Genomic DNA, 57,671 nt, shown 5'->3' with positions numbered 1-57,671 from the left:
TAGAAGGCCGAGGATTTAAAATTGCTGAACCGGAATGGGTATACGACGATGCACCGAAAGGGCAAATCTTGAAACAAACGCCAGAACCTGGAGAAGATGTCGTCCCTGAAGATACCGAAATTGAATTTACGGTCAGTTTGGGGAAACAATTGAAGACCCTTGCAGATCTGTCCAATTATACAGAGAATGAATTAAAGGATTATGCCGATAAGTCAGGCTTCAATATTCGGATCATAAAAAGGGAAGAATCCGATACGGTTAAGGAAGGCCATGTCATTTCACAAGATATACCTGCAAATACGGAACTTGAAATAGGGTCTAGAGTTGATGTCGTCATTTCAAAAGGCAAGGAACAGAAGCCAATAAAGTACTTCAAGAACATTGTTGATATTCCATATAAACCTTCGAACAATGATGAGGAAGATGATGAATCAACTGATCCAGAGCCGCAAACGATCAGTGTCTATATTCAAGATAGTAAATATTCAATGGCGGAACCTGTCGTTGAATTTACGATAACTGAAGATACGCAAAGAGAGATTATTGTCGCTTTGGAAGAAGGCCAACGTGGCCAATTCCAAGTCCGTAGAGGTTCAGAAATTATTGCAGAAAAAACAATCAATTATGATGACGAATAAGAAAGAGGGATTGGATGCCGGAAGGACAAATTAGAAAAGCGATCAGCGGATTTTATTATGTGAAAGATGAGAACGGGGAACTTGTCCAGTGCAAAGGTCGTGGGGTTTTTAAAATTAGGGGCATTTCGCCTCTTGTGGGCGATTTTGTCACGATTGTCCGTGATGGTGATAATGATGCGACAATCACTGAAGTACATGAAAGGAAAAATGAACTAGTCAGACCGCCAATCGCCAATATTGACCAGGCGTTACTAGTGTTTTCAATCGTGGAACCGGATTTCAGTCTTCACTTATTAGATCGTTTCCTTGTCGTTATCGAATCAGTCGGCGTCAAGCCAGTCATCTGTCTTACAAAGAAAGATGTGGCTAATGAAAAGGAACTTCAACAAGCCGAATCCGCAATCGCATACTATAAAGGGATCGGATACGATGTGATTGAAACTTTTATCGGGGACACGTCCCTTTTCCCTCTTCTTCATCCTTATTTGAATGGAAAGACGACGGTTCTAGCCGGTCAGTCGGGTGTTGGGAAATCGACATTGCTTAATACGTTGATTCCCGAGCTTTCCTTGAAGACCGGCGAGATTTCGGAAGCGCTTGGTAGGGGGAAACATACGACCCGACATGTAGAACTTTTAGAAGTGGCGGGGGGTCTAGTCGCCGATACACCGGGTTTTAGCTCGCTTGACTTCGATCATATCGAAAAAGAGGAATTACGAGATTATTTTATTGAAATGGAAACCGCGGCCCATGAATGTAAATTCAGAGGGTGTTTACATCTGAAGGAGCCAGGATGTGCCGTAAAAGAAAAAGTGGAGACGGGGGAAATACTGCAGTCCCGTTATAATAATTATTTGCAATTTCTACAAGAGATTACTGACCGAAAGCCGAGGTATAACTAATGATTAAAATAGCACCGTCCATATTAGCCGCGAACTTTTCAAAATTGGCAGATGAAGTGAAGGAAGTGGAACAAGCCGGAGCGGAACTGATTCATATCGATGTAATGGATGGCCATTTCGTTCCAAATATTACAATGGGACCTATCGTTGTGGAGGCGTTGCGTCCTGTAACGGATCTTCCATTGGATGTTCATCTCATGATTGAGAATCCCGATGCATATATTGAACAGTTCGCGAAAGCGGGAGCGGATTATATTACTGTCCATGTAGAAGCGTGCCGACATTTGCACCGCACGATTCAGTTAATCCGATCTTTTGGAGTGAAGCCGGGGGTTGTGCTCAATCCGCATACACCGGTTGAACAAATCTTCCACATCCTTGAAGATATCGACATGGTTTTATTCATGACGGTCAACCCAGGATTCGGGGGACAGAAGTTCATCCACTCCGTACTTCCGAAAGTGAAACAATTATCCGATCTGATTAAGGAAAAAGGACTGTCCATTGAAATTGAAATCGATGGAGGTGTCAATGAGGAGACGATCATTCCTTGCGTAAAGGCAGGTGCTACGGTATTAGTCGCTGGATCAGCCATTTACAACGAGGAAGACCGAACGGAAGCATTGCAGCGGATTAAAACGGCAGGGGAAAGCGTGTTGAATTGATGAAGAGGATCATCATTTGTGCCGGTGGGCCAGTCGAAGAATTGCCTGATTTAGCTGCTTACGAGTCGGATGAATCGATTTTTATCGGCGTGGATCGCGGGGCAATTCATTTATTGGATAAAGGAATTGTCCCTGCCGAGGCAGTTGGAGATTTTGATTCTGTGAGTGAAACGGAGTTTAGAAGAATTAGAGAATTAGTGGAACGTGTCGATTCATTCCAGTCTGAAAAAGACGAAACAGACACGGAATTGGCTATCGCTCGCGCTATTGCCTATCATCCGAAGGAAGTGATTTTGACCGGAGTCACGGGCGGAAGATTGGATCATTTCGAATCGGCATTGCATTTATTGTACCGGATGCAAAGTGAGCATAAAGAAATATCGTTTCTAATCCGCAATGCTACAAATGAGCTTTCCTTATTTTACCCGGGCGTCCATCGAGTTAAAAGAAATGCACAGCTTCCTTATATATCATTTTTCCCTTTTGGCAGTACTGTTGAGGGCTTGACGTTGACCGGATTCAAATACGAAACGGTAAACGCAAAAATGTCGATAGGTATGACAAAATTTACGAGCAATGAACCAATTTCAGAAGTTTGTACTATCTCATTCAGGCAAGGCATATGCTTAATGGTAAGAAGTTCAGATTCCTGAAAGGAGAAGGGAATTGCGAGTCTATACATTTACAATGCCGAAGTTTCTAAGTAGCTTTGTTCGCAAATGCATGGTAGTCTTCCAAAAAGAAGATAAGGCGAAAACCCAAGCTACTGCAAGCCAACGAAACAGAAAACGGAAAAAAGAAAAAACGTCAGGCTGAACTAATCGGCCTGGCGTTTTATTTCTTTGTCTTATAGTCGGAAAGTGAGTAAGTAATTGTCTAGCTCCAACGACCAGTCTCTCGGGTCATAAGCCATATTAGCTACACGGCAAAGTGCGCCGTTACGCTAATCTGTCTTATGCCTGTCGAGTCTAAGCGGTCGTTTCCGCTTTTCGTTTATACTCTTTGTACTTTACCTGATTTAAGTGCTCTTGCAGATACCCAAACACGCTTTGGTTTACCGTTAACAAGAATACGGACTTTTTGAAGGTTAGCTCCCCAAGTACGTCTGTTAGCGTTCATTGCGTGTGAACGAGCATTTCCAGAACGAGCTTTGCGTCCAGTAATAACACATTCTTTAGCCATTTTTATGACCTCCTCGCTAATAATGATTAAGCGATTCACTATCTAATTCGCATACCATAATACTTTATCACAGGAAATAATGGCTTGCAACCTTTTTTCACGATGCTTTCAAGTGAAACTCCTTTACACATTTATTGTTTGTTATGTTGTTGTTCTTTAATAATGTTTGTGTGTATAGTACAATGAGGGTAGTTATAAAGGATGCAGGAGGGGAAGCTTTCATGTCAATCGAGTTGAAAAACGATTATGGTACGATAGATATTACGAATGACGTCATTGCCCAAGTGGTGGGAGAGGCGGCAATCGAATGCTACGGAATTGTCGGCATGGCTTCGCGTCATCAGATCCGAGATGGACTAACGGATATCCTCGGGAAAGAGAATTATGCAAAAGGAGTCATTGTTAGGAATATCGGAGACGAGACGCACATCGATATGTATGTCATCGTCGGATATGGGACAAAAATCTCTGAGGTCGCATACCAAGTGCAATCCAAAGTGATCTATACATTGAAAAAGACATTATCGTTAACAGTGGATTCAGTGAATATATTTGTTCAAGGAGTTCGGGTGACGAACTGATAGAAGGAGGAAAACATTTCAATGAATTTTATTGATGGTGTGAAATTTGCCGACATGGTGAAGATGGGTGCTCATCACCTAAATCTGAATGCAGACTATGTCGATTCACTAAACGTGTTTCCCGTGCCTGACGGGGATACAGGGACAAATATGAATTTATCCATGACTTCTGGTGCCAAGGAGACTGAAGCGAATGTGTCTGCGCATTTGGGCAAGACCGCTCAAGCTTTGTCAAAAGGGCTGTTGATGGGCGCTCGCGGGAATTCAGGTGTTATTTTATCACAATTGTTCCGTGGTTTCGGGAAAGCTGTTGAAGAGGAAGGAAAGCTGGATAGCGTGAAGTTCGCCAATGCATTGGAATATGGTGTGCAAACTGCGTACAAAGCTGTCATGAAGCCTGTAGAAGGAACAATCCTCACAGTTGCTAAAGATGCAGCGAACAAAGGTGTAGAAGTGGCGAAATCTACAGAAGACATCATTAAAGTGATGGAAGCTGTTGTTGAAGAGTCGAAAGCATCATTGAAAAGAACTCCAGATCTTCTTCCTGTTTTGAAAGAAGTCGGTGTCGTTGATAGTGGTGGACAGGGCCTTGTCTATGTATATGAAGGCTTTTTGGCATGTCTGAAAGGCGAAGAGCTTCCTGAACGGACGAATATGGACGTAATGGATGATTTGGTCAACGCTGAGCATCATCGAGGAGTTCAAGGGTTCATGGACACTGCGGATATTGTATACGGTTACTGTACGGAGTTCATGGTGAAATTTGAGGATGACAAAGTGAAAAATCATCCTTTTGACGAAAGTGAATTCCGGCAAGATCTGAGCGAATTCGGAGATTCATTGCTTGTCATTTCAGATGAGGAAATCGCGAAAGTACATATCCACACCGAGGAGCCTGGAAATGCATTGAACTATGCACAAACATACGGTTCTCTCATCAATATTAAAATCGAGAACATGCGTCAACAGCATATCGATATCGTTGGAGAAAGCCATTCAACTAAAAAAGCGGAAACGGTTTCATATCCTTACGCAATTGTGACTGTTGCAATGGGTTCAGGAGTTGCCGACTTGTTGAAAAGCATAGGTGCCTCAGCTGTCATTGAAGGCGGACAGACAATGAATCCATCGACCGAAGATATTGTAAAAGCGATTAAAGATGTCAGCGCTGAGCGGGTCATCATTTTACCTAACAATAAAAATATCATCATGGCGGCAAAACAAGCAGCAGAAGTGATCGGTATCGAAGCGGCAGTCGTCGAAACGAAATCTGTTCCGGAAGGATTGGCTGCAATACTCGCGTTCAATCCCGAAGCTGGTGTCGTAGAGAATGAACAAGCTATGTCAAAAGCGGCTGCAGGCGTGAAAACCGGCCAAGTCACTTATTCGATAAGAGATACATCCATTGACGGCATCGATATTAAAAAAGATGACTTCATGGGGCTTGCAGGTAGTAAAATCGTAATCTCGAATCCATCTCTGGACGAAGTGATGAAGACATTGCTCGAATCACTGATTGATGAAGAAGATGAGATTGTAACGATTATCTATGGTGAGGACGTAACAGAGCAAGAAGCTGCCGAAATTGCAGAGTACGTGGAATCCACTTACGATCATACGGAAGTTGAATTGTATAACGGGAAGCAACCGCTTTATCCATATATCCTTTCCGTGGAATGACACGAAAGATGACGGTACCTTTCTACATAGAGGGTGCCGTTTTTCTATTTTGTCTTTATACGTAACTTACTGTAAAATGATAGTAAGCGTTTGCTTTTTTTATGAATGGGGGTAGTTTGTATGAAGTATAGATCGGTTTTTGAAATTATCGGTCCTGTAATGATTGGACCATCATCGTCACATACCGCGGGAGCTGCCCGAATTGGCAGAGTTGCCAGGGATTTATTCGGCCGCCAGCCTGAGTGGGCAAGAATCCATCTTTATGGTTCATTTGCTGAAACGTATAAAGGACATGGCACGGATGTTGCAATTGTCGGGGGATTATTGGATTATGACACGTTTGATGAAAGAATAAAAACAGCTTTTGAGGATGCTGCAGCAGCCGGCATGACGTTTGAGTTCATTCCGGAGGAAGAGGAAGCTGATCATCCGAATACAGCAAAAATTGTTATTGGCGATAGTCAGGGAGAAATGGAGCTTGTAGGCATTTCAATCGGTGGCGGAACGATGGAAGTTACCGAATTAAATGGTTTCCCGCTTCGTCTATCGGGCCATTTCCCTGCGCTTCTTGTCGTACATGATGACCGTGCGGGTGTCATCGCAAATGTTTCTAATGCCATCGCTTCTCAAGGCATGAATATTGCCCATATGGAAGTTGGAAGAAAAGAAAAAGGGAAAATGGCGCTAATGGTTATCGAAGTCGACCAGATGTTTGATGAAACGCTAATAAATGAATTGAAATCTTTGCCGAATGTCACGCAAGTTTCGACATTGGCGAATTGAGGAGGGAAATAAGAAATGGAAGTTCTATTCGGTACAGTGAAGGAACTAGTAGCTCTCGCAGAAGAGCAAAATAAACCGATTTCAGAAATTATGATCGAACAAGAAATGCTCATTACAAGACGGTCACGTGAAGAGATCGTCGCGCAAATGGAAAATAATCTTGCGGTCATGGAGAGCGCAGTCGAACAAGGTTTGCAAGGCGTGAAATCGACTTCCGGTTTGACTGGCGGGGATGCTGTTCTTCTTCAAAATTATATTAAGACAGGCAAATCGCTGTCAGGCGATCTTCTATTAGATGCTGTTAGCAAAGCGGTCGCGACAAACGAAGTGAACGCGGCAATGGGTATGATTTGCGCCACTCCTACAGCAGGAGCAGCAGGAATCGTGCCTGGAACACTTTTCGCAGTTAAAGAGAAATTGAATCCGACTCGCGAACAGATGGTGAATTACTTATTCACTTCCGGTGCATTTGGGTTTGTCGTAGCGAATAATGCTTCGATTTCAGGGGCTGCAGGAGGATGCCAGGCAGAAACGGGATCGGCTGCTTCAATGGCTGCTGCCGCTATTGTTGAAATGGCTGGAGGGACGCCTCAACAAAGCGCAGAGGCTTTTTCAATCGTTATGAAAAACATGCTCGGCCTCGTCTGTGATCCGGTTGCGGGTCTAGTGGAAGTACCCTGTGTGAAACGAAATGCGATGGGAGCCGCGAAAGCTCTTGTCGGAGCGGATATGGCTTTAGCAGGAGTTGTCAGCAGGATTCCTACGGACGAAGTGATTGAGGCGATGCATAGAATCGGCCAATCAATGCCTTCCGCACTCAGAGAAACCGCAAAAGGGGGCTTAGCGGCCACACCAACCGGAAAGGCGCTGGAAGCCCAGATCTTCGGAAAGGACAGAGCGGCGCGTGACACTGTCAATTCTTGATCCAGTCACAGCACTGAAAGGTGTAGGTAAGGCGTCTGCTGAACAATTTCAAAAATTGGGAATCGAAACGATTGAAGAATTGATCAATACATTTCCATACCGCCATGAAGATTTTAGACTAAAGAATTTGGCTGAAACGCCGCATAATGAACGGGTTACGATTGAAGGAAGGGTCGAAAGTGAGCCTTCCGTTCTTTTTTTAGGAAGGAATAAATCCCGTCTACAAATTCGGTTGCTTGCAGGAAATCATCTTGTCAAAGCGATTTTCTTCAATCAACATTACTTGAAGGATCGACTTTCAATCGGAATGATTGTTACGGTGACAGGTAAATGGGATCGCGGCAGGCAAGTGATCAATGTCAGCAATTTTAGCGAAGGACCGAAAACGGACCATGCAGATTTTGAACCTGTATACAGTTTGAAAAACGTCATGTATTTAAAGACATTCCGAAAATACATGAGACAGGCGCTAGATTTGTATAGCGGCGAAATGGAAGAAATACTTCCGCTTTCATTACGGGAAGCATATATGCTGCCTTCCATTGGAGAAGCACTAGAAATGGTTCATTTTCCAAAGTCCCCGAATGATGTAAAACAGGCGCGTAGACGTTTCGTATATGAGGAACTGTTGAAATTCCAGTTGAAGATGGTCGGAATGAAGAAAATCCGGAAAGAGAACGAAAAAGGAACTCCGATTCACTATGATCTTGACCGGTTAAAAGAGTTTATTTCTTCCTTGCCTTTTGAACTGACAAATGCGCAGAAAAAAGTTGTGAATGAACTTTGTGCTGAATTAAAAAGTCCGACGAGGATGAACCGTCTCTTGCAAGGTGATGTAGGTTCAGGGAAGACGGTCGTAGCAGCGATCGCTCTATTTGCGGCGATAACAGGAGGATTTCAAGGGGCTCTTATGGCGCCTACGGAAATTCTTGCAGAGCAGCATGCCAATTCCTTATCATCATGGCTTGAACCGTTCGCCGTGAAAGTCGCTTTTCTTTCAGGATCCACGAAAGGCAAGGCGAGAAGGATCATTATCGAAAAATTGCAGAGCGGGGAAATCGATCTGCTGATCGGAACGCACGCATTGATTCAACCAGATGTCAGTTTTTCTAATTTGGGTCTCGTAATCACCGATGAACAGCACCGGTTCGGTGTTGAACAACGTCGTGTGCTCAGGGAAAAAGGGCTGAATCCCGACGTTCTTTTCATGACGGCGACTCCGATACCTCGTACGTTGGCGATCACTGCATTTGGGGAAATGGATGTTTCCATCCTTGATGAAATGCCTGCTGGACGAAAAAAAGTCGAGACGTATTGGTTGAAAGAGGAATCCTTATTGCCGGTACTGCGGAAAATGGAGAAGGAATTGCAAGCAGGAAGGCAATCGTACGTCATTTGTCCATTGATCGAGGAGTCGGATAAGCTCGATGTGCAAAATGCGGTCGACGTCCACTCCCAGCTCACCCACCATTTCGCTGGTCGGTATACGGTCGGTCTTATGCACGGAAGACTTCATCCCGATGAGAAAGACGCAATCATGAGGGACTTCAGTGAAGGGAAAATCGATTGCCTTGTTTCTACGACGGTTGTAGAAGTTGGTGTGAACGTTCCAAATGCGACATTCATGCTCATTTATGACGCCACCCGTTTCGGGCTCGCCCAACTCCATCAGTTACGGGGGAGGGTCGGCAGGGGAGCGGATCAATCCTATTGTGTCCTTCTTGCCGATCCGAAAAACGAGGAAGGGAAAGAGCGGATGCAATCGATGACCGAGACGAATGACGGCTTCGTCTTAGCGGAAAAGGACCTTGAGCTCAGAGGAGCAGGAGACTTCTTCGGCAAGAAGCAAAGTGGAATGCCCGAATTCAAAATGGCCGACCTCGTGCATGACTACCGCGCATTGGAAACAGCACGTCAAGATGCCGAGAAGATGCTAGCATCCGATAGCTTCTGGACCTCTCCGGAATATAAATTCTTAAGAGAAGACTTGGAACAATCCGGCGCTCTTTCACAGGAACGCATGGATTAATATTGGTTACGAGGATAGACCTGCTGGTATATAGTTGCCGGTGGGTCTTTTCGCCTTTTCAAAGGTCGGTGAAGAGGTAGGATAGTAAAAAACTAAATGCATCAATCAATGTTTTGTAGAAATCAATGATGAACTATGATAATATACTGGTATTAGTACCAAGTGCTAATCCGGAAGGGTGAAACGAGTGAGAGTGCCAAAAAGGGAGAGGCAGCGCCAGCTTGAAATGAGCCTCGAACAAAATCCTTTTCTGACAGACGAAGAGTTAGCGAAACAATTTAAAGTAAGCGTTCAGACGATTCGATTAGACCGATTGGAATGTGGTATTCCGGAATTACGTGAGCGATTGAAAACAGTAGCCGCACGAACAATGGATGCAGAGGTGAAATCTCTTCAGTCCGATGAAGTGATCGGTGAAATCGTTGATATCGAGTTGGACAAGAGGGCAATTTCCTTATTCGACGTCACTGACGATCATGTCTTTCGAAGAAGTGGAATAGCTCGTGGCCATCATTTATTTGCGCAAGCGAACTCTTTGGCCGTTGCAATTCTCGATGATGATCTTGCTCTGACAGTCACATCGACACTCAATTTTTTGAAGCCTGTTAGATCGGGTGATCGCGTCATTGCACGCGCTACTGTGGATAAAGGGCGCTCAAATGAAAAGAGGACCTTTGTAGATGTTATTTCTACAGTCGAAAACGAGACTGTTTTTACAGGTGAATTCCAGATGTACCAGACTACGAACCACAGTAGGAGGGAATTATAATGATCATTGCTTTAGATGGGATGGGCGGAGATAACGCACCAGGTGAAATCATTGCAGGTGCTCTTCTAAGTTTATCGGAATTTGAAGATATACATATACATATTTATGGAAATGAAGAGAAGATGGCTCAGTATTTGAAGGAGCATCCACGTTTAAAAGTGATCCATTGTACAGAGAAAATCGAAGCAGAAGATGAACCGGTCCGTGCAATCAGACGGAAAAAAGATGCTTCGATGGTCAGAATGGCGCAAGCTGTAAAAGATGGCACAGCTGATGCTTGTGTCTCTGCTGGGAACACGGGTGCGCTAATGGCGGCCGGTCTTTTCATCGTCGGACGCATTGAAGGCATCGATCGCCCGGCATTAGCGCCGACGTTGCCGACGATTGACGGACAAGGGTTCGTTTTCTTGGATGTCGGGGCAAATTCAGACGCAAAGCCTGCTCATTTGCAGCAATATGCTATCATGGGCAGCATTTATGCAGAAAAAGTCCGTGGAATTCAAACACCACGCGTCGGTCTATTGAATATCGGAACTGAAGTAGGCAAAGGAAATGACCTGACAAAAGCAGCATACGATCTTCTTTCTGAAGCGCCTATTCAATTTGTCGGAAATGTCGAATCAAGGGATATTTTGAGTGGGCCGGCAGATGTTATTGTAACTGACGGATTTACAGGAAATATGGTATTGAAAACGATTGAAGGAACAGCTCTCGGATTCTTTTCGATGCTGAAAGAAGTATATGGTGCCTCATTGAAGTCGAAGCTGTCTGCTGCAATGGTGAAAGATGGCCTCAAAGGTTTGAAAAAGAAAATGGACTACACGGAGTATGGCGGAGCAGGTTTGTTCGGTTTGAATTCTCCAGTTATAAAAGCACACGGCTCCTCGAATGCCAATGCGATATTAAACGCGATTAGACAAGCAAGGACTATGGTCGAATTCGATGTATGCGGAACAATTAGAAGGACAGTTGGAAAGGTGGAAGCGGAATGACGAAAGTAGCGTTTATATTCCCGGGTCAAGGTTCGCAATCAGTAGGAATGGGAGCGGAGTTTTTCAAAAGTGGGGGTAATTTCCTTGAACGAGCAGATGAAGTGTTGCAGTTCGGCTTAAGCCGCTTACTTACAGAAGGCCCCCAAGAGGAGCTGACATTGACGTATAATGCCCAACCCGCCTTATTGACAGTCGGCGCTATGATCGCTTCAAAGCTTGTGGAAGAAGGCATTACGCCTGACTATACGGCTGGTCACAGTCTAGGTGAATATACTGCACTTGTCGCTTCGGGAGTACTGTCGTTCGAAGACGGCGTATCGGTCGTTCATCAACGCGGTCTATTCATGAATGATGCAGTACCTGCGGGTGAAGGAGCGATGGCAGCCATTCTTGGATTGGATGGCGAAAAGCTTCAAGAAGTGACGGATTCCATAACGGAAAAAGGCGACCCTGTCCAACCGGCAAACTTGAATTGCCCAGGGCAAATTGTTATTTCTGGCACGAAAGCAGGAGTCGAAAAAGCTTGCGTGGAACTTAAAGAAGCTGGGGCGAAACGAGCGATTCCTCTCGATGTGAGCGGACCTTTCCATTCATCCCTCATGAAGCCTGCAGCAGAACGTCTGAAAAAAGCTTTGGATGAAGTGGAAATGAAAGATACCTCTATCCCTGTCGTAGCAAATGTAAATGCAGAAACAGTTTCCGACCGCGAAGAAATCAAACAGTTGCTCGTGGAACAATTATACTCTCCGGTCCGTTGGGAAGATTCTGTCCGTGAGTTGATCAACCTTGGAGTCACACATTTCATCGAATGTGGTCCTGGAAAAGTGCTCAGTGGTCTTGTAAAGAAAATTGATAGATCTGTTACTGTGCTCCCTGTCTACGACGAAGAGACATTACAAGCAGTCATCGATGCATCGAAAGGGTGGGAATAATGGGTAGATTTGATGGAAAAACTGCGATTGTCACTGGCGCTTCAAGAGGAATCGGGCGCGAGATTGCGATTCTGCTAGGTAAAGAAGGTGCCCGTGTAGCGGTCAATTACAGTGGCAGTCAAGACAAAGCTGAAGAAGTCGTTGAATTGATCAAACAATCCGGCGGAGACGCTTTTGCTATTCAAGCAAACGTTTCAGATGCTGAACAAGTGAAACAAATGATTGACGAGACATTGAAAACATTCGGTTCAATTGATATGCTCGTAAATAATGCTGGAATCACACGTGATAACTTATTAATGCGCATGAAGGAAGACGAATGGGATGATGTCATCAACATCAACTTAAAAGGTGTCTTCCTCTGCACAAAAGCTGTGACACGCCAAATGATGAAGCAGCGTGCTGGGAAGATTGTCAACCTTGCATCGATCGTCGGTGTCATCGGTAATCCGGGACAAGCAAATTACGTCGCTGCAAAAGCCGGCGTAATCGGCTTGACGAAAACGACAGCAAGAGAGCTTGCTTCAAGGAATATTACCGTGAACGCGGTCGCTCCAGGTTTCATTACAACCGACATGACTGACGCTCTTCCTGAAGACGTGAAAGAGCAAATGCTAGCGACGATTCCTTTAGGAAAACTAGGATCCGCAGAAGACGTAGCAGGCGCAGTAGCATTCCTATTATCGAATGATGCAAACTATATTACCGGCCAGACTATAAACGTCGATGGTGGAATGGTGATGTAAGAATTTTAATATTGGAAAGGAGCGAAAGGCGGCGACTCCTGCGGGAAAAGCGTCAGCAGAAGACCCCGCAACGAAGCGTAGCGAAGTGAGGAGGCTGAAGCGACGCCCGCGGAAAGCGTCCGCCTGTAGCGAGTTTCCTGTATACATATTTGAAGGGAGGTGACTATGTTGTCAGTACTAGAACGTGTAACGAAAGTGGTTGTCGACCGTCTTGGTGTCGATGAAAGCGAAGTGAAACCTGAAGCTTCTTTCCGTGATGATCTTGGCGCAGACTCTTTGGATGTCGTTGAGCTAGTTATGGAACTAGAAGATGAGTTCGATATGGAAATTTCCGATGACGATGCTGAAAAGATCGGAACTGTCGGTGATGCAGTAAAATATATCGAAGAAAAAGTTAATTAATTTTAGTCGTATTCCGAAAAACGGGCGCGTAATTATATGACGTATTTCCCTTGAGATGCTTTCAACCTTTCTTTTGATACGAAAGGAATGAAAGTATCTCTTTTCGGTTTTGCATGTATGGCACGAACAATGTAAAATTAAATGGACTATGAACTGAAAGGCAGAATCTTAATGACAAATAAACGGAATATAAAAAGTAAATACCCTATAGTCCCTCTTCCAAGCGAGGTGCGTAAAAAATTCGAAGATCTACAACAGCGTCTCGACATCCAATTTAAAGACGTATCTCTTCTATACAACGCATTCACTCATTCGTCTTATGTTAATGAGCACCGCAGAAAAAACTTCACGGATAACGAAAGGCTCGAATTCCTCGGGGATGCCGTACTCGAGCTCGGTGTGTCACGTTTCCTTTATGCGACTGAACCAAATATGAGTGAAGGTGAGTTGACGAAATTACGGGCTGCCATTGTTTGTGAACCTTCTCTCGTCAAGTTTTCGAATGAACTCCATTTTGGTGATTTTATTTTACTTGGCAAAGGTGAAGAGCAGACGGGCGGCAGATTACGGCCAGCACTGCTTGCGGACGTATTTGAAGCATATATTGGCGCTTTGTTTTTGGATCAAGGAATGGAGCCAGTCACCCATTTCCTTGAAAAGGTTGTATTCCCGAAAATCGGGGACGGTGCTTTTTCGCATGTGATGGATTATAAAAGCCGCTTGCAGGAAATCGTACAACAGACGAACAGCGGTAGCTTGAACTATGAAATTGTCGAAGAAAAAGGTCCTGCGCATGCGAAAAAGTTTGTCACTGTCGTTAGATTGGAAAATCGTGAATTAGGGACCGGAATCGGTAGGTCTAAAAAAGAAGCCGAGCAGGAAGCGGCCCGTCAAGCCATCCAAGTATTAAAAGGTAATGAGGCCGAAGGGGAGAACTGATTGTGTTTCTGAAGAGAGTTGAAATTATTGGGTTCAAATCATTTGCTGAACGGATAGGCATCGATTTTGTTCCTGGCGTAACAGCCATCGTAGGTCCGAATGGAAGTGGAAAGAGCAATATAACTGATGCGATCCGTTGGGTGCTCGGCGAACAATCGGCCAAATCTCTCCGAGGTGCGAAGATGGAAGATGTCATTTTTGCAGGGAGTGATTCCCGGAAGCCGCTTAATTATGCGGAAGTGACGCTCATCCTCGATAATACGAATGGCCTTTTTCCGCTTGATTACACGGAAATTAGCGTGAGTCGCAGGGTATTCCGTTCGGGGGAAAGTAATTACTTATTGAACGGTCAACAATGCCGATTGAAAGATATTAATGATGTTTTCATGGATTCCGGTTTAGGTAAGGAAGCTTTTTCAATCATTTCCCAAGGACGGGTAGATGAGATACTGAACAGCCGGCCGGAAGATAGACGAAGTATATTTGATGAGGCAGCTGGCGTGTTGAAATACAAAACACGCAAAAGGAAAGCTGAACATAAGCTTTTCGAAACGGAAGACAATTTAGATCGTGTACTTGATATTCTCAAGGAATTGGATACAAGAATTGGCCCTCTTGAAAGGAATGCCGAAGCGGCCGAAAAACATCAGTTGCTGTCCGCGGAAATTAGAGAAGCGGATGTCCGCCTTCTAAATCATGATGGTGCGAAATTGCGTGAAGAAATCATTGCGAAAACGGGCCGGATCGAAGAAAAGCGATTGGAGCGCGATCGATTAGTATCGGAAATATCAAAGGCTGAACAAGAGTCCAATGCACATAAGATGCGACTGGCCCAAACAGACCGAAATATTGAAACGCTTCAAAAGCAATTAGTGGAAATCAGTGCGGAGTCCGAAAAATGGGAAGGTCGTCGTCTCTTATCACTTGAAAAACAGAAAAATTCTGAGCAGCAACTTAAGCGGATCCGACAAGAATTAGCGGAAGCTGAAAGCAATAAAGAAGACCTTGTTGTCAAATTGGCCGCTGCAAAAGAGAAATTAGCTATAACAGGATCGGAACTGGAAAAGATTAATTCGGAGATAAACGAAATTACTCAAATCCTGAAAAGGTCGGCAAAAGAGACTGAAAATGAAATCGACGAATTGAAGTCTAGCTATATCGAAATGTTGAACGAAGAAGCGACGATTCGGAATGATTTAAAGCATATCGAGGAACGGATGCAAGGTGAAAAAACTTCTTCTGTCCGAATCTCAGAACAAACTTCCGTATTGAAAAGCAGACTTCAAGAGTTGAAGGCAAAAAGATCTATCCAGTCGGTTGAACTCTCCTCTTTGCAAGAGAAGAAGGAGGAGGCGGAGGCCGCTTTCAAGCAGTCTGAAACACTTTATCGTGAAGCTGAAGAGGAATTGACAACCCAACAGCAATTTATGCAAAATGCGATGAACAAGCAGTCTGAAATGCAAGGTAGGCTGCGTGTACTCCAAAGCTTGGAAGCTGATTTTTCAGGTTTCTATTCAGGTGTCAAAGCTGTGCTGATTGCGGCTAAAGAAGGAAGATTGCGCGGTGTAGATGGAGCTGTCGCAGAGCTGATCACAGTCGGAGATTCCCATATAAAAGCGATTGAAACTGCTTTGGGCGGCGCGATGCAGCATATCGTCACGTCGACGGAGGCGGAGGCGCGGAATGCAATCGGTTATCTGAAGCAGAAAAATGCTGGTCGTGCGACATTTTTGCCGCGTGATGTCATAAAGTCTAGGAAACTTCCGATAGCATCCCTCCGTATTGTGGAGCAGCATCCCGAATTCGTCGGCACAGCTGATCAGCTCGTGCAGACGGATGAAGCGTTTTCCGTCATTACGGAAAACTTACTTGGAATGACAATTGTTGCTAGAACATTGGCTGGAGCTTCAGCTATCGCCAAATTGTTAGGATATAAATTCCGGATTGTTACACTTGACGGAGATGTCGTGAATGCCGGCGGTTCGCTTACTGGCGGAGGAGCGAAAGGGCAGTCGACAGTGTTCTCACGTAAAGCGGAATTGGAAACGCTAAGTACACAACTATCAAGAATGTCCGCCTCCATTAAAGCGGCTACTAGCAAAATAGGCAATTCAAAAATGTCTGTCGCACAGCATATGCATGATACGGAGAAGTATCGGCAACTGCGGGATGCAACTCGACAAGAAATGATTGCAATCGAATCCGTCATTCGGGAACTGGATATGGAAATTAGAGCAATCGAGTCGGAAATCTCATTAGCTGAAAAAGGAATTGAAGGCTCGGAAAGCGTTGGGGCAGAACTCCAAAATAGGAAAAAGAAATTGCTTGAACGGCATGAATTCATCAAGTCATCGTTGGATTCCACCCAGAAGGAAGTTGAAACACTCGAGCGTTTGGCTGCGGATCGTCGAAATGAAGAAACTGCGTTGATGACTAAAAATAGCGAGCTCCGGGAGCAGGCTGCCATCCTTCGAGAACAGAAAGGACATCAACAGTCTACGATCGCAGAGATGGAGCAATCGCTAAACCAACTGGAACAAAAAATGGCCAATTTGGTATCCGACCAAGAATTATACGCCGAGCGTGAATTAGGTATCGATCTCACACCAGAAGAAATAGCTGCACAAATAGATCGGTCGACGAGAGAGAAGTCGGCCATCGAACAATCATTATCTGATGAACGGGACAATAGGAATCAACTAGCCACTGTACTCGAAGAGCAGGAAGACCTTTTAAAACGTCTACGTCTCGAGGAAGGGAAGGCGGTCTCTTCGTTAAATGAAATAAATGTTGCAGCTTCACGTCTGGAAGTGAAATATGAATCCGTCACAAATCGCTTATTGGACGATTATGGCCTTTATCCTGATTTTGAATCGGAAAGTGACTTTGATGTGGATGTCACACGTAAACGTGTCGAGGAATTAAAAAGCGAAATCGAGTCTCTTGGCTCAGTTAATCCTAGTGCGATACAAGAATTCAAGGAAGTGTCGGAGCGTCACGCATTTTTGACAGAACAACGTAACGACCTGTTAGAAGCCAAAAACACTTTGAATGAAGCGATGTCAGAAATGGACCGTGAAATGGAAATGCGATTCAGTACGACGTTCAATGCAGTACGGAGTCGATTCCATACTGTTTTCAAGGAAATGTTCGGTGGCGGGGATGCAGATTTGATCCTTACTCAACCTGACAACTTATTGGAAACGGGAGTTGAAATCGTCGCTAGGCCGCCTGGTAAAAAGTTGCAGAATTTGAGTCTGTTATCGGGTGGTGAAAGAGCGCTCACTGCGATTACTTTGCTGTTCTCCATAATTGAAGTGCGTCCTGTTCCTTTCTGCATTTTGGATGAAGTTGAAGCTGCGCTCGACGAAGCGAATGTCATCCGGTACAGTAAGTACTTGAAGAAGTTCTCGGACAATACCCAATTCATCGTTATCACCCATCGAAAAGGGACGATGGAAGGGGCTGATGTCCTTTATGGAATTACGATGCAGGAGTCAGGAGTCTCGAAGTTGATTTCGGTCAAGCTTTCCGAAGTTCCTGCCGAAGTGTTAGGGTAAGTATTGACAGAAACGATAAAAGGAGAGAGTCGGATTGGCTTTTTTTAAGAAACTGAAAGAAAAAATCTCAGGCACAAATGAAACGGTAACTGAAAAATTTAAAGAAGGTTTGTCGAAAACCAGAAATTCATTCACCTCCAAGGTGAACGATCTCGTGGCACGTTTCCGTGAAGTCGATGAGGAGTTTTTCGAAGAGCTTGAGGAATTGTTATTACAGGCAGATGTAGGCGTTGAAACGGTCATGGAGCTAGTTGATGAATTACGTTGGGAAGTTCAACGGAAAAACATTAAAAATACTGAAGGCATCCAATCTGTCATATCTGAAAAGCTCGTGGAAATTTATAAGGCTGGCGAAGAGCTTGACACCGACTTGAATATGCAAGATGAATTGACTGTCATTCTCATGGTAGGTGTCAACGGTGTAGGAAAGACGACGACGATCGGGAAGCTTGCGGCGCGCCTGAAAGATGAAGGAAAGACTGTCATGCTTGCGGCTGGGGATACATTTCGGGCAGGTGCGATCGATCAGCTAGTCGTCTGGGGCGAGCGCGTCGGTGTTGAAGTGATTAGGCAATCGGAAGGGTCTGACCCCGCGGCGGTTATGTACGATGCCATTCGTGCAGCAAAAAGCCGTAAAGTGGACGTGTTAATTTGTGATACTGCCGGCAGATTGCAAAACAAAGTGAACTTGATGAATGAACTCGAGAAAGTCCACCGAGTAATTGGCAAGGAAATCGAAGGGGCGCCACACGAAGTCCTTCTCGCACTTGATGCGACGACTGGGCAAAATGCATTGATTCAGGCCCAAACGTTCAAAGAGGCGACGAACGTGACCGGAATCGTCCTCACGAAGCTTGACGGGACGGCGAAAGGCGGTATTGTATTAGCGATCCGCAACAAACTCAACATTCCTGTTAAATTTGTCGGCCTTGGCGAGGGAATGGACGATTTGCAGCCGTTTGATCCGGAAAAATATGTGTACGGTCTATTTGCAGACGGCTTGGAAAAAGAAGCGGAAGAATGATTGTTCATACTTTTCTTCTCGTCTAGACAAGTATTTTTACTTGACAGTTCATTTCCGGCATACTAAGATTAACAGAGGGGGCGAAGCGCAATGCTTGAAAAAACGACTCGCGTCAACTTCCTCTATGATTTCTATCAGACACTGTTGACCGAAAAACAAAGGGTTTACATGCAACTCTATTATCTCGACGACCTATCTCTCGGTGAAATCGCAGAAGAATACGGTGTGTCGAGGCAAGCTGTCTATGACAATGTCCGAAGAACGGAAGCTATGCTGGAAGATTATGAAGAAAAACTGAAGTTGTTCTCCAAATTCCGAAAGCGGATGGAGATTATTGATAAGCTGGAAGAGCTTATGCTCGGAGATGATGAAGCATCCAATGAAGTTCGTATTTTATTGAACTCATTGAAAGATCATGAATAGGGGGTTCTATGCATGGCATTTGAAGGTTTGGCCCAGCGCCTGCAAGGGACGCTTCAGAAAATAAAGGGCAAAGGTAAAATCAGTGAAGCCGACGTCAAGGAAATGATGCGTGAAGTGCGATTTGCACTTATTGAAGCCGACGTCAACTTGAAAGTCGTAAAAGAATTCATTAAGACAGTAAGTGAACGTGCTGTCGGTCAAGACGTCATGAAGAGTCTGACACCCGGCCAGCAAGTCGTGAAAATCGTAAAAGATGAATTGACGAACTTAATGGGCGGAGAACAAAACCCGATCCAATTTGCAAGAAAAGCACCAACAGTTATTATGATGGTTGGTTTGCAAGGGGCGGGGAAAACGACGACGACAGGCAAGCTCGCAACAGTCCTCCGTAAACGACATAATAAGAAACCGCTCCTAGTAGCGGCGGACGTTTATCGTCCAGCAGCGATCCAGCAATTGGAAACGCTCGGTAAACAATTGACGTTGCCTGTCTTTTCATTAGGGACGGAAGTTTCTCCGGTTGAAATTGCGCGCCAAGCGCTAGCAGAAGCCGAAAAGGAACATCATGACGTCGTCATCATCGATACGGCGGGACGCCTGCATGTCGATGAAAATCTAATGCAGGAATTGAAGGATATCCGAGAACTAAGCAAACCCGACGAAGTATTCCTCGTCGTTGATGCGATGACAGGGCAGGATGCTGTAAATGTAGCAAAATCATTTGACGAAGCAATCGGAATAACGGGAGTCGTCTTGACGAAGCTCGACGGAGACACTCGTGGCGGTGCTGCATTATCCATCCGTTCTGTTACACAAAAGCCGATTAAATTTGTCGGTATGGGTGAAAAGATGGACGCCTTGGAACCGTTCCATCCCGAGCGGATGGCATCCCGGATTTTAGGGATGGGAGACGTCATGTCTTTGATCGAAAAGGCGCAGGAAAGTGTAGACGAAGAGAAGGCGAAGGAGCTTGAACAAAAGTTCCGCACGCAAACATTTACGCTCGATGACTTCTTGGATCAGCTCCAGCAAGTGAAAAAGATGGGTCCTCTTGATGAAATATTGAAGATGATGCCTGGGATGAATAAAATCAAAGGGCTTGAAAATGCCCAAGTTGATGAAAGCCAGATGGGACGCGTAGAAGCAGTTATCCGTTCGATGACAATTGCGGAACGTACAACACCTGAAATTATTAATGCAAACAGACGTAAGCGGATTGCAAAAGGATCGGGAACTTCCATTCAAGAAGTAAACCGTCTATTGAAGCAATTCGAAGACATGAAGAAGATGGTCAAACAAATGACCAACATGCAGCAAAAGGGTAAAAAGAAAATGAAAATGCCTGGTTTCGACTCTTTATTCAGGTGAAAACTTGCAATTTCAACGTAATTTTAAGGTGTTAAGAAAAAACACTTTACAAACATGAAAAACCTTGATAATATACTATCTTGTGTGAAACTATTCGGAGGTGCAAGAAAAAATGTCAGTAAAAATTCGTCTTAAACGTATGGGAGCAAAGAAAACTCCTTTCTATCGTATTGTTGTAGCAGATTCACGTTCACCACGTGATGGTCGTCAAATCGAAACAGTAGGTACGTACAACCCACTTACAAAACCTGCTGAAGTGAAAATCGACGAAGAATTGGCTCTTAAATGGCTTCAAAACGGTGCTAAGCCTTCTGATACAGTTCGTAATCTGTTCTCAGAACAAGGCATCATGGAGAAATTCCACAACGCTAAATACGGTAAATAATCAGGAGGGGTGGACATGAAGCAGCTGATTGAAACGATTGTCAAACCTTTGGTCGATCATCCCGGAGATGTTCAGGTCGACAAAGATGAGCAACATCATCGTGTCACTTACAAACTTTCCGTAAACCCCGAGGATATGGGGAAAGTGATCGGAAAGCAGGGGCGTGTCGCAAAAGCGATACGAACTATTGTTTATTCAGCAGCGGGAAGTCGCCACGGTAAGAAAGTTTACCTTGATATTGTTGATTGACATTCGTCATGAACAACTGGTTTCCGAGAGCAGACTTAATGTTTGCAAAAGAAACTATCACAAAAAAGGAGGGAGCTCATGTTCCTTCCTTTTTTGTCTACTTATGAAATGCATCCAAGTCCCGATTGAAAAGGAAGGTGTATTGTATGCAATGGTTCAACGTTGGAAAAATTGTCAACACACATGGAATACAAGGTGAAGTACGCGTCATCTCACGCACCGATTTCCCGGATGAAAGATATTCGGTTGGAAATGAACTCTCTTTGTTCATGCCGAATGAAAAAAAGCCGATTAAGTTGATTGTAGCAAGTCATCGCCGCCATAAGAACTTCGATCTTCTCACATTTGAAGGGCATTACAATATCAACGATGTTGAAAAGTACAGAGACGGCTTATTGAAAGTATCTGAAAAGCAGCTGGGCGATCTTGGTGAGAACGAATTCTATTATCATGAAATCATCGGTTGCATTGTTTATACGGATGCTGGTGAAGAGCTAGGCGAAGTGACCGAAATAATCGAAACTGGGGCCAATGATGTGTGGACTGTAACTCCTAAAAATGGGAAACCACATTATATTCCATATATCGAAGATGTTGTCAAAGAAGTTGATATTGAAAAGAAACAAATTATCATTGAGCCGATGGAAGGACTTCTTTCATGATGAAAATAGATGTCCTTTCGCTGTTTCCTGAAATGTTCGAAGGCGTCCTGCATTCTTCCATTATGAAAAAGGCACAAGAAAACGAAGCTGTTTCCTTTAAAGTTACCGATTTCAGAGATTTCTCCGGCAACAAGCACCATAAAGTGGATGACTACCCATATGGAGGCGGTGCAGGGATGGTTTTGAAACCCGAGCCGCTCTTCGCTGCAGTCGAATCACTCGCCCTTGAAGAATCAAAGAAGCCGCGTGTCATCCTTATGTGCCCTCAAGGCGCTAGATTCAATCAGCAAAAGGCCGAGGAGCTTTCCAAGGAAGAACATCTAGTCTTCCTTTGTGGCCATTATGAAGGCTATGACGAGCGTATACGCGAGCATCTTGTCACAGATGAAATATCGCTCGGAGACTTCGTGCTGACAGGCGGGGAGATCGCATCCATGGCAATCATCGACAGTGTCGTTAGACTATTGCCCAATGTATTAGGAAACACGGATTCCCCTGTCCATGATTCATTCTCGACAGGGCTCCTCGAACACCCCCAATATACAAGACCAGCTGATTTCAGAGGAATGAAAGTGCCTGATATATTGCTTTCAGGAAACCATGCCGAAATCGAAAAATGGCGCCAAGAACAATCTCTAAGACGCACATTCGAACGCAGAAGAGACCTGTTGGTAGATGCCCCATTAACAGACCATCAACAAAAGGTATTGAAACAGTTAATTGAAAAAGAGACTGATTGATAGGCGTTTCGTTGATTGAAGCGAAAGGCGGCGACTCTTGGGGGATAAGCGGGACAGGTGAGACCCCGCAACGAAGTGAGGAGGCTCACCGCCCGCCCCCCGGAAAGCGACCGCCTGTAGCGAAAATCAACTTTTTGGGCTTGCATCAGTTAGCCCTTTATGATAATATCTACTATGTACTTCTATGGGGAGTACATACTGACTGGTGTTCCGCTGCAAAGGCAAAAAGTGCAAGAGCATCTGTGGATAAGGAGAGAAAAACATGCAAAACATTATTGCAGAAGTAACAAAAGACCAACTTCGTACAGACCATCCTGATTTCCGTCCTGGGGACACTGTCCGCTTGCACGTGAAAATCGTTGAGGGCACGCGCGAGCGTATCCAATTGTTCGAAGGTGTCGTTATCAAGCGTCGTGGTGGCGGGATCAGTGAAACATTTACTGTCCGTAAAATCTCCAACGGTGTAGGTGTTGAACGTACATTCCCTGTACACACACCGAAAATCGCTAAACTTGAAGTTACTCGTCGCGGTAAAGTACGTCGTGCGAAATTGTACTACCTTCGCAGCCTTCGCGGAAAAGCTGCACGTATCAAAGAAATTCGATAAAATTCAAACAGCGGGGATTACATCTCCGCTGTTTCCTATTCAACAGAAGGAGACCAAAAAAATGGTCTCCTTTCTTTTTGCCTCCATACTAAATAGAATGTACAATGAAGGTAGTGACTTGGCAGGAGGCTTTGTGATGAATGATGAGAAGAAAAAAAATGAAACTTGGGAATGGATAAAAGCGCTATTAATTGCGTTTGGATTGGCGGCAATCATCCGGATCTTCCTATTCACACCGATAGTTGTGGATGGTATTTCAATGATGCCGACGCTTGAACACGGCGACAAAATGATCGTCAACAAAATCGGCTACACACTCGGCAAACCCGACCGTTTTGACATCGTCGTATTTCATGCACCTGAAAAGAAGGATTACATTAAAAGGGTCATCGGCCTTCCAGGGGATAAAGTGGAATATAAAGATGATGTTCTCTACATTAACGATCAACCTTATGACGAACCATACCTTGATCAATATAAAGCCGAAGTAACAGAAGGCACTCTAACCGAAGATTTCACACTGGAAGAGAAAATCGGTATGCAGACAGTTCCCGAAGGCCATGTCTTCGTAATGGGTGATAACCGCCGGAAAAGTAAAGATTCCAGACACATAGGAGCAGTACCGATTGATGAAATTATAGGAAGCACAAAATTTATATTCTGGCCGATCAATGACTTCGGCATGGTGGACTGAAAGAAAGGATGAAATCAATGACCATTCAATGGTTTCCAGGCCATATGGCCAAAGCAAGACGTGAAGTGACGGAGCAATTGAAGCTTGTCGACATCGTATTCGAATTGATTGATGCTCGATTGCCTCTCTCTTCTAGAAACCCGATGATCGATGAAGTCATCCAGCAAAAACCGCGATTGCTCATTTTAAATAAAATGGACCTTGCAGACGAGAAGGAAACGGAACGTTGGATCAAACACTTCGATTCGAAAGGAATCCGTGCTGTTGCCATCAATTCCTTCGAAGGTAAAGGATTGCAAACAGTGACGAAGGCGGCGAAGGAAATACTTGCTCCGAAAATCGAGCGTCTGAAAAAGAGAGGCATACGACCAGGAGCAATTCGCGCCATGATTGTCGGAATCCCTAATGTCGGGAAGTCGACTTTGATCAACCGCTTGGCAAAGAAAAATATAGCGAAGACAGGAAACAAGCCAGGCGTCACAAAAGCACAGCAATGGATCAAATTCGAAAAGGAACTTGAATTGCTCGACACTCCCGGAATTCTTTGGCCGAAATTTGAAGACCAGGCTGTCGGTTATAAGCTTGCCCTTACAGGCGCAATCAAGGATACGATCGTTAATATGGAAAGCTTGGCGGTATATGGGCTTCGCTTTTTGGAGGAGCATTACCCCGACCGACTCGAGCAACGTTACGGGATCCCGACTGTAGGCGAGGATATCCAAAAAGTATTCGATGTGATCGGCGAGTCCCGAAAAGCATATACACAAGGCGGCGAAATCGATTACGACAAAGTGGCTGAGTTGATTATCCAAGATATCCGCAATGAGTTGCTTGGCAAACTGACTTTCGATTTTACGTCTGATTTAGTACAGGTCGATGACGTCACGGAATAAACCCGTGACTTATCGACCTTTTCTTATTGAGGGAGTCACAATCCGGATTTTTGTCCGATATATAAATAGAAGGTGAAGAAAATGAAAACGATTAAAGAAATTTCCGACATACTGAATCAAACCACGAACCCAGAGCCATGGATGAAAGAATTGGAAGACGACTACCGCGCAGGCGTCAAAACCGAATTGAAAAAATGGTATCGCAATTATGCGAAAAAACAACAGTTGGAAGAAATGCTGCAAGAAAAAATCGATTTCGATGCTGCATTTAAAACAGCCGAAGACACACTTGTCGCAGGTGTCGACGAGGCCGGCAGAGGGCCACTTGCAGGACCAGTCGTTTGTGCTACTGTCATATTGCCAAATGAAGCTCCGCAACTGCTTGGCCTTAATGATTCTAAAAAAATATCTGCCCAAGAAAGAAATCGATTAGCTTCTATTATTAAAGACATCGCGATCAGTTATTCAATACATATTCAATCAGCAGAAAGAATCGATCAAATAAACATCTATGCAGCTACTCGAGAATCAATGGAAATAGCTGTAACGAATCTACACATTCAACCGGATATCGTCTTGGCGGACGCCATGAAACTACAGCTTAGCTGCAAGACAGTTTCGATCATTAAAGGGGACGCTCAAAGTCTTGCCATAGCGGCCGCTTCCATTCTTGCAAAGACAACGAGAGATCAATTGATGGACGAACTTCATGAAGAATTTCCGATATACAATTTTAAGAAAAACGTTGGATACGGCACTGGAGAGCATGTGGAGGCGCTGCACCTGCATGGACCGTGTAAACACCATAGAAAGACGTTTGAACCTGTAAAATCGATTTTAGAAGGAAGGTGAGCTCCAATATGAATTATCCATCGATTCCCCGTTTTAGCAGTCAGTCCATATCTGTATCACAACAGCCTTTGACGATTCGGGAAGGCCAAATGTTTCATGGGCAAATTAAACAGCTTTATCCTGGCCAGATGGCTGAAGTGCAAATCGGTGGACAAAAATTGATGGCAAGACTTGAAGTGCCCATGAAAGCGGGCGACGCTTATTATTTTCAAGTGAAATCAGTCACTCCTGAACTACAAATCAAAGTAATTTCAGGACCTTTACAAGCAACTGAAGGACAAGCGAGGCAATTGTCAAACTTAATGGATTCAATGCAACTCCCAAAATCTCCGGAGATGCAAAACGTATTAAATCATTTTTTGAATCAAAAACTTCCCATTTCCAAAGAAGTCTTGCTGGAAGCGGTTCAGCTGTTGAAAACAGTTCAACCATCTATTTATAATGACGCGCTCAACTCCATTCAGAAATTAGTCGATTTGAAATTACCACTTACCGAAGTCAATTTACAGTCACTACTAGGAGTAGAGATTAAAGAGGGACTCCACCAGAGCTTGAATGCATTAAGGAATGCATTAGCCGAAGATACAGGCATACAAACGCAGTTGAAGGAAACAATCCTTTCAACGTTAGGAGCTGGAGGCAAGCTGATAGCTTCTGCCATGGAAAGAGCGTTGTTGAGTACTGCGATGCTGCAAATGTTAAACGAAGCTGCTCCTCGAGAAGAACGATTCCAAGTTTTGCAGATACTGAAGAGCGCAGGGGTTATGCCTCCGAATGCAACGCTTGCCAATTTGCAGTCGATACTCCATTCAGATTTGATTGAAAGTACTGCAACGGTGCCGAAGATGGAATCAGGAAGTCAGACCATGGAGTCGCGCGCCATCAGCTCGTCGAACCCGACTCAAATAACGGCTTCCTCATTATTGGAAGCTTGGAAATCTATCTTACGAGCAGACTCTTCCGGTACCTCTGCAGGAGTAGAAGTCGAGTTAAGCCAACTGAAAAATTTACTCAAAAACGATTCTGTCCTGCAACAGCCCATTAGGCTTCAGCTGACAGCTCTTATAGAAGAATTGGAAAGCAATCCTTCTGTCGGAATTAGAAGCTCCCTAGTCGGTGAGCAGATCAGTAGGATGATGGTCAGCATGATATTAGAACAAAACCAAGCTATGCCGTTTCAGACTGAGATGACAACCGGTTTTGCGAAACTATTGAACTCTGAAAACGTTGATGTCAAGCTTCAAGAGCTTTTTCGGGCAATGGAGCAATCGTCTTTGCCTGTAACAAAGGAATTGATTCGGACTGCTCAAGCAGCTGTAGAGCTTGTGATTGACGGCAAAGTGATAAAAGAATCGATGCAAACCGTTTTCAAATCACTCGGACTTAATTATGAAGCGGAGTTGCTTCATCGAAATGCAGACGTTAGCAGGATAATGGAAACGCTCAAACCTCAATTGGTCGCTCTGTTGCATGACAGCATGGTTTCTCCTATATCTCGTGAAGCTGCAGAGATGGTAATTACGAGAATGAATGGTACGCTCTTACATTCTGGCGATACAGGTGTGAACCAGCAAATTATTATGCAGCTGCCCCTCGAGTTCCTCGGTAAACGGATTGACGCAACGCTCCAATGGAATGGAAGGAAAAAGGACGATGGTAAAATCGATTCGGATTTTGCAAGAATACTATTTTATTTGGAATTGGAATCGATTCATAAGACAGTCGTGGATATGCAAGTTCAAAATCGTGTCGTCACTTTAACGGTTTTCAATGAAACGCCACAATTAAGGGAGACCGGTCATCTTTTACATGAAAAATTACGTATGGGACTCGAATCGATTGACTATCGGCTGTCTGGAGTCACCTTTAAAAAGTTTGAGGAAGAAGGCAAAAGAGAGTCAAAAAGGCGGAATGAAATGATTTCAGATCAAGGTGGAGTTGACTTCCGAATATGACAGAACAAAAACACACTCGTAAAGAAGCAGTTGCGTTGTCCTATAATCCGAATGCTGGCGATGCACCGAAAGTTGTGGCAAAAGGAAAAGGAAAAATTGCGGAAAACATTTTGAACAAGGCGCAAGAGCATGACGTTCCAATACAAGAGGATCCGACACTGATCGAATTGCTAGGGCAGCTTGAGGTGAATGAAACAATTCCAGAGCAATTGTATCAGGCTGTAGCAGAAGTGTTTGCATACATCTATCAAGTAGATAGGGAGCATGAATCTCGAAAGAATAATAGGGCAGAATGACGAAAAGTATCAAATAATATCAAAAAATGCTTATATGCCTACAACAATTGTGGACATTATTTTACATCTTTACTACAATGGATACGGCAGTAAATTATGAGCTACAAGTTCGAATGGAGGATGTAAGATGAATATCCATGAATATCAAGGAAAGCAGCTGCTCAGAGATTATGGCGTTGCTGTTTCAAACGGTCGGGTAGCATTCTCACCCGATGAAGCTGTAAAAGCGGCAAAAGAACTCGGTACGGACGTTATCGTCGTCAAAGCGCAAATCCATGCAGGTGGACGTGGTAAAGCCGGTGGTGTTAAAATCGCTAAAAATCTTGACGAGGTACGCGAGTATGCAAAAGAGCTTCTTGGCAAAACCCTTGTGACCCATCAAACAGGCCCTGAAGGAAAAGAAGTAAAACGACTTCTCGTCGAAGAAGGATCTGATATCAAAAAAGAATATTATTTAGGTCTAGTCGTTGACCGCGCTACAGATCGCGTTACTTTAATGGGATCTGAAGAAGGCGGAATGGATATCGAGGAAGTCGCTGAAAAGACACCTGAAAAAATCTTCAAAGAAGTTATCGATCCTGTCGTCGGCTTAACAGGCTTCCAAGCGCGCCGGATGGCATTCAACATGAACATCCCTACACATCTTGTGAATAAAGCTGCAAAATTCATGTTAGGACTCTACCAAGTGTTTGTTGAAAAAGACGCATCAATCGTAGAAATCAATCCACTAGTTGTCACAGGTGATGACAATGTCTTAGCGTTGGATGCAAAATTCAACTTTGATGATAACGCACTATATCGTCATAAAGATATCGTGGAATTACGCGATTTCGATGAAGAAGATCCAAAAGAAATCGAAGCTTCCAAATACGACCTTAGCTACATATCTCTTGATGGCAACATCGGCTGCATGGTAAACGGTGCAGGTCTTGCTATGGCTACGATGGATACAATCAATTACTACGGCGGCTCGCCGGCCAACTTCCTTGACGTTGGGGGCGGCGCTACTGCTGAAAAAGTTACAGAAGCATTCAAAATCATCCTCTCTGACGATGCCGTCAAAGGAATTTTCGTCAATATTTTCGGTGGTATCATGAAGTGTGATGTAATCGCGGAAGGTGTAATTGCTGCTGCGAAAGAAGTAGGCCTTGAAGTGCCGCTAGTTGTCCGTTTGGAAGGTACGAATGTTGACAAAGGTAAAGCACTATTGAACGAATCAGGGTTAAATATCATCGCTGCTGACACAATGGCAGACGGTGCACAAAAGATTGTTGAACTCGTAGGCTAAGAAAGGCAGGGACAAACGATGGCAATTTATATTAATAAAGACACTAAAGTGATTGTTCAAGGTATTACAGGCTCAACAGCGCTTTTCCATACGAAGCAAATGCTTGAGTATGGTACGAAAATCGTCGGCGGCGTTACACTGGGCAAAGGCGGAACAGAAGTTGAAGGAGTTCCGGTTTTCAACACAGTTGAAGAGGCTGTAAAAGCTACAGGTGCAAATGTATCAGTCATTTACGTTCCAGCTCCATTTGCAGCAGATGCAATCATGGAGGCGGTTGATGCTGACTTGGATATGACAATCTGTATTACAGAACATATTCCGGTCATAGACATGATTAAAGTGAAGCGTTACATGGAAGGCAAAAAAACACGCCTTGTTGGACCGAACTGCCCAGGTGTCATTACATCTGATGAGTGTAAAATCGGTATCATGCCTGGATATATCCATACAAAAGGCCATGTAGGCGTTGTATCGCGTTCAGGAACATTGACTTACGAGGCTGTTCACCAACTTTCACAAGCGGGCATCGGTCAAACGACTGCTGTTGGTATCGGTGGAGACCCTGTAAACGGAACAAACTTCATTGACGTACTAAAAGAATTCAACGAAGATCCTGAAACTTATGCGGTTGTCATGATCGGCGAAATCGGCGGTACAGCTGAAGAAGAAGCGGCTGAATGGGTGAAAGCTAACATGAACAAACCTGTTGTCGGCTTCATCGGCGGTCAAACTGCACCTCCAGGAAAACGCATGGGCCATGCTGGCGCAATCATTTCCGGAGGTAAAGGTACAGCAGCTGAAAAAATCAAAGCAATGAATGCTGCAGGCATCGAAGTAGCCGACACACCTTCTGTAATCGGCGAAACGCTTATCAAAGTCCTTAAAGATAAAGGACTTTACGAAAAATGTAAAACTCATTGATCAACTGTACGGCATGCAGGTAAAACTGCATGCTGTTCTTTTACATATTCACGAATTGGAGGAGAAATCATGTGAAACTGTCTGATGTAGACCGAAGGTTGTTGGCTTTGCATTATGTTTATCCAGTACCGTTTAATAAAGATGCAGAAATTTTGAAGGTGGACCCCGAGCTTCATAACCTATTCAATTATCATGCAGATGAATTGGCAAGGCTGCTACATATCCCCAAACAGAAAGCAGTCCGTCTGAATGAACAGCTGAAAAGGCACGAACAAACCCCTTTTACTCTTCTTTATCATCATGAGAAAATCATCCCTATTCCAATTACGAACCCTGCCTATCCGAAGGCATTGAAATGGCTTGTAGACCCTCCTGCCGTCCTCTATGTGAAAGGCGATCCAACGATATTGGACACAACTTGTAAAGTCGCGATCATCGGTTCTCGAAAAGCGACCGACTATACAAAGAATGCGCTTTCATTCATCGTTCCGCCGTTAGTCGATCAAGGAGCCGTAATCGTTTCTGGTCTTGCGAAAGGGGCAGATACGATGGCTCACGAGTCCACAATCCATTTTGGCGGAAAAACGATTGCAGTCCTCGGCCATGGCCTATTCCATTTGTATCCGTATGAAAACAAAAAGCTTGCAGAAAAACTAGCTGAACAACACTTATTGCTGACGGAATATCCTCCTTATATGAGACCTGCCAGATGGACATTTCCAATGAGGAATCGAATTATCAGCGGCTTGTCCGAATCGATCATCATTACGGAATCTGAAGAAAAGAGTGGTACGATGAGCACTGTGGATCATGCCCTCGAGCACGGAAAGACCGTTTATGCAGTTCCTGGTCCGATTACATCGTCACTATCGCTTGGGCCGAATAAATTGATCGAACAAGGTGCGAAACCTATTTGGAACGGCTTTCAGGCGCTTGAAAACCACTCTATTCTCTAACGGGGAAAACATGCCTTTTATTGAAAAGGTTGATTTTAAATCAAATCTGTTATACATTTTGCAACAGATATTCTTTTACATCCGGATACACTGGTAAGGGGATTGGGCAAGAACAAATAGACAGCCCTGCGGAATTGTAAAAAGGGAACCTCTATGAGGAGGAACATGATAAATGGCAGATTACTTAGTAATTGTAGAATCGCCAGCCAAGGCGAAAACAATTGAGCGTTATTTAGGAAAAAAGTATAAGGTGCGTGCTTCCATCGGGCACTTGCGGGATTTGCCGCGAAGTCAGATGGGTGTAGATACCGAAAATAATTATGAACCGAAATACATTACGATACGAGGAAAAGGACCGATACTCCAAGAATTGAAAAAAGATGCCAAAAAAGCGAAGAAAATCTTTCTCGCGGCTGACCCCGACAGAGAAGGGGAAGCGATTGCTTGGCATTTGGCGCACCAATTAGGCATCGATATCGATTCGGATTGCCGTGTCGTTTTCAATGAAATCACAAAGGATGCTATTAAGGAATCTTTCAAACACCCGAGGCCGATCGATATGAACCGGGTAGATGCTCAACAGGCAAGAAGGATACTGGATAGACTCGTAGGCTATAATATTAGTCCGATTCTTTGGAAGAAAGTGAAGAAAGGATTGTCTGCCGGGCGTGTACAATCAGTCGCGCTCCGACTGATCATCGATCGGGAGAATGAGATCAAAGCTTTCGTTCCTGAAGAGTATTGGAGCATTTCTGGCCGATTCACCAAAGACGGGAAAACATTTGACGCATCATTTTACGGGGATGCATCGAAGAAAATAAAGCTTGAAAATAAACAGCAGGTTGACGAAATCCTATCCAAAATGTCAGGCGATGAATTTGAAATCGTCAATGTCGTCAAAAAGGAGAGGAAAAGAAATCCTGCCCCACCATTCACGACATCTTCATTGCAACAAGAAGCGGCTCGAAAATTGAATTTCAGAGCGCGGAAAACGATGATGCTTGCCCAACAGCTATATGAAGGGATAAACACCGGGAAAGAAGGCATCGTCGGTCTTATCACTTATATGAGAACGGATTCCACACGTATTTCAGAAGGTGCCAAAGGAGAAGCTGTTTCCTTCATCGAAACGATGTACGGCAAGGAGTTCGTTGCTACATCGAAAGCGAAGACGAAGGAATCGGCGAATACGCAAGATGCGCATGAAGCAGTAAGACCAACATCGGTCATGAGGCCCCCTGAAGCGATGAAAGCGTTTTTATCTCGGGACCAGCATAGACTCTATAAATTGATATGGGAACGCTTTGTTGCAAGTCAGATGGCTCCTGCTGTGCTTGACACGGTCACTGCGGATCTTATGAATGGCGATGTCAAATTCAGGGCAACAGGTTCTGAAGTGAAATTCCCTGGTTTTATGAAAGTCTATATCGAAGGAGAAGACGATCAGGAAGAGGAGAAGGATCGCATTCTTCCGCCGCTCGATAAAGGGGAGCATGTGAAAGGAAGCGAAATCGATCCGAAACAGCATTTCACTCAACCGCCGCCAAGATATTCAGAAGCTCGACTTGTTAAAACATTGGAGGAGCTTGGAATAGGACGGCCGTCAACTTATGCTCCTACACTCGACACGATCCAGAAACGAGGGTATGTCACGTTAGACGCTAAACGGTTCGTTCCGACAGAGCTCGGGGAAATCGTCCATCAAGCGGTGAATCAATACTTCCCAGATATCATAGATATCGAGTTCACAGCCGAAATGGAGAAGAACCTCGACGGAGTTGAAGATGGTGAGGTTGAATGGAAGCAAGTCATCGATGAATTTTATAAAGAATTCGAGAAGCATGTCAAAGTTGCTGACGAGGAAATGGAAAAAATCGAAATCAAGGACGAGCCTGCGGGTGAAGATTGTGAAAAATGTGGATCACCAATGGTATTCAAAATGGGCCGGTATGGAAAATTTATGGCTTGCTCAAACTTCCCTGACTGCAGAAATACAAAAGCGATCATCAAGCCGATCGGAGTTACTTGTCCTTCTTGTAAAGAAGGGCAGGTCGTAGAGAGGAAGAGCAAGACAAAAAGGATTTTTTACGGATGCGACAGGTATCCTGAGTGTGAATATGTCTCATGGGATAAACCGATAGCAAGGCCTTGTCCGAAATGTCAAAGTACATTAGTTGAAAAAAGACTGAAAAAAGGTGTGCAAATCCAATGTACGGAATGTGACTACAAAGAGGATGCGCAAGAATAAGAAGATTGAAAAGAGGATGGCTGAATGACACTAATCGTAAATGTCATCGGAGCAGGACTGGCCGGGAGTGAGGCGGCTTGGCAAATCGCCTCCCGGGGAGTTCGAGTCCGTTTATATGAAATGAGACCAGTAAAGCAGACGCCAGCCCATCATACAGATAAATTTGCGGAACTAGTCTGCAGTAATTCATTGAGAGCGAACAATTTGACGAATGCGGTAGGAATTATCAAAGAAGAGATGCGCAAGCTCAATTCCCTCATCATCAACGCAGCAGATGCATGTGCGGTTCCTGCTGGGGGAGCACTTGCGGTCGATCGTCATGAGTTTGCAGGGAATGTGACAGAAAAAATTAAAAACCATCCGTTAATTGAAGTCATCAATGAAGAAGTGACGGTATTGGATGAAATGATGGAAGGCATCACAGTCATTGCAACAGGTCCTTTAACTTCACCTGCATTGGCTGAGCGCATTCGGGAATTAACGGGAGAGGAATATCTCTATTTCTATGACGCTGCCGCTCCAATTGTCGAAAAAGAGTCTATCGATATGGATAAAGTATATTTAAAGTCACGATACGATAAAGGTGAAGCCGCCTATTTGAACTGTCCAATGAACGAAGAGGAATTCAAGCGATTCCATGAAGCGCTGCTTAATGCAGAAGTCGCCCCTTTAAAGGAATTTGAGAAAGAAGTGTATTTCGAAGCTTGTATGCCTGTCGAAGTAATGGCTCGACGGGGAGAGAAAACACTTTTATTCGGACCGATGAAACCGGTCGGTCTGGAAGACCCGAAAACGGGAAAACGACCGAAAGCTGTCGTTCAATTGCGTCAAGACGATGCTGCGGGAACTTTGTATAACATCGTTGGGTTCCAGACGCATATGAAGTGGGGAGCGCAAAAAGAGGTGCTTCAACTTATTCCTGGGTTGGAAAACGTTGAAATCGTCAGGTATGGTGTTATGCACCGGAATACATTCATTAATTCCCCTCGCGTTCTAAATTCTACTTATCAACTAAGAAAGAACAGCAAAATTTTCTTTGCTGGCCAGATGACGGGCGTGGAAGGATATGTCGAATCGGCAGGCTCCGGTTTGATTGCCGGAATCAATGCCGCAAACTTGGCGTTGGGTAAAGAGCCGCTCCAATTCCCGATAGAGACTGCGTTAGGGAGTATGGCCAGATATATAACGGAGGCCGATTCAACGAACTTCCAACCAATGAATATCAATTTTGGATTATTCCCTGATTTAGGCGAGCATATCAAGTCAAAAGTCGAACGCGCAGAGAAACATGCTGAACGTGCATTCAAGGCACTTGAGCAGTTTCAACCTTCATTGCACATGTAAACTAAAGACTGCACATGTCGGATACTATTCCGCATGTGCGGCTTTTTAATGTGATACATATAAAAATTGAACAAACTGTGTCTAAAAAATAGCAGATGTCTGACATCCCAAGACGATTAAGTTGCCGTCGCAATATATTTTACGTTATAGTGAATCGTGGATGACTTTTGAATTTCTGAATTAGTCCTCCTATTCGATTAATGGCAGTATCAAGTGGGTTCAAAAAAAGAAAAAATAACCACTATTCAAACATGTTCCAATTTTGCTATAATTGACAGAGTGATTCATATGGGGGTGAAGCACTTGCGACGAATTGGTCCAGAGACTGTTCTTGACGAATACATATCTTACATACGACTGGAAAAGAACTATTCATCTTGGACGGTTTCTGAATACAGCAATGATATTCAAGAGTTTTTCACTTTTTTATCCCAAGAAGGAATTGCTGATCTGAATGATGTCGAGTATCCTGAAGCAAGATTGTATATAACAACGCTGTACGATAAAGGTTTAGCTAGGAAGACAATCTCAAGAAAGATTTCATCGATTCGGTCATTTTATAAGTTTGGCAATGCTCGATTCGGGATAAATGATAATGCATTCCGATTATTGCATCATCCAAAGAAGGAAGAGCGGCTTCCGGCTTTTTTTTATGAAAAGGAATTGGCGTCGCTCTTTGAAGCATGCAATGGAGATGATCTGAAATCATTGCGAAATAGCGCTCTTCTTGAACTGCTGTACGCCACTGGAATCCGGGTAAGTGAGCTGACATCCATTGAATTGGGTGATATCGATAACTCTCTCGGTATCGTCAAGGTAATGGGAAAAGGCAGGAAAGAGCGCTACGTCCCATTCGGAAGCTTCGCACAGGATGCACTTGAATCCTATATGGAAAAATGTCGTCCTGTATTAATGAAGAAGAAAAGTCATCAATCACTGTTTGTCAATTTACGTGGCGATCCTATAACGGACAGGGGTGTCCGTCATGTGCTAAGTGCAATGATGGAAGAAGCGGCTATCAATGGAAAGATTTATCCGCATATGATCCGCCATTCCTTTGCAACACATCTGTTGTCGAATGGAGCAGACATTAGAACAGTGCAAGAATTGCTTGGTCATAGTCATTTATCATCGACACAGGTGTATACACATGTCACTAAAGAGCATTTACGGAAAACGTATATGAAAACACATCCGCGAGCTTAGGAGGATGAACTGATGGAATTTCATTCTACAACGATTTTCGCCATACGGCACAAAGGTGTCTGTGCGATGTCGGGTGATGGACAAGTGACGATGGGAGAATCCGTCGTCATGAAACATACTGCAAAAAAAGTGAGAAGACTATTTGGCGGGAAAATTATTGCTGGATTTGCGGGATCGGTTGCCGATGCCTTTACACTTTTCGAACTTTTCGAAGGCAAGCTCGGTGAATTCAATGGGAATTTGGAACGCGCCGCTGTAGAGTTAGCTAAAGAATGGCGGGGCGACCGTATTTTAAGAAAGTTGGAGGCAATGTTGCTTGTTGCTGACAAAGATCGGCTTCTGCTCGTATCGGGAACGGGTGAAGTAATCGAACCGGATGACGGCGTTCTTGCGATCGGATCTGGTGGCAACTATGCATTGGCGGCAGGACGCGCGCTGAAAAAATATAGCGGCGACACACTTACCGCCGAGCAGATTGCCAAGGCGGCGCTTGAAACTGCAGCTGAAATATGTGTCTACACAAATGACCGGATTATTGTGGAGGTACTCGAATGAATAAAAAACAGGAATTGACCCCTCGCGAACTTACTGCTTACTTGGATCGATATATTGTAGGGCAGGATGCTGCAAAACGGGCAGTTTCCGTTGCAATCCGGAACAGGTATAGAAGAAGCCTTTTGACAGATGATGAAAAGAGAGAGATCATCCCTAAAAACATTCTGATGATTGGACCGACAGGTGTAGGGAAGACTGAAATAGCAAGAAGGATTGCAAGACTAGTCAACGCTCCTTTCGTAAAAGTCGAAGCGACTAAGTTCACCGAAGTCGGATATGTTGGCCGAGATGTCGAATCGATGGTTAGGGATTTGACAGAAGCAGCAGTCCGAATCGTCCGAGACGAAATGCGCGAATCCGTCAAGGGCCAAGCAGAGAAGCTTGCAGAAGAGCGGCTTGTCGAATTGCTCGTTCCTGAGAAAAAGCGCAAAGCCAATATGCAAAATCCTTTTGAAATGCTTTTTGGGCAAAAGACTGAAGAGGATGATAAAAACCCTGAAGAAGCGAATGATCTCAGTAGAAAAAGGTCGGAAATTGCCCGTCGTTTAGCAGCAGGTGAACTGGAAGAAGAATCAATCACGGTGGAAGTTTCTTCTCAACAACCATCGATGTTTGATGCACTGCAAGGTTCGGGAATGGAACAAATGGGTGCAAGTATGCAGGATGCTTTATCTTCGCTCATGCCGAAAAAGATGACGAAACGCAAAATGAAGGTGAAAGATGCTAGAAAGGTCCTTCAAGCCGAAGAAGCGGATAAGCTGATCGATCATGATGAAATCGCAAGAAAATCAGTTGAATTGACTGAGCAATCCGGCATCATCTTTATCGATGAGATGGATAAAATTGCGAGTCGTAGCAATGGCGGCGGTTCATCTGCAGACGTTTCGAGGGAAGGGGTTCAAAGGGATATACTACCAATCGTTGAAGGTTCAACGGTTACAACGAAGTATGGTCCTGTGAAAACTGATTTCATCCTATTCATTGCGGCAGGCGCTTTTCACATGTCGAAGCCGTCAGATATCATTCCTGAACTTCAAGGACGCTTTCCAATCAGGGTGGAGCTTGAGAAGCTCTCGAAAGAGGATTTCGTCCGGATTTTAAAGGAGCCTGATTTTTCGTTGATTAAGCAATATGAAAAATTGTTGGCGACGGAAAATGTCGAAATTGAATTCTCGGATGATGCAATTGAAAGAGTTGCTGAAATTGCATTCGATGTGAACGATAATACCGAAAACATCGGCGCAAGAAGATTGCATACGATACTGGAGAAATTGCTTGAAGAATTATCGTATGAAGCTGCAGAGATTGGACCGTCATCGATTAAAATAACAGTTGCTTATGTCGATGAAAAGTTGAAAAATATCGTTAAAAATAAAGATTTGTCACATTTTATATTATAATGAGGGCGTTTTAGTTTATTTAACGATTGAAAAGCTTTAGAATATTCTTAAATACAAAAGGAACTTTAGGAGGAAATATTTATGTCTTTATTAGCGAAAACAAGAAAAATTAATGCAATGTTACAAGAAACAGCAGGAAAACCGGTTAACTTCAAAGAAATGGCTGAAAAACTCAGCTTAGTTATTGAATGTAATGCTTTCATCGTCAGCAGAAAAGGGAAGTTGCTCGGCCTTGAGATCCATCATCAAATCGACAATGAGCGTATGAAACAAATGTTCCAAGAACGAAAATTCCCTGAAGAGTATACACAAAAACTTTTCGAAGTGAGTGAAACATCTTCAAACATTGACGTATACAGCGACTACTCAGTATTTCCTGAAGAGGAACGTGAACTGTTCAAAGACGGTTTAACGACTGTTGTTCCGATCATCGGAGGCGGTGAGCGTCTTGGTACACTTATCCTTGCACGACTTAAAGAAAAATTCACTGAAGATGACCTAATCCTTGCAGAGTACGGTGCAACAGTTGTCGGCATGGAAATTCTTCGTGAAAAGGCTGAGGAAATTGAAGTGGAAGCGCGTAGCAAGGCTGTAGTACAAATGGCTATCAACTCATTGTCCTACAGTGAACATGAAGCGATTGAACATATCTTTAAAGAGCTTGATGGCAATGAAGGCCTTCTTGTCGCTTCGAAAATTGCAGACCGTGTAGGGATTACACGTTCCGTTATCGTCAATGCTTTGCGTAGGCTAGAAAGTGCTGGTGTAATTGAATCGCGTTCACTTGGTATGAAAGGCACATACATTAAAGTATTGAACAGCAAATTCCTTGAAGAACTTGAAAACCAAAAGAATTAATATTCTAAACACTTCGGTTGTTAGTCAGCCGAAGTGTTATTTTTATGGGAAGGAATGAGTAATCGGTCTACTGGTGAATAATACTAAATTGCTACGATGAGAAATTAGTCCTAAGAACTATAAAGGCAACGATTTAGCGTGGATAAAAGGGTTGTTTTGAACTAATTCTATTTTAATTAATATGATGGACAAAGTTCGCCAAAATCCGATACAATAAGATATGTGTTTTCATTGAAAGTTTTATAGAAATGATTATCTACCTAATAGAATCTAGTAAACATTTGAGGTGAAATATAGTTATGAACATTTATGGTTCAACGATTTCGCTACTTGAGAAGGGTTTGGACTTTTCTTCTGCAAAGGGAAAAGTTATTTCGCAAAATATAGCAAATATCGACACGCCAAATTACAAGGCGAAACATGTCAGTTTCAAGGAAATGATGCATGAAGCCCAAAGTAAGCCAATCAATGCGTATCGGACGAATGAACTGCATTTCGACTTTGCTTCCAAAGCTTCTCAACCGGGTATAGCCAAATATGCCGACTTTCGATATAGGCAAGATGGCAATGGTGTTGATATGGATAAGGAGCAGGCAGATCTTGCAGCAAATCAAATTTATTATAATGCTTTGGTCGACCGTCTCAGCAGTAAATTCAACTCGTTACAAAACGTCATAAAAGGAGGCCGATAATTCATGTCTATTTTCCATAGCCTTAATACTTCAGCCTCGGCACTAACAGCTCAGCGACTAAGAATGGACGTCATTTCATCCAATATGGCTAATATCGAAACCAGCCGTGGAAAGATGGTAGATGGTGAGTGGCAGCCGTATCGTCGAAAGACAGTCAGCTTACAGCCGGCAGAAGGGCGTTTTTCATCTATGCTTCAAGCGGCGATGGGGAGCCGGGATAGAGGGGCTGCGGGTTACGGGGTAACAGTCTCACGCATTCAGGAAGATGTCGAAACTCCATTCAAGCTTGTCTTTGATCCAACCCATCCAGATGCAAATGAGGAAGGGTATGTCCAAATGCCGAATGTGGATCCATTACGAGAAATGATCGACCTTATGTCGGCGACTAGGTCTTATGAAGCGAATGTCACAGTGCTGAACGCTAACAAAGCGATGCTTATGAAAGCCCTTGAAATAGGGAAATGATGAACGGGAAGGGGATTGATGACTGATGCCGATACAATCCATACAAGGTGCAGGGAATCCTACAGGTTTGATGAAAATCAATCAAGGTATTCAACCAACGCCATTTGAATCGCAAAAAAGCTTCGGTACATTTTTGAAGGATGCTATCCAAGAAGTGAATGTCAAACAGATCGAGTCAGATACAATGACCCAAAAACTAATCTTAGGTGAAAATGTTGATTTGCATAACGTCATGATCACCGCACAAAAAGCTTCAATCGCATTAAACGCAACAATGGAAGTGCGGAATAAGGTTATCGAAGCATACCAAGAGATTATTAGAATGCCAGTTTAAAAGCGAAGGCGTTCACTTTTACTCGCAAACGCCGTTCTTCGAAACGGCAGGGCAAAGATGTGCTCGTAACGTTTCTCTTTTACTCGCAAACGCCGTTCTTCGTAACGGCGTTGACTATGTAAGCAGACCGGGGGATCAGAATGAAAGAAAGATTGACGAAAATTGGGACTGACTTGAGGCAGTTCTGGTCGACTCGCACAAAACGACAAAAAACAACATATATCGGTTCCGCGGCTGCTGTCATTATTTTTGCTGCATTTTTAACGTATTTTCTGTCAAGGACGGAATTTGTCCCTCTATACAGTGACGTTTCGCGTGCGGAAATAGGACGGATCAAGGAAGAACTGGATGCGCAAGGCATTCCTAGCCAAATTGCGCCGGGAGGCACGTCCATCCTCGTTCCGAAAGAACGAGTTGATGATCTCCTTGTCACCCTTGCCGCGGAAGGGTACCCGAATACGGGAACAATCGATTATTCGTTCTTCTCTCAGAACGCTGGTTTTGGAACGACCGACAATGAATTCAATATGATCAAACTTGCTTCGATGCAAACCGAATTGGCGAATTTGATTAAAGGTATTCAAGGCGTGCAGGATGCTAATGTAATGATTACATTGCCGACGCAAAGTGTCTTTTTAAATGAAACTGTCCAAAGTGCAAGCGCGGCAATCATGTTGAAGACAGAACCTGGACATCAGTTTACAGAATCTCAAATAACGGCCTTATATAATTTAGTTTCAAAAAGTTTACCGAATTTATCTACAGACGATATCGTTATTATGAACCAGTACTCCGAATACTTCGATTTGAAATCACCCGGCCAATCTATTGGCACTAATATTGTCGACCAAATGGATTTAAAGAAGACGATAGAACGCGACTTGCAAAGAAAAGTCCAAATGATGCTCGGAACAATGGTTGGTCAAGACAAAGTCATCGTCTCTGTTACAACAGATATCGACTTCAAACAGGAAAACAGACAAGAGAATCTAGTTGACCGCGTGGATGAGGACCTTGATAGCTTAGCGATAAGCGTGCAACGGATAACAGAATCATTTTCTGGCAACGGTGCTGCCGCAGGAGGCGTACCGGCGGCAGAGGACGGCACTGATAACGTAACAAGCTACGTGGAAGGCAACAACGCTAATGGAGATTACGAGCGGTTGGAAGAGACTATTAATAATGAAGTGAACCGGATCCGGAAAGACATTGTAGAAAGTCCTTATAAAATTCGTGACATCGGTATTCAAGTGATGGTGGAACCGCCGGACGTAAATGATATCGCTTCATTGACACCTGGTGTGGAAGAGGATATTCGAACGATATTGGAAGCGATTATTAGCACTTCCATCGATAAAACTTACGTGCCTGTTAATGTCACGGACGAGTATTGGGAAGATAAAATAGCAATTTCAACACAAATTTTCAACGGAAAAATGACAACAGTTCCTCAATCGGCTGCTAGCGTAATTCCGTGGTGGGTATATGCGATAGGAGCAGCATTGCTCGTTGTCATTGCAATATTGGTCGTTGCCTACTTCCGTAAACGTAAACAAGAAAGAGAAATGGAAGAAGCTCTTATACTCGAGGAACAACGTGAAGCATTGCATGTAGAAGACATTAATATTGAGCATGAGACGGAAGCTTCCCTTCGCAAAAAGCAACTTGAAAAGATGGCGAAGGATCAGCCTGAAGAATTTGCCAAGTTATTAAGAACATGGATAGCCGAGGATTGACGGAGGGATGAAATTTGGTAAAGAAAGATAAAGAAATGACTGGAAAGCAAAAAGCTGCACTCCTGCTCATATCGCTCGGCCCGGAAGTTTCGGCAGCAGTCTATAAACATTTGACCGAAGAGGAGATTGAGCGCCTAACACTTGAAATATCCGGTGTGAAGAAAGTTGACTCCTCTGTTAAAGAAGAAATTATTGAGGAGTTTCATAACATTGCACTTGCACAAGATTATATTTCGCAAGGTGGAATAGGTTACGCTAAGACTGTTTTGGAAAAAGCGTTAGGGAAAGAGCATGCCCAGGCAATCATCAATCGTTTGACATCTTCCTTACAAGTTAGGCCGTTCGACTTTGCAAGAAGAGCAGAGCCGAGTCAAATACTTAATTTCATCCAAAACGAGCATCCTCAGACAATTGCTCTGATTCTATCTTACTTGGAAGCGGAGCAGGCGGGGATGATCTTATCATCACTACCACAAGAAATGCAGGCGGATATTGCCAGAAGGATAGCGACGATGGATTCAACTTCTCCTGAAGTCATCAGTGAAATTGAGGCAGTCCTGGAAAGGAAGCTATCTTCAACAGTTACCCAAGATTTCACGGAGACAGGTGGAGTCGATGCAGTTGTCCAAGTGTTGAATGGTGTCGATCGAGCTACCGAAAAAACCATTTTGGACGCACTTGAAATCCAAGATCCAGAGCTTGCAGAGGAAATTCGAAAAAGGATGTTTGTTTTCGAGGATATCGTCACATTGGACAATCGTTCCATTCAGCGAATTGTGCGCGAGTGTGAAAATGAAGATCTCATTTTATCGATGAAAGTGTCCAGTGAAGAAGTGAGGGAAATCCTCTTTAAAAACATGTCACAACGGATGGCTGAATCATTCCAGGAAGAAATGGAAGTCATGGGACCAGTGCGTTTGAGAGACGTCGAAGAGGCGCAGGCACGAATCGTTTCCATAATCCGTAGATTGGAAGACTCAGGTGAAATCATCATAGCCCGTGGTGGAGGGGATGACATCATTGTCTAATATTTTTCGTTCTTCCCGCACGATTTCTGAAGAAGGCAACGTAAAGGAAATCACAATCAGAAACTTAAATATGCCGACAATTGACGGAAAAGAGGAAGAGATTTCAAAAGAAATCCTTTTCGCAGAACGCGATCGGATGCTGAAAGATGCGCGACGGCAGATCGAAGTTGAAAAGGCGGATGTTGAGCATTTACGGCAAATGGCACAAGAGGATATTAACGCAATGCACGCTGCATGGGAGCAGGAAAAGACTGAATTACAACAACGTGCTTATGAAGAAGGTTTCCAAGTCGGATACGAAGAAGGTCGAAATAAGGCAATATCCGATATGAGTGAATCTATTGAAATGGCCAATGAAGTCACTGCCCATTCAAAGGAAAATGCTGAGAAATACTTGGAATCGCAGGAAAGAATCATTTTGGAAATTGCAATGAAGACCGCGGAACGGATTCTCGGTAAGACGCTTGAAGAGGATGAAGAAGCTTTCCTTTCAATAGTGAAAAGAGGATTGAAGGAAGCGAGAGAGATGAAAGAGATCAAACTATACGTATCCGTTTCACATTTTGAACTTGTTTCATCAAACCGTTCCGAATTGGCTTCTATTTTCCCTCCAGATATTCCGTTCCTCATCTTTGTAAATGATGATTTTGATAATAACGATTGCATTATCGAGACGAACCAGGGCCGGATAGTTGTCAGTGTGGATGAACAATTGAATGAGCTTAAAGAACAGCTCGTTGAAATGTTGGAAAGTGGTGACTGACGATGAAAAAAGCGAAACAACTGCTAGAGGTCATTCCTAAAGTGAATTCCTTTCCGAAATTCGGGCGTGTCGTCCGGGTAGTCGGACTCATGATTGAATCACAAGGACCGGAAAGCTCTGTCGGAGATGTGTGCCATATTCATCTAAATAATAGCGGCAAAGAGGACGCTGTCATTTTGGCGGAAGTCGTGGGGTTTAGAGAAGAAATCGTCATCTTAATGCCTTATTCAAATATCACTGATATTTCAAGTGGATGTCTTGTTGAATGTACTGGAAAGCCGCTTGAAGTGAAAGTTGGGATGAATCTTATTGGAAAAGTTCTTGATTCGATGGGGAACCCTATCGACGAGAGTCCACTTCCGAAAGGTTTATCTACAGTAAGGACAGAACAAAACCCTCCAAATGTAATGACAAGAAAGCCGATCAGTGAAAAGCTGGCAGTAGGTGTCAAAGCAATCGATGGGATGTTGACGGTCGGTAATGGTCAAAGGGTAGGGATTTTCGCAGGTTCAGGAGTCGGTAAAAGTACTTTGCTCGGAATGATTGCAAGAAATACGACGGCTGATTTGAATGTCATTGGTCTGATTGGAGAACGTGGTCGTGAGGTCCGTGAATTTATTGAACGGGATTTAGGACCGGAAGGGTTAAGCAAGACGATTGTTGTCGCCGCTACATCAGATCAGCCGGCACTGATGAGGATTAAAGGTGCATTTACAGCTACGGCCATCGCAGAATATTTTCGGGATAAAGGGATGAATGTCATGCTTATGATGGATTCCGTCACCCGGGTTGCGATGGCTCAACGGGAAATTGGACTTGCTGTCGGTGAACCTCCCGCAACGAGGGGATATACACCGTCCGTTTTCTCGATTTTACCGAAGCTCCTTGAGCGAACAGGAACGAATGATGTCGGTGCAATTACAGCATTCTACACAGTTCTCGTTGACGGCGATGATATGAATGAACCAATCGCTGATGCGGTGCGAGGCATACTTGACGGCCATATCGTATTGGATCGAACTCTCGCTAACAAAGGACAGTACCCTGCCATTAATGTTTTGAAAAGCGTAAGCCGTCTTATGAATCATATCGCAAGCCCAGAACATATAAAAGCTGCCGAAAAGCTCCGTGAACTGTATTACACATATGACAAATCAGAAGATCTCATTAACATCGGCGCGTATAAGCGGGGCACTTCGAGGGAAATCGATGAAGCGATCGAATATGAACCGCATATTACGAACTATTTGAAGCAGAGCTACAAAGAGAATGTAAGAATGGAAGATTCAATCGAAGAGTTAATATCACTTGCTCCAGGAGGTGGCACATCATGAAGCCCTATGAATATCGATTTGAAAAAGTGCTCACATACCGGGAACAGGAAAAAACAGAAACTGAAATTGAATTTAAGAAAGCAGTCGATTCCTTCGAAACGGTCGCTACAGAACTATATGAGCTGTTGAAACGCAAGGAAGAGGTCATTGCCAATCATCAAGAGAAAATGAAAAATGGCTTTTCCATTAACGAAATCCATAACTATGCCCGATTTATTGAGAGTCTTGATAAAAGGATCGAAGTGCTGCAGCAAACAGTCATTAAAGCGCGTTCCAAAATGAATTGGTTCGAGGAAAAGTTGCTCGAAAAGACGATTGAAGTGAAGAAGTTCGAGAAGATGAAGGAAAAAGACAAAGAACATTATCGTACTGAAATGGAACAGGCGGAAGCTAGCTTGTTGGATGAATTATCAACATTAAAGTTCCATAGAAGAGAAACAGGGTGGTAACTTGGCGAGGAATTCAAAACTGAAAACTGATGAGAAAATCGTTGAAAAGAAGAAAAGTACCCGCCTCTTCCAAGAAGTGCTACTTTGGACGCTCATTCCGCTCCTCTTCACGACAATGGTGTTATTGATCATCGCATATGTCGCTGATGTGAATGTTTTTGACAAAGCGAAAGAGTGGACAAAGTCCCTGCCATTCATTAACGAGAAGCAAGTCGATGACGAAAATGTCGATGACTTGGTCATAGAAGAACGAGTCGTCGAATTGCAAGCGGAAATCCAGGACAAGGAAGCGCAATTATTTAAACTCCAAGAAGACTTAGCTAAATCGGATGATGAGAAACAGGCTCTTCTCGATGAGCAAAAAAGCTTATTAGCTCAAATTGAAGCGTTAAAAATGGAAAAAGACGATTATAAGCGGGATATGAAGGAAATCATATCTACCTTCGAAAAAATGTCTGCAAAATCTGCAGCGCCTGTCATTACAAAAATGAGCGACGCAGAAGCAATTGAAATACTTTCAAGCCTAAAACCTGAAGTTCTCGCACCGATATTAGAAAAGATGTCACCTGAAGATGCCGCAAAATATACGAGTCTCATGACAAAATAAGTAGAGGTATAGGTGACAAGCTATGAGGGGAGGTGAAAGAAAGAGTGAACATCGGAGCATTGCAGTCAATGATCGGTATGAATCAACTTGCAGTAAACAATGTGCAAAAAGGCGATCCTGCAACGACAAAGTTTGGCGCAATATTTGCTAGCATTTCAACGAACGCTCCAGAAACGGAGCTTGCTGGTACTGGAGAAATTCCGGTCGAGTTAATTTCAAATCTTTTCAATGCGACGACAGTCGAAGAGTTGGAGATTGCTATACAAGCAATTCCGGGAAGCGGAAATACCGAATTGCCTTCTAGTGTTGTAGCAACCGAGAACATCGAAAGTGTAGAAGACCTTGCGAATTTGTTGGATGTCAATCCCGAGGAAGTGCTCGTAAAGGTAAAACAATTACTGGAGCAAGCTGGATTGACGAAAATTGAAACAGATGAATTGACCGTGGCTACTGATATGTGGACTATATTAAGCATGATTGATGGCGTGGGCAGCCGTTTTATTAATGAACTAAATGGAGCTCTCCAAAAACCGGCTACAAGAAATGAAGCTATCGAACTGTTGGCATTTTTAAAGACAGTAGATGTGATGGCGACGAAAAAAGATATGGTTGTATCTATGGAACAGATAGTCGACAGTTTCCACCATATGCTAACCGGAGCTGCTGGACAATTTGAACAGCGGATCGTAGCAATGATGAAGCAGGAGCAGTTGCCGTTCATCCAACAAAAAACGGACTTCAGAATTGTTCTTGAAACAAACTCGTCAAATTCAACAAATGCTGAAAGCAATGGTAATAAACAACCTGATACTCCATCTCAAACGACTGCTGCACATGGAATTACCACAGCAGTCAAAGTCGAAGTGCCAATACATCAGACCGAATCGAGACCAACAAATGTATCAATTTCAAATAATGCCGATAAACAACCCGATATAACTTCCCATACGACTGTTGTGCACGGAACTTCTACTTCAGTCAAAGTCGAACTGCCAATACAACAATCGGAATCGAATCATACGAATCGAAGCGAGACGTTCATGAAAGAAATGCAGGCGTTAATGAAACGATCCAATTTCGGTCAAGTAGGCGGAACGAACCGGATGCTCATTAAGCTATATCCTGAACATCTTGGTCAAGTCCGGATCGAACTGCTTGAAACGAACGGGATCATGACAGCGAGAATACTAGCCTCAACCGCATTTGCGAAAGGGTTGCTCGACAGTCAGTTGCACCAACTGAAACACGCATTTAACCAACAAAATTTGCAAATCAACCGCATTGACATTACGCAAACAATCCAAGAATCGACTAGGAATGAACGTGAACAATCGTTCAATGAGCAATTCAAGCGTGAGCAGCATAATAGTGATAACAGACAGGACAAAACGTCTGAAGAAGACCAATCATTTGAAGAATATATGATTGAACTGGAGGTGTAAAGAATGGTAGAAGGACAAAAACCGATAACTGAGTCGATGTTCCTTATTAATAAACAACGGGATCAACGGAAAACAGGTCCAGAAACGATGGGCAAGGACGCTTTCATGAAAATCCTCATTGCACAACTGCAAAACCAGGATCCGACGAACCCGATGAAAGACAACGAATTCATCGCGCAAATGGCCCAGTTCTCATCCCTGGAACAAACGATGAACTTGGCGAGCGCATTTGAAAAGTTCGCACAAGCACAAAACCAATCCCAGCTGATCCAATACAACCAATTTGTCGGAAAAAACGTCCGCTGGCACGAACTGACTGATAAAAAGGATGAAGCTGGCAAGCCGATTGTCAATGAAGGAACAGGTGTTATCCAATCCGCGAAATTCGTTGATGGGTCTGTTGTCTTTACAATGGCAGATGGCAAGGAACTGACTCCAGGCAATATTTCAGAAGTGCTATCTGGGTCCGGAAGTACAAATAGTCTAGTCGAAGCAAGTCTTTTGATAGGCAAAACAGTCGGGTATATGGATGGTGAAGTGGAAAAATCCGGAACGGTCGTATCTGTTTCCAATAAAGAAGGAAAACTTCAATATATTTTGGAAGACGGCAGTCGTTTGGACGGAGACTCATTTACATCCATCAGCCAATAAAAAAAGAGGAGCGAGTGTATGGACAAGTTGAACATCCACCACGTTCCATCGCAGCCGCTTATCCGCCATGGCCAACCGTTGAAAGCACCGCAACAGCCGAAACAGTCGTTTCTTGAACAGCTGAACAAAGCAATACAGCCGCAAGAATTGAAAATTAGCAAACACGCAAACGACAGGCTGAAAGAGCGGAACATTCATATTACAGAAACTGAATGGGCACACATCACAGACAAGGTGAATGAGGCAAAAGTGAAGGGAATCAAAGAATCGCTTGTACTGATGGATCAAGCAGCACTGATCATCAGCGCAAAAAATTCCACCGTCATTACAGCGATGGATCGCAAGGAAGCGAAAGATCAATTATTTACAAACATCGACGGCACAATCGTGCTCAGCTAACACCGGCAGGACCTCAGAAAGAGGATGCCGACGTACTGCCGACTGACAGAGGCAGCACATTCTACTATCCGAGAGGGGAAAAACAAACATGTTACGATCAATGTACTCAGGAATCTCAGGCCTACGAAACTTCCAAACGAAATTGGATGTAATCGGGAACAATATATCAAATGTTAATACTTATGGATTTAAAAAAGGACGGGTTATTTTCAAGGATTTAATTTCACAGACAGTGGCGGGTGCCTCTGCACCAGGAGAGACTCGCGGTGGGGTTAACCCGAAACAAGTGGGACTCGGATCTCAAATTGCCGCAATTGATACAATCCATTCAGGAGGTTCGACACAATTTACTGGGAATACGTTGGATCTAGCTATTTCAGGAGATGGTTTTTTCCAATTAGAAGACGGAGATGGTACAGGAAGAGTTTATACAAGAGCCGGGAATTTTTACTTAGATAATGAAGGTAATTTAGTTAATAGTGAAGGAAAATACCTTGTTGGCGATGCTGTTCCGCTAAATATACCTACGGATGCACAAAGCATGTCAATTGGACAAGATGGCGTAGTTTCTTATGTTGATGTAGACGGTAATCTCCAAGAAGTGGGCCAAATTCAATTAGCGAAGTTTCCAAACCCTGCTGGTTTAACAAAAATAGGAGGAAACTACTTCGAGGAATCTGTTAACTCTGGGGTGCCTGAAGAAAATGTTCCTTTAGAAGGAGGAACTGGAGCAGTTGAATCCGGCTTCCTAGAAATGTCCAACGTCGACCTTGCAGAAGAATTTACAGAAATGATCGTTGCACAACGTGGTTTCCAAGCAAACACACGTATCATAACAACATCAGATGAAATTCTTCAAGAACTTGTCAATTTGAAGCGATAATTAACTAATTCTCTCACTATATAATTAGACTTATATAGGATTGAAGCGGAAGGCGGCGACTCCAGCGGGAACAGCATGAGCTGAAAGGCCCCGCAGGAACGCAGTGACGAGGAGATTGAAGCCGTGCCCGCGGAAAGCGTCCGCCAGAAGCGGAAATCCGTTACAGAAGACTGTTTTATGCATCATTAAACAAATATGCGTTATTAGCAAAGGAGGGTCGGGCCGGCCCTGTGCCCGGCCCCTTACATATGATTAAAGTTACACGCCTCAACGGCAAAGCGTTCATGTTGAACGCCCTATACATAGAAACTGTCGAATCGTTTCCCGACACGACCATCACACTGACGACTGGTACCAAATACATCGTCCTGGACCCAATTGACGAAGTCAATCGCCGCATTACTGAATTTTATCAGTCGGTCCAACTATTATCGAATCCGCATATCCGGGGTGAAGAAGATGAAAAATAAAGCATTAACAATCGCACTAATTATAGTAGTTACCTTGACACTCGTCGGGATAATCGGCTTAATCCTCACCTTGCAATTAAAAGGGGATTCGGTAGAAAAAGAACCGACGATCGATGAAATCCTTGAAGCGTCTGTGGACGTCCCTGAGATCATGACAAACTTATCGGGCCGACAATTCATCAAGATTTCATTGAAAATCCAAACAACAGATAAAAAAGCTGCAGAAGAACTAACGAAACGGGATTTCCAAGTTCAAAACATCGTTATCCAAGAACTTTCTGAAATGACTTCTAAAGACTTTGAAGGAAAAGCAGGGAAGCAGGCATTTGAGGATTCCATCAAATCGCAACTGAATCCTCTCATGCAAGAGGGTGAAATCGAAAAAGTGTACATCGTTTCTTACATTATCCAATAAGAAAATGATGGACATATACTATGCCGGGAGGTGGCCTTATGCCGGGAGATATTTTATCCCAAAATGAAATTGATGCCTTGTTATCGGCATTATCGACAGGTGAAATGTCCGCGGAAGAGATGAAGAAGGAAGAGGAGACCCGTAAGGTCAAAGTATATGATTTCAAGCGTGCCCTCCGCTTCTCGAAAGATCAAATCCGTAGCTTGACACGAATCCATGAAAACTTCGCAAGATTATTGACGACTTATTTCTCCGCACAATTGCGGACGTACATTCAAATAAATGTCGCATCGGTCGACCAAATTCCATTTGAGGAATTCATTAGATCCATTCCTAATATGACATTACTTAATATTTTCGAAGTCCCGCCACTTGAGGGCAATATCATCATGGAAGTCAACCCAAATGTAGCCTATTCAATGCTTGACCGATTGATGGGCGGCATTGGGGAAGGCCCTGGAAAAGTGGATAATATGACCGAAATTGAAACAAAGATATTAACTAATCTTTTCGAACGGTCTTTCGACAATTTACGTGAAGCTTGGGCAGGCATTATTGAAATGGATCCGTTCTTATCCGAAATGGAAGTGAATCCACAGTTTCTTCAAATGATTTCACCGAATGAAACCGTTGTAGTCATTTCATTCAATATTGTCATCGGAGAGTCGAGCGGAATGATCAATATATGTATTCCACACGTTGTCCTCGAACCAATCGTTCCGAATTTATCGGTCCGCTATTGGATGCAATCGAACAAGAAAGAACCGACGACAGAACAAAGTATCATTTTGGAAAAACGATTGAAACAAGCAACTTTGCCAATTGCTACTGAATTAGGGAAAGGTTCTATGTCGGTTGAGGATTTCTTGTATCTTCAAGTTGGGGATGTCATTTCTCTTGATCGGAAAATAGATGATCCATTACTTGTCAGAGTGGGAGACGTACCAAAATTCACTGCACAACCAGGTCATCTTCGAAATAGGATGGCTGTACAAATAATCGATATATTGAACGGAGGGGATGAAGATGATGAGTGATAATGTACTTTCTCAAGAAGAAATCGAAGCGTTGCTGCGCGGAGAACCAATCCGCGCGGAAGAAACGGCAACATCGTCCTCTGCACATCAGAATTTTGATAACCAATTAAGCGAAATGGAGAAAGATGCATTGGGGGAAGTTGGAAATATATCCTTCGGGAGCTCCGCGACAGCACTCTCCTCATTGCTTGGGCAAAAAGTTGAAATTACAACTCCCGCAATCTCTGTAGTAGATAGGAGTATGTTAGAAACTGAATTCATCCACCCTTATGTGGCTGTCCAAGTGGAATATACGGAAGGTTTAAACGGTACAAATCTACTCGTTATTAAACAAAGTGACGCAGCAATCATCGCTGATCTCATGCTTGGCGGAGATGGAATGGCTCCAAATGAAGAACTAAATGAAATCCATTTGAGTGCTGTACAAGAAGCGATGAACCAAATGATGGGTTCGGCGGCTACGTCGATGTCTACTGTCTTCAATAAGAAAGTTGATATTTCCCCTCCATCAATCGACTTGATGAATATGCAAAACGCTGAAGGCACTGAAAAGATACCGGAAGATGAAATGATGATCAAAGTCTCCTTCGAGTTGAAAGTCGGAGAATTGATTGATTCAAATATTATGCAGCTGTTTCCGCTCCAATTCGGTAAAAACCTTGTAGCATCGCTTATGGGAATGGGGGCAGAGGAAGAGGCCGCAGTTACGATTGAAGCGCCTTCCAGACCGGCTCCAACAATCGAGCAGCCGAAAAGACAAGAATTTCCTCAAGAGGATCATTCGACATTTCCAGGGCAGAGTGCTTCACAGCCGGGTGAACAGCCTTACTATGAACAACCTTATTACGAGCAGCCTGCTCAGCAACAGATGTCACAAAGACAGCAGCAACCTCCTGTCCACGTACAGCAAGCGCGTTTTGCAAGCTTTGATGCACCATCGCTTAATCAAGCTGAAACGAATAACTTGAATATGTTATTGGACATCCCATTGCAAGTTACTGTAGAACTTGGGAGGACAAAGCGGTCTGTTAAAGAAATCCTTGAAATGTCTAGTGGTTCCATCATAGAATTGGATAAGCTGGCAGGAGAACCAGTTGATATTTTAGTGAATAACCGTCATATCGCCAAGGGGGAAGTAGTCGTTATCGACGAAAACTTCGGCGTGCGGATAACGGATATTCTAAGTCAAACAGAACGATTAAATAACTTAAGATAGAACTTTGGGAGGTTATGAGAATGGGTAAACGTATTTTAATAGTGGATGATGCGGCTTTCATGCGGATGATGATAAAGGATATATTGACAAAGAACAATTTTGAAGTGGTCGGTGAGGCTGCGGATGGTTCACAAGCCGTTGAAAAGTATTTGGAATTGAAGCCCGATCTAGTAACAATGGATATTACAATGCCTGAAATGGACGGTATTGCAGCATTGAAAGCCATTAAAGAAAAGGACCCATCGGCGACTATCATTATGTGTTCCGCAATGGGGCAGCAAGCGATGGTAATTGATGCAATTCAAGCTGGAGCAAAAGATTTTATCGTCAAGCCGTTCCAAGCTGACCGTGTTGTTGAAGCGATCCAAAAAGCAATAGGTTAAACAATGAATTTATCATTAATTAAGAAACAACTATTACCACTGCTTCTAGTATTCTTCTTTGCTATTTTGCCAGGGATAGTACATGCCGAGACGGATGAGAACAAGTCGGTATCTGATTGGATGGAGCAAGACAAAAATGATGGCCAAGAGGTTAAGAAAGATAATGTGGAAGATTCCCCAGCTGCCGACCGCTCGCAAGACGGGGCAGCTGTCGGCTTGTCAGGGTGGGATTACTTCAGGACGTTTTTTGCATTGCTATTTGTTATCGGCCTTTTATTCGCTCTTTTGAAGTTCATTAATCGGAAAAACCGAATGTTTGACCAGCATCGATTAATGAAAAATGTCGGGGGACTTTCATTAGGACAGCAGAAATCCATTCAATTAGTAATCATCGGAGATTCCTATTACCTTATTGGCGTAGGTGACGAAGTTAGACTTTTGAAAGAGATTACCGATCCGGAAGAGATACGCGCGTTGGAAAGTTATTTTGATGATGACGAGCTTCAATCTCCGCCAGGATTCGTAAACAAATTGCTGGCGGCACTTCCGATAAATAAAGACAACTCATCGAATGAAAGCGATCAACCCGCTGATTTCAATAAAATGTTCACTTCCCGACTTGATGAATTGAAAGCGGAAAGGAAGAAACATTTGAACCGATTGGCAGAAAAGGAGAGCAGAAAAGATGAATGATTTCGTCCAGTTTTTTTCGGACAGCGACCCGTCTAATGTATCGACATCCATCAAAATGCTTCTTCTGCTCACAGTCCTTTCGCTTGCGCCGGCAATTCTCATTTTAATGACGTCATTTGCACGGATTGTCATTGTTTTATCGTTTGTCAGGACAGCATTGGCAACTCAGCAAATGCCGCCAAACCAAGTTATTGTCGGACTCGCTTTGTTTTTGACATTCTTTATCATGGCTCCGACATTCCAAGAAGTGAATGAAACAGCGTTAACTCCGTTATTCGCTGAAGAAATTACACTTGAAGAAGCATATGAAAATGCAAGCATGCCGTTCAAGGAGTTTATGAGTAAACATACAAGGCAGAAGGATTTGGAGTTGTTCCTACGATACAACGAGGCGGAGCGTCCCGAGTCATTGGAAGATATACCATTGACGATGTTGGTGCCAGCATTCGCATTAAGTGAAATAAAGACCGCATTCCAAATGGGCTTCATGATATTCATACCGTTTCTTGTCATTGATATGATCGTGGCAAGTGTCCTTATGTCCATGGGGATGATGATGTTGCCGCCGGTTATGATTTCATTGCCATTTAAGATTTTGTTATTTGTCCTTGTCGATGGATGGTATCTTATCGTCAAGTCTTTATTGCAAAGTTTTTAGCGCTGCTCACAATCACTTCCATTTAGGCAAATCGGCATTTTACAGTTTAGGAGTGGTAATGAATGACAGGCGAATTAATTATAGCGATAGCTGAGCGGGCGGTGTGGGTAATTCTTTTAACATCCGGACCACTGTTAATTGTCGCATTGGTTTCCGGTTTGATCGTCAGTATATTTCAAGCGACGACCCAGATTCAGGAACAGACATTGGCATTTGTGCCGAAAATCATTGCCGTCCTCGTAGCTCTTGTCTTCTTTGGACCTTGGATGTTAGCAAGGGTTACAGCATACGCGACTGATATTTTCGATAATCTAGTCCGGTATATCGGGTGATGGAATGGAAGAACTGATTCCTTCTTTAGCCGCATACTTGCTCATTTTAACAAGAGTGACAGCATTCATCGTAACGGTCCCTTTGTTTTCCTATCGGGCAATACCGACGACGCAAAGAATCATCTTTGCAGCATTATTATCGTGGATGATGGTGTATACGATTGATGCCCCCAGTCTCGAAATCGATGGTTCATACATACTTCTTGTGATCAAGGAGGCAACAACTGGACTGTTCATCGGCGTCATCGCCTATATCGTCATGTCGGCAATCCAAATTGCAGGCGGCTTTATCGATTTCCAAATGGGATTTGCTATCGCCAACGTTATCGACCCTCAAACGGGAGCCCAATCACCGTTGCTCGGCCAATTTTTCAATGTACTCGCCATGTTGCTCTTGCTGACATTGAATGGTCATCATATGCTCCTTGATGGGATTTTTTATAGTTATCGATTCATCCCTATTGATATGCTTTGGCCCGCTTACGGTGATGAACGGCTAATTGAATTTGTCATAAGAACATTCGCGACGACGTTTGCTATTGCTTTTCAAATGTCGGTGCCAATCGTAGCGACACTATTTCTTGTCGACTTGGCGTTAGGGATCACAGCAAGGACAGTTCCCCAACTGAATATTTTCGTAGTCGGCTTTCCTATTAAAATTGGTGTCAGTTTCCTCGTTCTTGTGACAATGTTCACGGTCATGATAGCAATGATGCGAAAACTATTTGAAGTGATGATGTCGGCAATGAGGGATTTGATGATTATCTTAGGAGGTGGCTGATGAATGATACGTTTGGACTTACAGTTCTTTGCGGGCGAAAAGACAGAAAAGGCCACTCCCAAGAAACGACAAGATTCCCGTAAGAAAGGACAGGTATTAAAGAGTCAGGATGTAACAACCGCAGTTGTCCTTCTCTTCGTATTCCTGTTCCTTTTTTTCGCTGCCGGCTTCATGCGTGACCGATTCTTCGTTTTCTTTACTCATTCATTCACAGAATCCATTTCTATAAAGGCATTAGATATCGAGCAAACTATGATTCTTTATGTAGATATGATTGTCCAAATGGCGTACATACTTTTGCCGATAATGGCGATCGCTGTCATTGCCGGCATCGCTGGAAATTTAATGCAATTCGGATTGCTTTTTACGGCGGAACCTATGAAATTCGATTTGAAGAAAATTGATCCGATTAAAGGTTTGAAAAGGATATTTTCCATAAGAGCTCTCGTTGAATTGTTAAAATCCTTGTTGAAAATATCGTTTATCGGTTCAGTAACGACATTCCTACTTATGACAAATATCGAAAAAGTGTTAGGTCTTGCGTTCAAGACACCGCATGACACTTTGGTGACAGTCGGACAATTAGTCGCTTTAATGGGCATTATCGCCTCTTTTGTCCTTTTATTTATTTCGGTATTGGATTATTTCTATCAAAAATTTGATTATGAGAAAAACTTGCGGATGTCTAAACAGGACATTAAGGATGAATATAAAAACACAGAAGGCGATCCAATCATTAAGTCGCGCATCAAACAACGGCAAAGGGAAATGGCGATGCGAAGGATGATGCAGGAAGTGCCTCAAGCGGATGTGGTCATCACGAATCCGACCCACTTTGCAATCGCTTTGAAATATGATGACGAAAAAATGGATGCGCCTGTCGTTATTGCAAAAGGAGCTGATTTCGTCGCACAAAAGATCAAGTTGATTGCGAAAGAGCATAATATTGTCATGGTCGAGAACAGGCCCCTTGCTAGGGCGATGTACGATGATGTGGAAATCGGAGATCGGATACCAGACCAGTTTTTCAAGGCGGTTGCTGAAGTATTGGCATATGTTTATCGCATTCAACGAAAGATTTAAGTACATTATGAGAAAGTGGGGATGACATGCAATTTAGAGATATCGGAGTGTTAGCAGCAGTCATTATGATTGTTGCCATGCTCGTCATCCCATTACCGCCTTGGCTTCTAAGCTTTTTAATTATCATTAATATCACGCTTGCATTATTGGTCCTTCTAACTTCAATGAATATGCAGGAAGCATTGCAATTTTCGATATTTCCATCTTTGCTTTTATTATTGACGTTATTCCGATTAGGCTTGAACGTCTCGACAACTCGTGCAATTCTTTCAGAAGGAGATGCAGGTGGAGTTGTTGACACTTTTGGTACGTTCGTAACCGGAGGAAATATTGTCGTTGGTCTTGTCGTCTTTGTCATTTTAATCATAATCCAATTCATCGTCATTACGAAGGGGTCAGAAAGGGTTTCGGAAGTAGCAGCCCGCTTTACGCTTGATGCGATGCCTGGTAAGCAGATGAGTATCGATGCCGATTTGAACGCAGGGATGATTTCGGAGGCAGAAGCAAGAAGCCGTCGAGAAAAGGTAAGTAATGAAGCCGATTTCTATGGTGCGATGGATGGAGCGACTAAATTTGTTAAGGGTGATGCCATCGCTGGGATCATCATCGTAATTATTAACTTACTTGTAGGGATGATTATTGGTGTGGCGCAAATGGGTCTGCCATTTGCCGAGGCTGCAACGACATTTTCTAAATTGACTGTCGGGGATGGAATCGTCTCCCAAATTCCGGCTCTGCTCATTTCAACAGCTACAGGTATTGTCGTAACACGTGCTGCATCCGAAGGAAATCTTGGTTCAGATATTACAAGACAGCTTTTAGGACAACCTAAGCTGCTCTATGTAACGGCAGTAACGGTATTACTACTAGGGCTATTTACACCGATTAATGATATTTTGACGATTCCAATTGCTGCGTTGTTAGCTATAGGAGCGTTCTTCATGTCAAGACAGCCGGAAGAAGATCCGGAAGAACTGCTGGAAATGGAAGAAGATGTTGAAACGGAAGGGATGAAAAGTCCTGAAAATGTTGTCAATCTATTGAATGTCGATCCGATCGAGTTTGAATTCGGTTATGGTCTCATTCCATTAGTCGATGCCCAGCAAGGTGGAGATTTGCTGGATCGAGTCGTTATGATTCGAAGGCAGCTCGCTCTTGAATTAGGTCTTGTC

Annotated in this window: 64 protein-coding genes (2 of these 64 cut by a window edge); 63 read left to right on the top strand and 1 reads right to left on the bottom strand. The window is 43.6% G+C overall.

Annotated features, from left to right (window positions below):
- The 5 genes in view from pknB to spoVM are tightly spaced (at most 14 nt apart) and all read left to right on the top strand, a layout consistent with a single transcriptional unit that may run on beyond the window.
- Window positions 1-638: the end of a Stk1 family PASTA domain-containing Ser/Thr kinase gene (pknB, locus tag ACR65H_RS07665; RefSeq protein ID WP_440499561.1), read on the top strand. It extends 1,327 nt beyond the left edge of the window; only the last 638 of its 1,965 coding nucleotides appear in the window; the start codon falls outside the window, past its left edge; the stop codon is at window positions 636-638.
- 14 nt (window positions 639-652) lie between these two features.
- Entirely contained in the window at window positions 653-1,540 is an 888-nt protein-coding gene (gene rsgA, locus ACR65H_RS07660) for a ribosome small subunit-dependent GTPase A (protein WP_440499560.1), read from the top strand.
- Window positions 1,540-2,205 (top strand): ribulose-phosphate 3-epimerase, encoded by a 666-nt coding sequence (gene rpe, locus ACR65H_RS07655; protein WP_440499559.1) that lies wholly within the window; start codon window positions 1,540-1,542, stop codon window positions 2,203-2,205. The genes rsgA and rpe overlap by 1 nt, the downstream gene beginning before the upstream one ends.
- Window positions 2,205-2,858: a thiamine diphosphokinase gene (locus ACR65H_RS07650; RefSeq protein ID WP_440499661.1), complete on the top strand. Its 654-nt coding sequence runs from the start codon at window positions 2,205-2,207 to the stop codon at window positions 2,856-2,858. The genes rpe and ACR65H_RS07650 overlap by 1 nt, the downstream gene beginning before the upstream one ends.
- Before the next feature lie 13 nt (window positions 2,859-2,871).
- Window positions 2,872-3,021 (top strand): stage V sporulation protein SpoVM, encoded by a 150-nt coding sequence (gene spoVM / locus ACR65H_RS07645; RefSeq protein WP_153010010.1) that lies wholly within the window; start codon window positions 2,872-2,874, stop codon window positions 3,019-3,021.
- A 177-nt stretch (window positions 3,022-3,198) separates the two neighbouring features.
- On the opposite strand, the gene rpmB is transcribed toward spoVM, so the two are convergent.
- The gene (gene rpmB / locus ACR65H_RS07640; protein WP_440499558.1) at window positions 3,199-3,387 is read right to left on the bottom strand and encodes a 50S ribosomal protein L28; all 189 of its coding nucleotides are present in this window, start codon (window positions 3,385-3,387) and stop codon (window positions 3,199-3,201) included.
- Between the two features lie 221 nt (window positions 3,388-3,608).
- Here rpmB and ACR65H_RS07635 point away from each other — a divergent pair, with 221 nt between their 5' ends.
- The 58 genes from ACR65H_RS07635 to flhA all read left to right on the top strand — a co-directional run.
- The gene (locus tag ACR65H_RS07635; RefSeq protein ID WP_440499557.1) at window positions 3,609-3,968 is read left to right on the top strand and encodes an Asp23/Gls24 family envelope stress response protein; all 360 of its coding nucleotides are present in this window, start codon (window positions 3,609-3,611) and stop codon (window positions 3,966-3,968) included.
- A gap of 21 nt (window positions 3,969-3,989) precedes the next feature.
- Window positions 3,990-5,648 (top strand): DAK2 domain-containing protein, encoded by a 1,659-nt coding sequence (locus ACR65H_RS07630; protein ID WP_440499556.1) that lies wholly within the window; start codon window positions 3,990-3,992, stop codon window positions 5,646-5,648.
- Window positions 5,649-5,768: 120 nt separating this feature from the next.
- On the top strand, window positions 5,769-6,431 hold the full coding sequence (gene sdaAB / locus ACR65H_RS07625) for an L-serine ammonia-lyase, iron-sulfur-dependent subunit beta (protein WP_440499555.1): 663 nt from the start codon (window positions 5,769-5,771) through the stop codon (window positions 6,429-6,431).
- Between the two features lie 15 nt (window positions 6,432-6,446).
- Window positions 6,447-7,355 (top strand): L-serine ammonia-lyase, iron-sulfur-dependent, subunit alpha, encoded by a 909-nt coding sequence (sdaAA, locus tag ACR65H_RS07620; RefSeq protein WP_440499554.1) that lies wholly within the window; start codon window positions 6,447-6,449, stop codon window positions 7,353-7,355.
- Window positions 7,336-9,384, top strand: a complete 2,049-nt coding sequence (gene recG / locus ACR65H_RS07615) for an ATP-dependent DNA helicase RecG (RefSeq protein WP_440499553.1) — start codon at window positions 7,336-7,338, stop codon at window positions 9,382-9,384. The genes sdaAA and recG overlap by 20 nt, the downstream gene beginning before the upstream one ends.
- Window positions 9,385-9,571: 187 nt before the next feature.
- Window positions 9,572-10,153, top strand: coding sequence for a transcription factor FapR (gene fapR, locus ACR65H_RS07610; RefSeq protein ID WP_440499552.1), 582 nt, complete (start codon window positions 9,572-9,574; stop codon window positions 10,151-10,153).
- Complete coding sequence (gene plsX / locus ACR65H_RS07605) at window positions 10,153-11,145, top strand: phosphate acyltransferase PlsX (RefSeq protein WP_440499551.1); 993 nt, start codon at window positions 10,153-10,155, stop codon at window positions 11,143-11,145. The genes fapR and plsX overlap by 1 nt, the downstream gene beginning before the upstream one ends.
- Entirely contained in the window at window positions 11,142-12,077 is a 936-nt protein-coding gene (gene fabD / locus ACR65H_RS07600; RefSeq protein WP_440499550.1) for an ACP S-malonyltransferase, read from the top strand. The genes plsX and fabD overlap by 4 nt, the downstream gene beginning before the upstream one ends.
- Window positions 12,077-12,823: a 3-oxoacyl-[acyl-carrier-protein] reductase gene (gene fabG / locus ACR65H_RS07595; protein ID WP_440499549.1), complete on the top strand. Its 747-nt coding sequence runs from the start codon at window positions 12,077-12,079 to the stop codon at window positions 12,821-12,823. The genes fabD and fabG overlap by 1 nt, the downstream gene beginning before the upstream one ends.
- A 165-nt stretch (window positions 12,824-12,988) precedes the next feature.
- Window positions 12,989-13,225, top strand: a complete 237-nt coding sequence (locus tag ACR65H_RS07590) for an acyl carrier protein (RefSeq protein ID WP_440499548.1) — start codon at window positions 12,989-12,991, stop codon at window positions 13,223-13,225.
- A 171-nt stretch (window positions 13,226-13,396) separates the two neighbouring features.
- Window positions 13,397-14,164, top strand: a complete 768-nt coding sequence (gene rnc / locus ACR65H_RS07585; RefSeq protein ID WP_440499547.1) for a ribonuclease III — start codon at window positions 13,397-13,399, stop codon at window positions 14,162-14,164.
- A gap of 2 nt (window positions 14,165-14,166) precedes the next feature.
- Window positions 14,167-17,724, top strand: coding sequence for a chromosome segregation protein SMC (smc, locus tag ACR65H_RS07580; RefSeq protein ID WP_440499546.1), 3,558 nt, complete (start codon window positions 14,167-14,169; stop codon window positions 17,722-17,724).
- A gap of 34 nt (window positions 17,725-17,758) precedes the next feature.
- Window positions 17,759-18,748, top strand: a complete 990-nt coding sequence (ftsY, locus tag ACR65H_RS07575; protein ID WP_440499545.1) for a signal recognition particle-docking protein FtsY — start codon at window positions 17,759-17,761, stop codon at window positions 18,746-18,748.
- A 90-nt stretch (window positions 18,749-18,838) separates the two neighbouring features.
- Window positions 18,839-19,171, top strand: coding sequence for a putative DNA-binding protein (locus tag ACR65H_RS07570; protein WP_440499544.1), 333 nt, complete (start codon window positions 18,839-18,841; stop codon window positions 19,169-19,171).
- A 12-nt stretch (window positions 19,172-19,183) separates the two neighbouring features.
- Window positions 19,184-20,539, top strand: coding sequence for a signal recognition particle protein (ffh, locus tag ACR65H_RS07565; RefSeq protein WP_440499543.1), 1,356 nt, complete (start codon window positions 19,184-19,186; stop codon window positions 20,537-20,539).
- A gap of 112 nt (window positions 20,540-20,651) precedes the next feature.
- The gene (gene rpsP, locus ACR65H_RS07560) at window positions 20,652-20,924 is read left to right on the top strand and encodes a 30S ribosomal protein S16 (protein ID WP_060209070.1); all 273 of its coding nucleotides are present in this window, start codon (window positions 20,652-20,654) and stop codon (window positions 20,922-20,924) included.
- A 15-nt stretch (window positions 20,925-20,939) separates the two neighbouring features.
- A complete protein-coding gene (locus ACR65H_RS07555) occupies window positions 20,940-21,173 on the top strand; it encodes a KH domain-containing protein (protein WP_252503628.1) in 234 nt (77 codons plus the stop codon).
- 146 nt (window positions 21,174-21,319) lie between these two features.
- Window positions 21,320-21,835 carry a ribosome maturation factor RimM gene (gene rimM / locus ACR65H_RS07550; RefSeq protein ID WP_440499542.1) on the top strand — a complete coding sequence of 172 codons (516 nt, stop codon included), beginning with the start codon at window positions 21,320-21,322 and terminating at the stop codon, window positions 21,833-21,835.
- Window positions 21,835-22,575: a tRNA (guanosine(37)-N1)-methyltransferase TrmD gene (gene trmD / locus ACR65H_RS07545; protein WP_440499660.1), complete on the top strand. Its 741-nt coding sequence runs from the start codon at window positions 21,835-21,837 to the stop codon at window positions 22,573-22,575. The genes rimM and trmD overlap by 1 nt, the downstream gene beginning before the upstream one ends.
- Window positions 22,576-22,837: 262 nt before the next feature.
- Window positions 22,838-23,182, top strand: coding sequence for a 50S ribosomal protein L19 (gene rplS / locus ACR65H_RS07540; RefSeq protein ID WP_239429775.1), 345 nt, complete (start codon window positions 22,838-22,840; stop codon window positions 23,180-23,182).
- A 136-nt stretch (window positions 23,183-23,318) separates the two neighbouring features.
- Window positions 23,319-23,876 carry a signal peptidase I gene (gene lepB, locus ACR65H_RS07535; RefSeq protein WP_440499541.1) on the top strand — a complete coding sequence of 186 codons (558 nt, stop codon included), beginning with the start codon at window positions 23,319-23,321 and terminating at the stop codon, window positions 23,874-23,876.
- A 17-nt stretch (window positions 23,877-23,893) separates the two neighbouring features.
- Entirely contained in the window at window positions 23,894-24,769 is an 876-nt protein-coding gene (ylqF, locus tag ACR65H_RS07530) for a ribosome biogenesis GTPase YlqF (RefSeq protein ID WP_440499540.1), read from the top strand.
- An 81-nt stretch (window positions 24,770-24,850) separates the two neighbouring features.
- Window positions 24,851-25,621: a ribonuclease HII gene (gene rnhB / locus ACR65H_RS07525; RefSeq protein WP_440499539.1), complete on the top strand. Its 771-nt coding sequence runs from the start codon at window positions 24,851-24,853 to the stop codon at window positions 25,619-25,621.
- An 8-nt stretch (window positions 25,622-25,629) separates the two neighbouring features.
- Window positions 25,630-27,576, top strand: coding sequence for a TP0910 N-terminal domain-containing protein (locus ACR65H_RS07520; protein ID WP_440499538.1), 1,947 nt, complete (start codon window positions 25,630-25,632; stop codon window positions 27,574-27,576).
- Window positions 27,573-27,872, top strand: coding sequence for an EscU/YscU/HrcU family type III secretion system export apparatus switch protein (locus tag ACR65H_RS07515; protein WP_440499537.1), 300 nt, complete (start codon window positions 27,573-27,575; stop codon window positions 27,870-27,872). The genes ACR65H_RS07520 and ACR65H_RS07515 overlap by 4 nt, the downstream gene beginning before the upstream one ends.
- 127 nt (window positions 27,873-27,999) lie before the next feature.
- Window positions 28,000-29,160 carry an ADP-forming succinate--CoA ligase subunit beta gene (sucC, locus tag ACR65H_RS07510; protein WP_440499536.1) on the top strand — a complete coding sequence of 387 codons (1,161 nt, stop codon included), beginning with the start codon at window positions 28,000-28,002 and terminating at the stop codon, window positions 29,158-29,160.
- Between the two features lie 18 nt (window positions 29,161-29,178).
- Entirely contained in the window at window positions 29,179-30,081 is a 903-nt protein-coding gene (gene sucD, locus ACR65H_RS07505; protein ID WP_440499535.1) for a succinate--CoA ligase subunit alpha, read from the top strand.
- A 71-nt stretch (window positions 30,082-30,152) separates the two neighbouring features.
- Window positions 30,153-31,037 carry a DNA-processing protein DprA gene (gene dprA, locus ACR65H_RS07500; protein ID WP_440499534.1) on the top strand — a complete coding sequence of 295 codons (885 nt, stop codon included), beginning with the start codon at window positions 30,153-30,155 and terminating at the stop codon, window positions 31,035-31,037.
- Window positions 31,038-31,209: 172 nt separating this feature from the next.
- On the top strand, window positions 31,210-33,285 hold the full coding sequence (gene topA / locus ACR65H_RS07495; RefSeq protein WP_440499533.1) for a type I DNA topoisomerase: 2,076 nt from the start codon (window positions 31,210-31,212) through the stop codon (window positions 33,283-33,285).
- Window positions 33,286-33,309: 24 nt separating this feature from the next.
- Window positions 33,310-34,629, top strand: a complete 1,320-nt coding sequence (trmFO, locus tag ACR65H_RS07490) for an FADH(2)-oxidizing methylenetetrahydrofolate--tRNA-(uracil(54)-C(5))-methyltransferase TrmFO (protein ID WP_440499532.1) — start codon at window positions 33,310-33,312, stop codon at window positions 34,627-34,629.
- Window positions 34,630-34,941: 312 nt separating this feature from the next.
- Complete coding sequence (gene xerC / locus ACR65H_RS07485; protein ID WP_440499659.1) at window positions 34,942-35,835, top strand: tyrosine recombinase XerC; 894 nt, start codon at window positions 34,942-34,944, stop codon at window positions 35,833-35,835.
- A gap of 9 nt (window positions 35,836-35,844) precedes the next feature.
- The gene (gene hslV / locus ACR65H_RS07480) at window positions 35,845-36,390 is read left to right on the top strand and encodes an ATP-dependent protease subunit HslV (protein ID WP_440499658.1); all 546 of its coding nucleotides are present in this window, start codon (window positions 35,845-35,847) and stop codon (window positions 36,388-36,390) included.
- The gene (hslU, locus tag ACR65H_RS07475; protein WP_440499531.1) at window positions 36,387-37,790 is read left to right on the top strand and encodes an ATP-dependent protease ATPase subunit HslU; all 1,404 of its coding nucleotides are present in this window, start codon (window positions 36,387-36,389) and stop codon (window positions 37,788-37,790) included. Before hslV ends, hslU begins: the two co-directional genes overlap by 4 nt.
- An 81-nt stretch (window positions 37,791-37,871) precedes the next feature.
- Window positions 37,872-38,648: a GTP-sensing pleiotropic transcriptional regulator CodY gene (codY, locus tag ACR65H_RS07470; RefSeq protein WP_440499530.1), complete on the top strand. Its 777-nt coding sequence runs from the start codon at window positions 37,872-37,874 to the stop codon at window positions 38,646-38,648.
- Between the two features lie 299 nt (window positions 38,649-38,947).
- Window positions 38,948-39,340, top strand: coding sequence for a flagellar basal body rod protein FlgB (gene flgB / locus ACR65H_RS07465; RefSeq protein ID WP_440499529.1), 393 nt, complete (start codon window positions 38,948-38,950; stop codon window positions 39,338-39,340).
- Window positions 39,341-39,343: 3 nt separating this feature from the next.
- Entirely contained in the window at window positions 39,344-39,805 is a 462-nt protein-coding gene (gene flgC, locus ACR65H_RS07460) for a flagellar basal body rod protein FlgC (protein ID WP_440499528.1), read from the top strand.
- 70 nt (window positions 39,806-39,875) lie between these two features.
- The gene (gene fliE / locus ACR65H_RS07455) at window positions 39,876-40,139 is read left to right on the top strand and encodes a flagellar hook-basal body complex protein FliE (protein WP_440499657.1); all 264 of its coding nucleotides are present in this window, start codon (window positions 39,876-39,878) and stop codon (window positions 40,137-40,139) included.
- A gap of 140 nt (window positions 40,140-40,279) precedes the next feature.
- Complete coding sequence (fliF, locus tag ACR65H_RS07450; protein ID WP_440499527.1) at window positions 40,280-41,875, top strand: flagellar basal-body MS-ring/collar protein FliF; 1,596 nt, start codon at window positions 40,280-40,282, stop codon at window positions 41,873-41,875.
- A gap of 14 nt (window positions 41,876-41,889) precedes the next feature.
- Window positions 41,890-42,903 carry a flagellar motor switch protein FliG gene (fliG, locus tag ACR65H_RS07445; RefSeq protein WP_440499526.1) on the top strand — a complete coding sequence of 338 codons (1,014 nt, stop codon included), beginning with the start codon at window positions 41,890-41,892 and terminating at the stop codon, window positions 42,901-42,903.
- Window positions 42,887-43,666 carry a flagellar assembly protein FliH gene (gene fliH / locus ACR65H_RS07440; RefSeq protein ID WP_440499525.1) on the top strand — a complete coding sequence of 260 codons (780 nt, stop codon included), beginning with the start codon at window positions 42,887-42,889 and terminating at the stop codon, window positions 43,664-43,666. Before fliG ends, fliH begins: the two co-directional genes overlap by 17 nt.
- A 2-nt stretch (window positions 43,667-43,668) precedes the next feature.
- Window positions 43,669-45,000 (top strand): flagellar protein export ATPase FliI, encoded by a 1,332-nt coding sequence (fliI, locus tag ACR65H_RS07435; RefSeq protein WP_440499524.1) that lies wholly within the window; start codon window positions 43,669-43,671, stop codon window positions 44,998-45,000.
- The gene (gene fliJ / locus ACR65H_RS07430; RefSeq protein WP_440499523.1) at window positions 44,997-45,449 is read left to right on the top strand and encodes a flagellar export protein FliJ; all 453 of its coding nucleotides are present in this window, start codon (window positions 44,997-44,999) and stop codon (window positions 45,447-45,449) included. The genes fliI and fliJ overlap by 4 nt, the downstream gene beginning before the upstream one ends.
- 1 nt (window position 45,450) lies before the next feature.
- A complete protein-coding gene (locus ACR65H_RS07425; protein ID WP_440499522.1) occupies window positions 45,451-46,056 on the top strand; it encodes a MotE family protein in 606 nt (201 codons plus the stop codon).
- Window positions 46,057-46,100: 44 nt separating this feature from the next.
- Window positions 46,101-47,498, top strand: a complete 1,398-nt coding sequence (locus ACR65H_RS07420) for a flagellar hook-length control protein FliK (protein ID WP_440499521.1) — start codon at window positions 46,101-46,103, stop codon at window positions 47,496-47,498.
- Window positions 47,499-47,501: 3 nt separating this feature from the next.
- The gene (gene flgD / locus ACR65H_RS07415) at window positions 47,502-48,149 is read left to right on the top strand and encodes a flagellar hook assembly protein FlgD (RefSeq protein ID WP_440499520.1); all 648 of its coding nucleotides are present in this window, start codon (window positions 47,502-47,504) and stop codon (window positions 48,147-48,149) included.
- A gap of 18 nt (window positions 48,150-48,167) precedes the next feature.
- Entirely contained in the window at window positions 48,168-48,548 is a 381-nt protein-coding gene (locus ACR65H_RS07410; RefSeq protein ID WP_440499519.1) for a TIGR02530 family flagellar biosynthesis protein, read from the top strand.
- Between the two features lie 88 nt (window positions 48,549-48,636).
- Window positions 48,637-49,431 (top strand): flagellar basal body rod protein FlgG, encoded by a 795-nt coding sequence (gene flgG / locus ACR65H_RS07405; protein ID WP_440499518.1) that lies wholly within the window; start codon window positions 48,637-48,639, stop codon window positions 49,429-49,431.
- Between the two features lie 248 nt (window positions 49,432-49,679).
- Window positions 49,680-49,901 (top strand): flagellar FlbD family protein, encoded by a 222-nt coding sequence (locus ACR65H_RS07400; protein WP_440499656.1) that lies wholly within the window; start codon window positions 49,680-49,682, stop codon window positions 49,899-49,901.
- Entirely contained in the window at window positions 49,891-50,316 is a 426-nt protein-coding gene (gene fliL, locus ACR65H_RS07395; RefSeq protein ID WP_440499517.1) for a flagellar basal body-associated protein FliL, read from the top strand. Before ACR65H_RS07400 ends, fliL begins: the two co-directional genes overlap by 11 nt.
- A gap of 38 nt (window positions 50,317-50,354) precedes the next feature.
- Window positions 50,355-51,353: a flagellar motor switch protein FliM gene (gene fliM, locus ACR65H_RS07390; protein ID WP_440499516.1), complete on the top strand. Its 999-nt coding sequence runs from the start codon at window positions 50,355-50,357 to the stop codon at window positions 51,351-51,353.
- Entirely contained in the window at window positions 51,346-52,569 is a 1,224-nt protein-coding gene (fliY, locus tag ACR65H_RS07385) for a flagellar motor switch phosphatase FliY (protein WP_440499515.1), read from the top strand. Before fliM ends, fliY begins: the two co-directional genes overlap by 8 nt.
- 20 nt (window positions 52,570-52,589) lie before the next feature.
- The gene (locus ACR65H_RS07380) at window positions 52,590-52,952 is read left to right on the top strand and encodes a response regulator (RefSeq protein ID WP_440499514.1); all 363 of its coding nucleotides are present in this window, start codon (window positions 52,590-52,592) and stop codon (window positions 52,950-52,952) included.
- Window positions 52,953-52,955: 3 nt separating this feature from the next.
- Entirely contained in the window at window positions 52,956-53,645 is a 690-nt protein-coding gene (locus ACR65H_RS07375; RefSeq protein ID WP_440499513.1) for a flagellar biosynthetic protein FliO, read from the top strand.
- Window positions 53,638-54,303: a flagellar type III secretion system pore protein FliP gene (gene fliP, locus ACR65H_RS07370; protein WP_440499512.1), complete on the top strand. Its 666-nt coding sequence runs from the start codon at window positions 53,638-53,640 to the stop codon at window positions 54,301-54,303. The genes ACR65H_RS07375 and fliP overlap by 8 nt, the downstream gene beginning before the upstream one ends.
- 62 nt (window positions 54,304-54,365) lie before the next feature.
- Window positions 54,366-54,635, top strand: a complete 270-nt coding sequence (gene fliQ / locus ACR65H_RS07365; protein ID WP_440499511.1) for a flagellar biosynthesis protein FliQ — start codon at window positions 54,366-54,368, stop codon at window positions 54,633-54,635.
- Between the two features lie 4 nt (window positions 54,636-54,639).
- Complete coding sequence (fliR, locus tag ACR65H_RS07360; protein WP_440499510.1) at window positions 54,640-55,416, top strand: flagellar biosynthetic protein FliR; 777 nt, start codon at window positions 54,640-54,642, stop codon at window positions 55,414-55,416.
- Window positions 55,417-55,419: 3 nt separating this feature from the next.
- Window positions 55,420-56,499 carry a flagellar biosynthesis protein FlhB gene (flhB, locus tag ACR65H_RS07355; RefSeq protein ID WP_440499509.1) on the top strand — a complete coding sequence of 360 codons (1,080 nt, stop codon included), beginning with the start codon at window positions 55,420-55,422 and terminating at the stop codon, window positions 56,497-56,499.
- Between the two features lie 26 nt (window positions 56,500-56,525).
- Window positions 56,526-57,671: the 5' portion of a flagellar biosynthesis protein FlhA gene (gene flhA, locus ACR65H_RS07350; RefSeq protein ID WP_440499508.1), read on the top strand. The gene runs 885 nt beyond the window's last position; only the first 1,146 of its 2,031 coding nucleotides appear in the window; its start codon is at window positions 56,526-56,528; the stop codon falls past the right edge of the window.

The sequence above is a fragment of the Sporosarcina sp. SAFN-015 genome (genome assembly GCF_059415085.1).
Note: the sequence above shows the minus strand (reverse complement) of the source record. Positions and strands in the feature narration are given on the sequence as shown.

Excerpts from the sequence above, each read along its gene's own strand:
- ACR65H_RS07520 (WP_440499538.1), top strand. The coding sequence starts at position 25,630 with ATGAATTATCCATCGATTCCCCGTTTTAGCAGTCAGTCCATATCTGTA.
- fliR (WP_440499510.1), top strand. The coding sequence starts at position 54,640 with ATGGAAGAACTGATTCCTTCTTTAGCCGCATACTTGCTCATTTTAACA.
- rimM (WP_440499542.1), top strand. The coding sequence starts at position 21,320 with ATGCAATGGTTCAACGTTGGAAAAATTGTCAACACACATGGAATACAA.
- rnhB (WP_440499539.1), top strand. The coding sequence starts at position 24,851 with ATGAAAACGATTAAAGAAATTTCCGACATACTGAATCAAACCACGAAC.
- fliM (WP_440499516.1), top strand. The coding sequence starts at position 50,355 with ATGCCGGGAGATATTTTATCCCAAAATGAAATTGATGCCTTGTTATCG.
- rsgA (WP_440499560.1), top strand. The coding sequence starts at position 653 with ATGCCGGAAGGACAAATTAGAAAAGCGATCAGCGGATTTTATTATGTG.
- ACR65H_RS07635 (WP_440499557.1), top strand. The coding sequence starts at position 3,609 with ATGTCAATCGAGTTGAAAAACGATTATGGTACGATAGATATTACGAAT.
- rpmB (WP_440499558.1), bottom strand. The coding sequence starts at position 3,387 with ATGGCTAAAGAATGTGTTATTACTGGACGCAAAGCTCGTTCTGGAAAT.
- ffh (WP_440499543.1), top strand. The coding sequence starts at position 19,184 with ATGGCATTTGAAGGTTTGGCCCAGCGCCTGCAAGGGACGCTTCAGAAA.
- rpe (WP_440499559.1), top strand. The coding sequence starts at position 1,540 with ATGATTAAAATAGCACCGTCCATATTAGCCGCGAACTTTTCAAAATTG.
- fliI (WP_440499524.1), top strand. The coding sequence starts at position 43,669 with ATGAAAAAAGCGAAACAACTGCTAGAGGTCATTCCTAAAGTGAATTCC.
- trmD (WP_440499660.1), top strand. The coding sequence starts at position 21,835 with ATGAAAATAGATGTCCTTTCGCTGTTTCCTGAAATGTTCGAAGGCGTC.
- ACR65H_RS07650 (WP_440499661.1), top strand. The coding sequence starts at position 2,205 with ATGAAGAGGATCATCATTTGTGCCGGTGGGCCAGTCGAAGAATTGCCT.
- ACR65H_RS07590 (WP_440499548.1), top strand. The coding sequence starts at position 12,989 with ATGTTGTCAGTACTAGAACGTGTAACGAAAGTGGTTGTCGACCGTCTT.
- fliH (WP_440499525.1), top strand. The coding sequence starts at position 42,887 with ATGACATCATTGTCTAATATTTTTCGTTCTTCCCGCACGATTTCTGAA.
- hslU (WP_440499531.1), top strand. The coding sequence starts at position 36,387 with ATGAATAAAAAACAGGAATTGACCCCTCGCGAACTTACTGCTTACTTG.
- ACR65H_RS07555 (WP_252503628.1), top strand. The coding sequence starts at position 20,940 with ATGAAGCAGCTGATTGAAACGATTGTCAAACCTTTGGTCGATCATCCC.
- ACR65H_RS07515 (WP_440499537.1), top strand. The coding sequence starts at position 27,573 with ATGACAGAACAAAAACACACTCGTAAAGAAGCAGTTGCGTTGTCCTAT.
- fliQ (WP_440499511.1), top strand. The coding sequence starts at position 54,366 with ATGACAGGCGAATTAATTATAGCGATAGCTGAGCGGGCGGTGTGGGTA.
- sdaAB (WP_440499555.1), top strand. The coding sequence starts at position 5,769 with ATGAAGTATAGATCGGTTTTTGAAATTATCGGTCCTGTAATGATTGGA.
- fliE (WP_440499657.1), top strand. The coding sequence starts at position 39,876 with ATGAAAATCAATCAAGGTATTCAACCAACGCCATTTGAATCGCAAAAA.
- ACR65H_RS07570 (WP_440499544.1), top strand. The coding sequence starts at position 18,839 with ATGCTTGAAAAAACGACTCGCGTCAACTTCCTCTATGATTTCTATCAG.
- flgD (WP_440499520.1), top strand. The coding sequence starts at position 47,502 with ATGGTAGAAGGACAAAAACCGATAACTGAGTCGATGTTCCTTATTAAT.
- fabD (WP_440499550.1), top strand. The coding sequence starts at position 11,142 with ATGACGAAAGTAGCGTTTATATTCCCGGGTCAAGGTTCGCAATCAGTA.
- ylqF (WP_440499540.1), top strand. The coding sequence starts at position 23,894 with ATGACCATTCAATGGTTTCCAGGCCATATGGCCAAAGCAAGACGTGAA.
- sdaAA (WP_440499554.1), top strand. The coding sequence starts at position 6,447 with ATGGAAGTTCTATTCGGTACAGTGAAGGAACTAGTAGCTCTCGCAGAA.
- sucD (WP_440499535.1), top strand. The coding sequence starts at position 29,179 with ATGGCAATTTATATTAATAAAGACACTAAAGTGATTGTTCAAGGTATT.
- fliY (WP_440499515.1), top strand. The coding sequence starts at position 51,346 with ATGAGTGATAATGTACTTTCTCAAGAAGAAATCGAAGCGTTGCTGCGC.
- fliJ (WP_440499523.1), top strand. The coding sequence starts at position 44,997 with ATGAAGCCCTATGAATATCGATTTGAAAAAGTGCTCACATACCGGGAA.
- ACR65H_RS07400 (WP_440499656.1), top strand. The coding sequence starts at position 49,680 with ATGATTAAAGTTACACGCCTCAACGGCAAAGCGTTCATGTTGAACGCC.
- ACR65H_RS07380 (WP_440499514.1), top strand. The coding sequence starts at position 52,590 with ATGGGTAAACGTATTTTAATAGTGGATGATGCGGCTTTCATGCGGATG.
- plsX (WP_440499551.1), top strand. The coding sequence starts at position 10,153 with ATGATCATTGCTTTAGATGGGATGGGCGGAGATAACGCACCAGGTGAA.
- flgC (WP_440499528.1), top strand. The coding sequence starts at position 39,344 with ATGTCTATTTTCCATAGCCTTAATACTTCAGCCTCGGCACTAACAGCT.
- codY (WP_440499530.1), top strand. The coding sequence starts at position 37,872 with ATGTCTTTATTAGCGAAAACAAGAAAAATTAATGCAATGTTACAAGAA.
- fabG (WP_440499549.1), top strand. The coding sequence starts at position 12,077 with ATGGGTAGATTTGATGGAAAAACTGCGATTGTCACTGGCGCTTCAAGA.
- flgG (WP_440499518.1), top strand. The coding sequence starts at position 48,637 with ATGTTACGATCAATGTACTCAGGAATCTCAGGCCTACGAAACTTCCAA.
- trmFO (WP_440499532.1), top strand. The coding sequence starts at position 33,310 with ATGACACTAATCGTAAATGTCATCGGAGCAGGACTGGCCGGGAGTGAG.
- ACR65H_RS07375 (WP_440499513.1), top strand. The coding sequence starts at position 52,956 with ATGAATTTATCATTAATTAAGAAACAACTATTACCACTGCTTCTAGTA.
- flhB (WP_440499509.1), top strand. The coding sequence starts at position 55,420 with ATGATACGTTTGGACTTACAGTTCTTTGCGGGCGAAAAGACAGAAAAG.
- fliP (WP_440499512.1), top strand. The coding sequence starts at position 53,638 with ATGAATGATTTCGTCCAGTTTTTTTCGGACAGCGACCCGTCTAATGTA.
- fliF (WP_440499527.1), top strand. The coding sequence starts at position 40,280 with ATGAAAGAAAGATTGACGAAAATTGGGACTGACTTGAGGCAGTTCTGG.
- ACR65H_RS07410 (WP_440499519.1), top strand. The coding sequence starts at position 48,168 with ATGGACAAGTTGAACATCCACCACGTTCCATCGCAGCCGCTTATCCGC.
- topA (WP_440499533.1), top strand. The coding sequence starts at position 31,210 with ATGGCAGATTACTTAGTAATTGTAGAATCGCCAGCCAAGGCGAAAACA.
- rnc (WP_440499547.1), top strand. The coding sequence starts at position 13,397 with ATGACAAATAAACGGAATATAAAAAGTAAATACCCTATAGTCCCTCTT.
- sucC (WP_440499536.1), top strand. The coding sequence starts at position 28,000 with ATGAATATCCATGAATATCAAGGAAAGCAGCTGCTCAGAGATTATGGC.
- rpsP (WP_060209070.1), top strand. The coding sequence starts at position 20,652 with ATGTCAGTAAAAATTCGTCTTAAACGTATGGGAGCAAAGAAAACTCCT.
- fliL (WP_440499517.1), top strand. The coding sequence starts at position 49,891 with ATGAAAAATAAAGCATTAACAATCGCACTAATTATAGTAGTTACCTTG.
- ACR65H_RS07630 (WP_440499556.1), top strand. The coding sequence starts at position 3,990 with ATGAATTTTATTGATGGTGTGAAATTTGCCGACATGGTGAAGATGGGT.
- flgB (WP_440499529.1), top strand. The coding sequence starts at position 38,948 with ATGAACATTTATGGTTCAACGATTTCGCTACTTGAGAAGGGTTTGGAC.
- lepB (WP_440499541.1), top strand. The coding sequence starts at position 23,319 with ATGAATGATGAGAAGAAAAAAAATGAAACTTGGGAATGGATAAAAGCG.
- rplS (WP_239429775.1), top strand. The coding sequence starts at position 22,838 with ATGCAAAACATTATTGCAGAAGTAACAAAAGACCAACTTCGTACAGAC.